The organism is Shewanella sp. YQ_9, from assembly GCF_043103185.1.
GTDB classification, from domain to species: domain Bacteria; phylum Pseudomonadota; class Gammaproteobacteria; order Enterobacterales; family Shewanellaceae; genus Shewanella; species Shewanella algae.
The window spans coordinates 1-42,034 of sequence record NZ_JBICJO010000075.1; the positions used below are offsets into that span (position 1 = coordinate 1).

The following is a 42,034-nucleotide window of genomic DNA, read 5'->3' on the forward strand; positions in this document are numbered from 1 at the left end:
TTCTCTACGCTAGGCGTCATTAAACACCCTGAAAGTTATCAGACGTCTATCGATAGAATAAAATCTGAAATAATCATCTTTGGTATCCTGTTCTCCGACAAATGCAATAGCTGCTTTTCTATTAGTGCCACGAACAAGTTCTATGATTTTTTTATAATCGTTTAAGAACTTAGACTTGCTTCGTTGAGGCCAATTAGAAAAGTCAACTTCTAAGTAATATGGTCTCTCATTTACTTTCTTCCCTTCCTGCTCAACCCATTTACCAGGAGATAAGTTAATTTGAATTTTACCGTTATCTTCTACGGATAGTTTCCAAGGTAATGATGCATAGTATATCTTTTGCTTATCACCCTGAATTACAAATTTCTGCTTTCCTCGTGTACTTCTGATTTGGCTAAATATTTCTGTATATGTAGTGCCATCAACACCTTCAAAAGATAAGGCTCGGTCTCTGTCGTAAGGGAAATCAAAATATTGATTAACTATTGATTTGAATGAAGTTGTCTCATAATTTGATTTTCGTCCACTGCCATCTGATTGATCTTTTTTCCGTTTATTAGGGCGTCGTGAGTCAGGAGCTAACGGAGTAATAACTCCGGTTGGTTCAACAACATCATCTTTTCGTAATTTAAAACGATTTGGATATGCTAACGGAAAACCTTCAGATGAAGTTAGTCGTGTGGATGCACCTTTCGAACGAATTTTAGCCTCACCTTCAGCATCACAACCCTGCTTATGATGAACACCTTTACGAGTTTTAAAGTATGGTTTTCGTAGATTTACATCTTTTTGAAACGAGCATGGAAGTAACTCAATGCCACATTCATCACAGGAGTATGTCAATGATTTAACTTTATCAATAATGTACAACTCTTCACTGGTAACTACTCTGCTTAACTCTTTACATCTAGCCTCGTCCATATTTTCTCCTTTGAAACATAACGCCATGTTAAGGGGTGAGCAACGCAATACCGAGATTGCTGCAAACCACCTAAATCACTAAACACAACGCATTGTGAAAATGCCACGCGTTGCGAATCCCTCTTGAACATTTTGTTAAGTTTTATTCTCCGTACCACTCTGAAGTATCGACAGAGAGTTCTTCAGCTTCGATAGTAAAGTCTTCTGGATTTTCGACATGTGACTTCATATCAAGAGTGAATGGGTAACTTTCATCCATAGTGCAGATGTCATTTTTGGGACCATATTCTTGAGTTACATATACGATACCCTTTGCTCTCATTCGAATGTATTGGTCATCAATACCCAAGCACTCAATCTCTTCCACTTCGGTATAATCTACATAAACATGATTTGCTAAGATAGATAGACTATCCGGGATAGCTGACACTGCTGTATCAATAACGGCATCGTGAACCTTACTTTCCACCGCATCAATAACGATTCTCTCAATGTCTTCTAATTGACTTAATGAGCTCACTGCTAACCCAACAACATACTTTGCATCTTGGAAGAATTGCTTCGGGCAAGCTGTAAAATACTTTTCAGTAATATGAGTATATTTGTTAAAGAAATGGAACTCAGATAAGAACTCCTCTATCGACTCATTTAGAGTTTCCAAGTCGTCTTTTAAATATTCATCAGATATATTTCTCTGGGCACAATATTTTAATTGCTGCCGACGAGTCACTGGGTGGGAAGTGCTTTCAACTTCATACCATGTCGTTTTCTTCACCTGCTTCGGTGGCGCTTTACGTTTAATTACGTGTAATACCAACTCTCTCATCGAAAAAGCAAAGTTATGAAATCTCAGGGGATTACCATGGGATGCATAATTTCGTAGGCTTGCTACGTATAACTGTTTCTCAAATTCAGTTTCTAACAAAGACTCTAAGTCTTTCATGAAATCTAACGATAATAATTTTTTTAACTTCATACTTACTCTATAAAACTTAACAGCTGTATAGTGCGCATGCGCGTTTTAGTCCTCGGAGGAGTCTAAACGCGCATCGCTATCTGTTTGTATTTGCTGGATATAATACCATTTAGTCCAAATATCCCTTGCAGCTAAACGCGCATGCGCGGTTTCCAAACCTATTATCTACCAGCTGTATTTTTTAACTTTATGAATTTAATGATATTTTCTAAAATGTTACAGAAATAACGCGCAAGCTTAGCAGCAAATTTCCGGCATTATTACTGGAACGTCAATAATACTGTATAAAAATCAGTTCTAAGGCACTTACCATGAGCGCTTCAAGCCCTGCAACTAAGGGCCTTAAAACCAAGCGCCCTAAAACCCAGGCCTTACAGAAAACGTTAAGTAAAGCCATGGCTACCGCACGGGTGCAAACTCTGTTTGCCCCTGCATTCCGCTAAAATCGGAAAAGTGTTGCAGCTTTCGCCTTAAGCTTAAGGAAGTACTAAAACTAAGCGGTTGAATTAGTTATACAATAGCCAGCATTGAATGTGAAAACAATTAGCCAAAGGTCAAGTTTTTGACAAAGGCAACAAAACCCTGATTTAGTTTGTTTTTACAACAGAATTGACTGGGTTGGAAACCCAAAACGACACGACTTTAAGCCGCTGGAACAGCGGCTATCATGGCTTTAAGCCAAAACTTACCAATGAACTTGCTCCTAGCGGCTAGCTAAGTTGTAACCCATCACCTGCGGTGCGCCTTTCGCACAGGCGATCCTGTGACTCGCTGCGAGTACGTCCCTGTAAGCTCTGCCTCGCCATCCCTGGCTCGGAAGGTCACAGTCCCGCCTGTGCCTGGAAAATGGGTGTATGTCTGCAAGTACTTCAGGGGTTTCAAGCTACTCAGCGCTAACAGAATTGCACTAATCCCCCTCGGTGTCGCCGACAGCCGTTGGCACAAATAACGTGGCTGAGGCATGGATGCCGAAGCAGCGACAGTCGAATCAGGGATGAGCGTCTGAAGCGGTAGTTATTTGCGCCATTAGGCCGAGGGGCTTTCGACACCGTGTGGGGCGGCAAGGGAGATCCAAGAGGGGATTGCTGTTGATCCCTTCTTGGTCGGGTGTGGGGTGAAACTCCACGACTTTACGCCGCTGGCACAGCGGCTATTTATGGATTTAAGCCAAAACTCACCAATGAACTTGGTCCTATCAACTAAAACCAAAAGAATAACAAGCTTCAAATAATGAATAAAAATTCATTTATTTTCTCTCCTCCTCTGGGTAGACTGAGCGCCCTCTTATCCAGAACATCATAATAAACATGCAATTAAGTCGTAGGCATTTTATTCAGGCCGGTTTAGCCGGTACCGCACTGGGGCTCAGTGGCTGCAGTAATTTTTCTTTATCTTCCCAAGAGCAGGCCCAAGCTACTGCCTCCAAGGGGCCCCTGGCGCTGAACTTCAATGAAAACCCGCTGGGGATGCCAAGCAGCGCCCGGGAAGCCATTATGCAGCATATGGGCGAGGCGCACCTGTACCCCGACAGTGCCCGTCAGGCCTTGCTCAAGCGCCTGGCAAGCTACCACGGTATCAGTCAAGAACAGCTCATTTATGGCAATGGCTCTTCCGAAGTACTCAAGTTCGCCATAGATGCCATGGCCAGCGCTCACTGCCAGTTGGTGATGCCAAAGCCCACCTTTGACATAGTGGCCGACTATGCCAAGGCCCGGGGGCTCAAGGTAACAGAAGTGCCGCTGACCGCCGAGCTGCAAACCGATATCGCCGCCATGCAAGCCGCCGTGGCCGCACATCCTGGCCCTTCCATTGTCTATCTGTGTAACCCCAACAACCCAACCGGCCTCTTGCTGCCCAAGGCGCCGGTTGCACAGTGGCTGGCCAAGGCCAGTCCCGAGCTGCAGTTTATTATTGATGAGGCCTACGGCGAGTATGCCGGTAGCGATTTCCAATCCGCGCTGCCATTCATCCAAAATGGCCAGAAACACACAGTGCTGACCAAGACGTTCTCCAAAGCATGGGGAATGGCGGGACTAAGAGCCGGTTATGCCATTGCCGATCCGGAAATGATAGCCGCTATGCAGGCCCAGGCGAGTTTTGACAACGCCAACCTGTTTGCCCTCTATGGGGCGGCAGCAGTGTTGGATGACAGCGCCTGGCTGGCGCAGACCCGCAGCAACAACTTAGAGGCCGGTGCCATTATCATTGCCACGCTCAAACAGCTGGGGCTCGACTATCTGCCGCTCAACGCCAGTTTTATTTTCCACCGCATCAAAGGCAATAATGAAGACTATCGCAAGCAGATGCAGCAGACCGGCATTCTGGTAGGCCGTACCTTCCCTGGGCTTGAAGGCTGGAATCGCTTGACCTTGGGCACGCCAATACAGATGCAACGAGTTGCCAAAGAGATGCAACGTCTGCGTTTGGAAGGTTTGCTCTAATTCCTCTTTCAAGCGCTCTTTCAAGTGCCTTGGCTTTTCGCTAGACTCGGACTTTCGCAGCCTTTTTCAGAAGGATTCTGATATGCAAGTCCAATCCATTCTGGGGGCGTTATTCGCCCTCGGTTTCTCCCTGTCGTTGCAAGCCGCCCCCGGCGAGCTAGTCATCAACAAAAATGCCAAGCCCAAATCCTCAAACAGCTATATCGAAGTCGTTCATAAAGAGATCCCGGTAGCGGGAGCCAGTGAGGCCCAGGTTCGTTATGCCATTCTCGAAGGTATGCTCAGCACCAAGGGCTTTGCCTGGGTATACGAGGGCGAAGGTGAGGGCTATATCCTGGCCCGTTTCGACTATCGTGGCGACACTAATGTGATGCGCATTGAATACGACGCCAACTATATTCAGCTTAAATACCACGCCGCCCTGGGGGATTTTGTCTGCAAAAAGCTGATTGATGATATCTGCTACAAGAATGGCCGCGGCTATTACAACTACATCAAGAATCTGCGTTTCTCCATCGCCCAGGAGCTGAAAAAATCATGAAACGAATACTACTGCCGCTGCTGCTGAATCTGTTATGGTTGAACCCGGCTTCCGCCGAGACTGAATATCAATTGCAACGCTGGCAAAACCCAGTACCCACAGGTGGCTATGTGCAGGATATCCCCGCCATGTTGCAGCGGGCCGTTACCCGGGATAGCTGGGAACTGGAAACTGCCGCAGATGGCACCTGGCTCGCCCGGCTCAATAACTACAAGGGATACACGGTCGAAGTAGAAGTAGCACGGCAGGCACAGGAACTGCAGCTTAGCCTGCTCTCCAGTCGCTGCGATTGCAAAATGGATCAGGCCAAAATCGACAGTTGGTTAATTCGCCTCAGGCGCAATATCGCTCTCGAAGTCACCAAAGCCGCCAGAGATGAGAGTCTGCGACAGAAGCTGAAAGTCGAGTAGAAGCTTGATAGCTCAAGGCAGATATGACTCTGGATCGGTGAAGTCTTGGCACTAGTTTACAGGCATGCACAAGTTTACAAGCATACACGGATTTCCAGGCACAGGCGGAACTGTAGCCATCTTTGGTTGGCGCTCGAAAGCATATTGCTACGCAACTCTCACCATATCGCAGGATCGCCGGTGCGAAATAGCCGGGATCCGGCCGATGCGCCAATAGCAGACAAGTTCAAACGATGAAAAACAGACACAAAAAAGCCCGTCTATGACGGGCTCTTTCGTTGAATATGGCTGGGGTACCAGGATTCGAACCTGGGAATGCCGGGATCAAAACCCGGTGCCTTACCGCTTGGCGATACCCCATCAGGGTCGGTGTTAACCGATACGAATCTTAAGACTCGTGAAGACCAAGTTTGCTGCTAAAGAAACATGGTAGCTATGGCGGGACTTGAACCTGCGACCCCAGCATTATGAGTGCTGTGCTCTAACCAGCTGAGCTACATAGCCACTGTATTTTTCTCTTTAGCGTTTATGGCTGGGGTACCAGGATTCGAACCTGGGAATGCCGGGATCAAAACCCGGTGCCTTACCGCTTGGCGATACCCCAATATATAAACTTGGTAAAGATGGCTGGGGTACCAGGATTCGAACCTGGGAATGCCGGGATCAAAACCCGGTGCCTTACCGCTTGGCGATACCCCACCAATAACCAAAGTTAGTTCAATAAGAGACAAATATGGTACGGGAGGAGAGACTTGAACTCTCACACCTTGCGGCACCAGAACCTAAATCTGGCGTGTCTACCAATTTCACCACTCCCGCAGTGTCTCTTGTTTTTGACATCCCAAGAAGGATGGTAGCTATGGCGGGACTTGAACCTGCGACCCCAGCATTATGAGTGCTGTGCTCTAACCAGCTGAGCTACATAGCCACGATAACTTTGTTGTTCCCCGTGCCGAGGAACGGGGCGTATTATGCTTATTCAGGTTATTCAGGTCAACAGCTTTTTTAGGCTAAATCCCGCCGCCCCAGCTGTTTGCCTATAAACCCATCAAACTGGGCAACAGATACGCAAATCCGTGTTCTATCGCCCATTTAGAGTCGCTTTACACGTTAAACAGGAAGTGCATCACGTCGCCGTCTTTGACGATATAGGTTTTCCCTTCCACCCGCAGCTTACCCGCTTCCTTACAACCGGCTTCGCCCTTGAACTGAACAAAGTCATCATAGGCCATAACCTGAGCCCGAATAAAGCCGCGCTCAAAGTCGGTGTGAATTTTACCGGCCGCCTGCGGTGCGGTAGAACCGACAGTCACAGTCCAGGCACGGACTTCTTTCACCCCGGCAGTAAAGTAGGTTTGCAGTGTCAGCAATTCGTAACCGGCGCGGATCACCCGATCAAGCCCTGGCTCTTCCAGGCCCAGCTCTTCGAGGAACTCGCTGCGCTCTTCCTCATCCATTTCCGCCAGATCTGACTCGATAGCGGCGCACACAGGCACCACAACGGCATTTTCTTTTTCGGCAATGGCGCGCACTGTATCCAGATGCGGGTTATTGTCGAAGCCATCTTCAGAAACGTTGGCAATATACATGGTTGGCTTGAGCGTCAGCAGGTTCAGGTAAGCCACGGCTTCCAGCTCCTCTTTGCTCAAATCCAGGGTACGCAGCATATGGCCTTCGTCCAGTACCGGCTTGAGTTTTTCCAGTACTTCGACTTCAAATTTGGCGTCTTTATCACCACCCTTGGCGCGCTTTTGCTGACGCAGTATGGCACGCTCAACACTGTCGAGATCCGCCAGTGCCAGTTCGGTATTGATCACTTCAATATCACCGGCCGGGTCAACCTTGTTGGCCACGTGAACAATATTGTCGTTCTCGAAGCAACGTACCACATGGCCGATAGCATCGGTTTCACGGATGTTGGCCAGGAACTTGTTACCCAGACCTTCGCCCTTGGATGCCCCGGCAACCAGACCGGCAATGTCCACAAACTCCATGGTGGTCGGCAGTACCCGCTCAGGCTTAACGATTTCAGCCAGGGCGTCCAGACGAGCATCCGGCACTGGCACCACACCTGTGTTGGGTTCTATGGTACAGAAGGGAAAGTTTGCCGCTTCGATGCCAGCCTTGGTTAACGCATTGAACAGAGTTGACTTACCGACGTTTGGCAGACCAACGATGCCGCATTTAAAACCCATGATGTTTACCTTTCTCTCTAATTTGAGTCCGGCGCACTCGGCCCCGGACAGGATAATGAAACAGGCGTCAGACGCCTGGATAATCTTAGACCGCTTTAAAGGAGTGCAGCCTGTGCATCGCCTTGGTCATATCCTCGGCAAAGAGGATATCCGTGGCGCGCACCGCTTCATCTACCGCGGCATCTATCAGCGACTGCTCAGTACTCGGCGCCTTGCCAAGCACATAGCCGCTGACTTTGTTCTTGTCCCCGGGGTGACCTATGCCAATCCGCAGACGATAAAAATTCTTGTTGTTGCCCAGCTTGGCAATAATGTCCTTGAGGCCGTTATGGCCGCCATGACCACCACCCAGCTTGAACTTGGCCACACCCGGCGGCATGTCCAGCTCATCGTGGGCCACCAAAATCTCCTCCGGTTGAATACGGAAGAAGTTCGCCAATGCCGCCACCGACTTGCCACTCAGGTTCATATAAGTGGAAGGGATCAGCAGGCGCACATCGCGGCCCTTGAGCGTAACTCTGGCAGTCAGGCCAAAATACTTGCTGTCGGCACTGAGCTGGGCACCGCAACCTCTGGCCAGCTCCTGCACATACCAGGCGCCGGCATTATGGCGGGTCTGGGCATACTCGGCGCCGGGATTGGCCAGCCCGACGATAAGTTTAATCTCTGTCATCAGTCTCTATCAGTCTGTTTATTCAACGAGAAGTTCTGCGAAGGCCGGACAAGGCCAAGCACATATTCACCGCTCTTGAAGCTTGGCCGTTACAGGCCCAAACACTGCATGAAAGCCAATGAAAAATGCCGCATTCTTGTAAAAACGCGGCATTTTAGCACTCTCTTGCGACAATCAACAAATCGACCGGGGTTATCTCAGCCCCAGCGCATACTTGAGGACTTGCTGCTTGACCGGGGTATTGATATCCGCCAGCTTGAGCCCGGCGTTACGCAACAGTTTAAGTGGCAGCAGATCGTTACTGAAACCGGCATAGAAGAGATCCATGCCTGTCATCATCAACTGATTGTCAAACCAACGCTGCTTTTGGAACCCTTCAAGCACTGTGGCCTTTGACCAGTCTTCGCCCTTCTCCAGCGCCTGGGTGATTGTCGCTATCAAGGCTTCGACGTCTTTAAAGCCCAGGTTAACCCCCTGCCCCGCCAGCGGGTTAATGGTGTGAGCCGCATCCCCCAGGATCACTAGGTTGTCGCGGTAGTATTGCTGCGCATGGCGCCGGGTCAGCGGGAAACTGCCCTTGGCCAACACTTCGAAGTGGGGATCCAGCCTATCGGGGAAGTGATTGATGATCGCCTGCTTCAGTTGGCTGTCGCTTAGCTGCATCAAACTGCGAACTTGTTTGGCATCGTCATACCAAACCAAGGAAGCATTTTTGCCCGGCAATGGCAGCAAGGAGCGCGGCCCTTGCGGAGTAAACTGTTGCCAGGTCACATCCTGCTCATCACACTCGGTGGCGATATTGATCAGCATGCAGGACTGGGAATAATCCCAACCACTGATGCCAATTCCGGCCCATTGACGCACTCTGGAGTTGGCACCATCGGCGCCCACCAGCAAGCGGGCATCGAACACCCGACCATCGTCCAGACTCACCTCTATACCCACACTGGAGCGCACCATGCGCCCGACCCGGGCCGGGCAGCAGAGGGTCAGATTGGGGTAGTTGTCGAATACCTGCCACAGTGCCAGCTGCACCAAACGGTTTTCCACTATGTGGCCGAGACGTTCGGCCTTGATCTGACTGGCATGGAAACGGGTAATGCAGCCTTCCATTTCCCAGGTTTCTAGGCCACGATAAGCCACATGGCGCATTCCGAGCAGAGTATCGAATGCTCCCAGGCGCTCGAGTAGCGCCTCCGATGCCACACTGATGGCCGAGACCCTGACATCCAGAGGTTGCGAGGCATCAAAGACCTCAGGTTCAAAGGCCTCCACCAGCGCCACTTCCAGCCCGAGTTTGGCCAACCCCAGCGCCGTCGCCGCGCCCACCATACCGCCACCTATGATGACGATATCCTTGGTCTCATGTTGTTCTGTCACTATGCCTTTCCTGCTGTCTCTCTTCTCTGCCGCCTCGGCCACAGAGTTGTGTTCAATGGTAACTGTTTTGGCTTCAATCATGAGCAAATGTTGCTGCCGGCCCTCCTGAAACACCTGCTTACAAGCCGACACACGAGCCTTGGCAACCTTAGGCTAGCCTCTGAGTGTCCAAGCAGTATCTGTCATGGCAAACACCGCATATGCGGTTATAGACATCAACAAGTGAGGATACCATGCGCAAACTTACCAGCAGCCTGATAGCCGCAGCCCTTGTCGTCCCGGCTGCCTTTACCTCTGGTCATGTTCTGGCCGCCACCACGGCAGACCAGATGGAAGTGATAACTGTAACCTATCGCTCGTCGCTGAATTATGCCCTATATCAACAAATCACGGAAACCATGGCCGGCTTTCATTTGGATGTGTTGGAGGACATCTATGCCCAGGCCCGCGGCAGCAACCTGGAGATGGCTGAGCAGTTCTACCAGCAGAAAAATATTCAGGTGGCCGCCAACCGTTTACCCGCACAGGTCGAAAGGGTATTGCAGCAACCAGAGTAATTCTCTGCCCTGGCGTTCAAAAGCTGGTCAGCGGACTTAACAGCAGGTAAAATGGCGCGCTATTTTTTAAGTGGTTCCGAAGAGCGACGCAAAACTGATGAGTAAAAAACTCCATATTAAAACCTGGGGCTGTCAGATGAATGAGTACGACTCATCCAAGATGGCCGATCTGTTAAACGAATTTCAGGGCTACACCCTGACCGAAGAGGCTGATGAGGCAGATATTCTGCTGCTCAATACCTGTTCTATTCGTGAAAAAGCGCAGGAAAAGGTATTCCATCAGCTGGGCCGCTGGAAAACACTCAAAGACAAGAATCCTGAGCTGATCATTGGCGTGGGTGGTTGTGTGGCTTCGCAGGAAGGCAAGGCGATAAAAGAACGCGCCCAGTGCGTGGATATTATCTTCGGCCCTCAAACCCTGCACCGTCTGCCAGAGATGATCAACCAGGTTCGCAGTGGCGACCAGGCGGTGATTGACGTCAGCTTCCCGGAAATCGAGAAGTTCGACCGTTTGCCCGAGCCCCGCGCCGAAGGCCCCACCGCCTTTGTCTCCATCATGGAAGGCTGCAGCAAGTACTGCTCTTTCTGCGTGGTGCCCTATACCCGCGGCGAAGAAGTCAGCCGGCCACTGGATGACATCATCCTGGAAATCGCTCAACTGGCCGAGCAAGGGGTGCGTGAAGTCAACCTGCTGGGGCAAAACGTTAACGCCTATCGCGGCCTGACCCATGATGACGAAATTTGCAGCTTTGCCGAGCTGCTGCGTTATGTGGCCGCCATCGACGGTATCGACCGCATCCGCTTTACCACCAGCCATCCGATAGAGTTCACCCAGGACATTATCGATGTCTATGAGGACACTCCTGAGCTGGTCAGCTTCCTGCACCTGCCGGTGCAATCGGGTTCAGACCGCATTCTGACCCAGATGAAGCGCGGCCATATGGCAATCGAGTACAAGTCGATCATTCGCCGTCTGCGCAAGGCGCGGCCGGATATTCAGATAAGCTCCGACTTTATCATCGGCTTCCCCGGCGAAAGCAAAGAAGATTTTGCCGACACCATGAAGCTGATTGAAGAAGTGGGCTTCGACCACAGCTTCAGCTTTATCTACAGTGCCCGTCCCGGCACCCCGGCGGCCGACTTGCCGGATGATGTGGATATGGAAGAGAAAAAGCAGCGCCTGGCAATTCTGCAGGACAGGATCACCCAACAGGCGCAGCGCTACAGCCGCCAGATGCTGGGCACAGTGCAGCGTATTCTGGTGGAAGGCCCATCGGTCAAGAACCCCATGGAGCTGCGCGGCCGCACCGAAAACAACCGGGTCGTCAACTTCGAAGGCCAGCCAAAGCACATAGGCACCTTCGTGGACGTGGAAATCGTCGATGTCTACACCAACTCGCTGCGCGGCAAATTTGTTCGCGGTGAAGATGAGATGGACTTGCGCAAGAGCCTGCGCCCCAGTGATATTCTGGCCAAGCATAATCAGGAAGACACCCTGGGCGTGACTCAGTTCACCCCGTAAGCGCCGAGACTTCCACGGCGGCCCGGCTCTTCGGACCCGGGCCGTTTTATTTTAGGCTCGATTTTCCGTTAGCATTTATGCCTTCACGCTCGTAAACTGATCAAAGATGACATCAACAGGAGTTTTTGTTTGTCTCACAAATTAACCACCATGAATCTGTATCTCGAACCGGCCGACAGCCGCCGTCTGGCGTCTCTGTGTGGTCCGTTCGATGACAATATCAAGCAACTCGAGCGCCGGGTGGGCGTCGAGATAAGCTACCGCAACAACCATTTTCAGATTGTCGGCCAGCCGCGTAACTGCCTCACGGCCAACAACCTGCTGAAACAGCTCTATGTCGAAACCGCTCCGGTAAAAGGCTCGACCCCGGATCTGGAGCCCGAGCAGGTGCATATCGCCATTCAGGAAGCCATTGCCCTGGAAGCCGACGACAGCGGTGCAGAACCCAAAGAGCACTATATCAAGACCCGCAAAGGGGTGATTAAGCCGCGCAATCCCAACCAGACCCAATATGTGGCCAACATAGTGCGCCATGACATCACCTTCGGCATAGGCCCCGCCGGTACCGGCAAGACCTATCTGGCCGTTGCCGCCGCCGTGGATGCGTTGGAACGTCAGGAGATCCGCCGCATTCTGCTGACCCGCCCTGCGGTGGAAGCCGGTGAGAAGCTGGGCTTCCTGCCCGGCGATCTGAGCCAGAAGGTAGACCCTTACCTCAGGCCTCTGTATGACGCCCTGTTTGAGATGCTCGGGTTTGAGAAGGTCGAGCGACTGATAGAGCGTAATGTTATCGAGGTCGCGCCGCTGGCCTATATGCGTGGCCGCACCCTCAACGATGCCTTTATCATTCTCGATGAGAGCCAAAATACCACGGTGGAACAGATGAAGATGTTCCTCACCCGTATCGGCTTCAACTCCAAGGCGGTGATCACAGGTGATATTACCCAGATAGATCTGCCGCGCAACGCCAAGTCCGGCCTGCGCCACGCCATCGAAGTACTGAGCGAAGTGGAGGAGATCAGCTTCAACTTCTTCCAGGCCCAGGATGTGGTGCGCCACCCGGTAGTGGCCCGCATAGTGGAAGCTTATGAAGCACACGATCAGCGCCAGCAGGCGGCCAAGGCCCAACGCGACAGCCAATATCAACTGACAGAGGCCGGTGCCCATGAGTCTTGATCTGCAGCTGGACCTGCAACTGGCCACAGAAGCGCAAAATCTGCCATCCCAGAGCGATTTCGAGCTCTGGGCCCGTACTGCCATAGGCAATAGTATGGAGCAGGCCGAGCTGACCATACGCCTGGTGGACAGTGAAGAGAGCCAGCAGTTGAACCGGGACTATCGCGGCAAAGATAAGCCCACCAATGTGCTGTCATTTCCGTTTGAAGCGCCACCTGGAATAACCCTGCCATTACTCGGGGATCTTGTCATTTGCGTTTCAGTCGTTGAAAATGAAGCCCGTGAACAGCATAAACCGCTACAGGCGCACTGGGCACATATGGTTGTGCACGGTTGCCTGCATCTGCTAGGTTATGATCACATCGAAGATGCCGAAGCCGAAGAAATGGAGTCGCTAGAGACCCAACTTATTGAAAGCTTAGGTTTTACTGACCCATACAAGGAGCAATAATTGCCAGGGTTCACCCTGTCATGAAGAACACTATGAGTGACGATATCCCCCCGAGTACCAGCGCCCATAAGAAAGGCTGGTTTGACCGAGTAAGCCAGCTATTCCAGGGCGAACCTCAAAATCGCGAAGATCTGGTTGAAGTGATCCACGATGCCGAGCAGCGTGAGCTCATCACTGAAGATACCCGCGAGATGATAAAAGGTGTTTTAGAGGTATCTGATTTGCGTGTAAGGGACATAATGATCCCCAGAGCGCAGATTGTCGCCATCCAATTCAATGACTCTGTTGAGGAACTGCTCAACACTGTCATCAACTCTGCTCATTCCCGCTTTCCTGTGGTCAATGAAGACAAAGACCATATCGAAGGCATACTGCTGGCCAAAGATCTGCTGAAGTACGGCTTCAACAACAGTGAAGAACCCTTCTCATTGGAAAAAGTGATCCGCCCGGCCGTTGTGGTGCCCGAGAGCAAGAGAGTGGATGTGCTGCTCAAAGAGTTCCGTTCCCAACGCTACCATATGGCGATTGTAGTTGATGAATACGGTGGTGTTTCCGGCCTGGTCACCATTGAAGATATTCTCGAAGAGATTGTCGGCGATATCGAAGATGAGTTCGATCACGACAACAGCGACGAGTCTGAGATCCGTAAAGCCGGTAACCGGGTTTACATGGTCAAGGCACTGACCGAGATTGAAGATTTCAACGAAACCTTCAACACCCATTTCAGTGATGAAGAGTTCGACACAGTCGGCGGATTGGTGTCCCACGCCTTCGGCCACCTGCCGGAGCGCAACGAGAAGATCGTCATCGATGGCATTGAATTTAAAGTCATCAGTGCCGATACCCGCCGTTTATTGCAACTCAGGGTGAAACTGCCCGATCCCAACGATACTGAAGACAGTAACGACCAGTGAAGTCCACATTAGCGGCGCTTAAGCGCCACCCCAAGCTGCGTCTGGTACTGGCCTTTTTGGCCGGTGCCAGTACGGCACTTTCCTTTGCCCCCTACGATCTCTGGCCCATCTACCCGCTGGCGCTGGCCTTTGGCCTTTGGCAAAGTGACAAGCTTCCCCCCAAGGCCAGTTTTGGCTATTGGCTCAGCTTTGGCTTTGGCGCCTTTGCCTTCGGGATCAGCTGGGTGCATGTCAGCATGGACAGATTCGGTGGCTTGCCGCTGATTGCTTCCATAGGCCTGATGGCCCTGTTGGCCCTCTATCTGGCATTGTATCCGGCGCTGGCCGGTGCCCTAATGGCCCGACTGGCGCCCAAGCGTCATAACTGGCAACTGCTGGGGCTGTTTCCAGCGCTCTGGACTCTGTGTGAATGGTTGCGGGGCTGGGTGCTCACCGGCTTTCCCTGGCTCTGGGGCGGCTATAGCCAAACCTCGGGGCCCTTGAAGCCGCTGGCCTCAATGATAGGCACTTTGGGGCTCAGTTTTACGGTGGCGCTGCTGGCAGCAAGCCTGGTACTGCTACTCAAACGCCACTGGCTCAGCCTGGTGGTGAGCTCGGCGCTACTGGCCCTGTTTGTATGGCAGGCGCCGCGATTTTCAACGGTTGAGCGCACCGGCGAGACCCTCAGCGTGGCTCTGGTGCAGGGCAATATCCCCCAAAGCATGAAGTGGGATCCGGACGCGCTCTGGCCGACTATGCTCAAATATATGGATCTCTCCCGCCCGCATCTGGACAGAGACTTGGTGATCTGGCCCGAGGCAGCAATACCGGCCCCCGAAAGCATGGTGGCAGAGTTTCTCGACAACGCCAACAAGGTCGCCAATCTGCGGGATGCCGCCATCATCACAGGTATCATCAGCCAGCGAAATGGCGACTTCTACAACTCGCTGATTGTGCTGGGGAATCATCATCAGAAACAGCAGGAAAACGCTGACTATAGCGCAGCGGGTGACAATCAGTTCCGCAAACATCACCTGCTGCCCATAGGCGAGTTTGTGCCCATGGAGTCGCTGCTGCGGCCCCTGGCCCCCTTCTTCAACCTGCCCATGTCCTCGTTTGCCAGAGGCAGTTATCAGCAAAACAATCTGACGGCGCTGGGCCACACCCTGGCACCGGCTATCTGTTATGAAATCGCTTTCCCCGAGCAGCTCAGGGCCAACGTCGCCGAGGATACCCAGGTGTTGCTGACCGTCTCCAACGATGCCTGGTTCGGTGAGTCCAATGGCCCGCTACAACACATGGAGATAGCCCAGATGCGCTCGGCCGAGTTGGGCCGACCTCTGCTGCGGGCCACCAACAATGGCGTCACCGCCGTGGTGGATGAATTTGGCAATATTAGTGCCAAACTACCGCAGTTCGTCGAGGGCGTACTCACCGCCGAAGTGCCGCTGGTCGAGGGCCAGACCCTGTTCAGCCGGGTCGGTCAATGGCCGGTACTGGGGCTGAGTGGCTTGCTGCTGCTTTTGGGGCTGTTGTATTGCCCCAAACGGCGAAAGAGCGATAAAAGCTAAAACCAACCAATTGATTTTTATCTAATTGATAAAATATTAATGGCTACATAAGTATTTCTTAAGACTGCTTTTCTAGGCTCTGGATACTGGTTAACAGATCCGGAGTATCTCTATGGTCAAGCAGTTTCCCCTGTCTGCCCTGGAAAAGGACGTCCCAAGCTCTGCCAACCCACCTCATTCGCTTCCCGAGTGTCGCCTGTTCCATGAGCAGGCAGAGGGCCGCACTGAGGTCGAAGACTATATCGCCGCCAAGTACTTCCAGGTGCATGGTGCCAAGCTCAAGGAATTTTTGCCTTTCTTACTACAACTGAGCATGAAGGGGCAGCCTCAGGGTGCCTTCGGCCTCAGAGCCGGTTGCTACTACCCCTTGTTTCTGGAGCAATACCTAGAAGCCCCCATAGAGCAACAGGTGGCGCTGCTGGCCAAACGCCCGGTGGACAGGGCTTCCTTGGTAGAAGTAGGCAATCTTGCACTCACCAACAAGAGTTCAGGGCCACTGCTGCTGGTACTGCTTGCCGCCACTCTGGCCAGAGCCGGTTTTGAGTACATGGTCTTTACCGTCACAGAGCAGGTGGAGGCGCTGATGAAACTGCTGGGCTTTTCGCCCATGCAGCTCTGTAGCGCCGATCCTGAGCGACTGGAAGGTGACAGCGCCATTTGGGGCAATTACTACCGCAACAACCCCAGAGTCATGATTGGCGATCTGCGCCTCGCCCAAGAGGTGATAGAAACCAGTCCCCGCTTGAGACGACTGGCACAAAGGCACGAATCGGATATCAGCACCATGGCGGCCGAATTGGCTTATGCCAGGACCCGGGAGCCAAACCTATGACTCCATCGCCTCAGTTAAACCAAGTCAATACCTCTGAGTCAGGCGCCGAAACCAACCTTGATTGGGATGTTCTAGGCAAACTCAACGGCGAAGATCAGGCCATTGCCCTTATCGATGCTGAGCGGCAACTCAGCTACCTTGAACTGAAAACAGAAATCCGCCGCTATAGTGATTTCCTCAAACGCTTGAATATCCGCAGCCTGGCACTGCATGCCGGCAACAGTGTGCAGTGGGCGATACTGGATCTCGCCTGTCAGCAGGCAGGAGTTCTTTGCCTGCCCTTGCCGCTATTTTTCTCCCAAGAGCAGTTGGCAAACTGCCTTGAACAAACCTCGGTTGAGCTGGTGCTCAGCGAAAGCCCACAAATTCAGCCTTGTTTGCCAAAGGGCTTCGCGCCTTACCAAGGTCTCAGTGAACTGGGCTGCAGTCTATACGGCTGGCATTTATACAGCAGGCAGTTATACGACGAGCAGCTATCTGACGAACAGCTCTGCGACGGACATCCGGGCCAACAGAACCTTTGCGCCGAGAAAACGGCGGCTTTTCCACAAGTCCCACAGTGCACAGCCAAAATTACCTTTACCTCAGGCTCTACCGGTAACCCCAAGGGGGTGTGTCTCAGCAGCGAGCATCAATGGCGGGTGGCCGAATCGCTTGCAAAAGTCACAGCCCTGCCCAGCCCTCGGCATCTTTGTCTGTTGCCCTTGAGCACCTTGCTGGAAAACATCGCCGGTATCTACAGCCCCTTGCTGTGCGGCGGCACTGTGCTGCTGCCCTCGGATAAAGCACGCGGCATGCACGGCAGCTCAAGACTCGACAGCCGGGCGCTGCTGCAAACCATAAGCCAAGCGCAGCCGAGCAGCATGATCCTCATTCCTCAGTTGCTGACACTGCTGGTCGGGGCCTGCGAGCAAGGTTGGCAAGTGCCAAACTCACTGCGCTTTGTCGCCGTTGGTGGCGGCAAGGTCGCCCCCGAGTTACTGCTGCGGGCCAGGGAGCTTGGATTGCCGGTTTATGAAGGTTACGGCCTGTCGGAATGCGGCTCAGTCGTGGCGCTCAACACCCCGGATAAAGACACTCCCGGCTTTGCCGGCACTGTGTTGCCTCACTGCAAAGTCACCATTCGCAGCGGCGAAATCCATGTCGGCGGCGCCAGTCATCTGGGGTATCTCGACCAACCCGAGACTTGGGGTCAGGGAGAAATCGCCACCGGCGACCTTGGCCAACTCGATAAAGGTGTGCTCACCATTAACGGGCGCCGCAAGCATCTGCTTATCAGCTCCTTTGGCCGCAATATCAGCCCTGAGTGGGTGGAGTCGGCGCTGATGGCCAAACCGCTGCTGAGTCAGTGTATGGTGCTTGGTGACGCCAAGCCCTGGCTCAGCGCGCTGGTGTGCGCTCCGCTCCAAGTCAGCAATGAGCAGCTCCAGGCCTGGCTGGATGCGGTCAATGCCACACTGCCCGACTACGCCAGGATCAAACGCTGGATAAGACTGAATGAAACCGAGCTCAAGCCTCACACCACTGCCAATGGCAGGGTCAAGCGCGCCTCACTGCTGAGCGCCCTGGCCGCTCAAATAGAACAGCTCTATCTATCCGAAACCCCATATATTGAGGGAGCCCTATAATGAATTTCTACAACCAATTACAACAAGCAACCCAGAGCGGACGCGAGTATCTGCTGGCCAGTCCCATCATAGGCAAATGCCTGCAAGGAGAGATAAGCCTGGAGGAATATGTCGCCTTCCTGCACCAGGCTTATCACCATGTGAAGCACACTTCGCCGCTGCTCATGGCCACAGGCGCCAGACTGCCGGAAAGCAAGGAATGGCTCAGGGTGGCGGTAGCCGAGTATATCGAAGAGGAGCAAGGCCACCAGGAGTGGATCCTCAATGACATAGCCGCCTGCGGTTTTGACAAGGAAAAGGCCAGACGCAGCACGCCGCTGTTTGCCACCGAGGTCATGGTGGCTTACGCCTACGACATGGTGAATCGGGTAAGTCCGCTGGGCTTTTTCGGCATGGTCAATGTACTGGAAGGCACCAGCATTAATCTGGCGCTGCTGGCGGCCGAAAAAGTGCAATCGCGCCTGGGGCTGCCGGATTCAGCCTTCAGTTATCTCAAGTCTCACGGCGAGCTGGACAAGCAACATATCCATTTCTTTGAGGGGCTGATGAACCGGATTGAGGATCGCGATGAACAGGCCTTGATCATTCACGCCGCCAACAACTTCTACCGCCTCTACGGCAACATCTTCCGCGAGTTGGCGCCGGCCCAGGCCTTGGCGCTGGCCTCCTGAAAACGGTGACTAATATGGAACTCAAGTATCTGAATGTCATCATCACGGGCGCCAGTGGCGGCATCGGCAGCGCCATCGCCGGGACATTGGCCGCCAAAGGCGCCAGACTGCTGCTCTGCGGCCGGGATCAAGCCAAGCTCGATGCCCTGAAACAGAGCCTTGCCGGGGAGCATCACACCTTAAGCGCCGATCTGACCAGCAGTGGCGGTCAGTGTCAGCTGCGCCAGGCCGCCGGAGTGTTCAGCCCCAAGGTGTTGATCAACTGCCTCGGGGTCAATCAACTCAGCATGCTGGAAGCCAGCGACACCTGTGATACCCGCGCCATGATGGCGGTGAACCTGGAGGCGCCCATCAACTGTTGCCGCACCCTGCTGCCCTTGCTCAAACGCCAGTCCGAGGCCGCCATCATCAATGTCGGCTCCATTCTCGGCAGCATAGGCTACCCGGGTTCCAGTCTTTACTGCGCCAGCAAGTTTGGCCTCAGAGGCTTTACCGAAGCACTGGAGCGGGAGTTGGCCGACAGCAAGATTAAGGTGCTCTATTTCGCCCCCAGAGCCACGGATACCGAACTCAACACAGAATCGATGCGCCAGCTCAATTTGGCGCTCGGCAACCGTCAGGACAGCCCTGAATGGGTGGCCGACATCCTCTGCCGCGATCTGGCCAATAATCGCCGGGGCCGCCGTTTTATCGGTTGGCCGGAAAAGCTGTTTGTGCGGATAAACGCCCTGCTGCCCGGCCTGGTTAACAATGATACCCGCAAGAAACTGCCACTTATTCGCCAGTTTTGCCAAAGGGCCATGCCAATACAAGACACGGCCAACCCCATCACCGAAGGAGAGAAACATGAAGCCATTTAAACTCTTGTGCCTGAGCGCAGCGCTGCTGGTGAGTCCTTCGCTCTGGGCCGATGACGCAAGCGATCTGGCCGTCAAACAGTTGCAACACGACTGGGCCATCAACAACTATCAACTCAGCGGCGACGAGCAGGAAAAAGCCTTTGTTAAACTGCTGAAGCTGGCGGATGAGTCGGTGCAGTCCCACCCCCAAAGTACAGGCGTGCGCATCTGGCACGGGATAATCAACTCTACCTATGCCGGGGTCAGCGGCGGCCTCGGTGCCCTCAAATATGCCAAACGGGCTCGCAGTGACTTTGAGCAGGCGCTTAAGCAAGATCCCACCGCGCTCAAGGGTTCGGCCTACACCAGTCTCGGGGTGCTTTACTACAAGGTGCCCGGCTGGCCGCTAGGCTTTGGGGACGATGACAAGGCCGAGGAGTTACTGAAACAAGCGTTGGAGCTCAACCCCGATGGTATAGACAGCAACTACTTTTACGGCGACTTCCTGTTGGAAGAGGACAGGTATGACGAAGCCCTGCCTTTCCTGCAAAAAGCGCTCGAAGCCGCCCCAAGGCCGGGGCGCGAGCTGGCAGATGCGGGTCGCAAGCAGGAAATCAAGGCCGCACTCGCCAAAATCGCCGCCTATCGCGATAACAGTTGATCAAAACCCGTGTTGAGAAACGGCACATCTGCAGCTAAAACCTGTCAGTCTCAGTTTCAAACGGCATCAACAATATAGAAAACGCAGGCCGAAGCCTGCGTTTTTATATCTGTGCGTTTAAGGGTTTTTCCTTGAGCTCCAAGCCATTGAAAGCCGGAACATCTATGACTCAGGGCGCCAGCGCTTCACGGGTAAATTCCGAGTGGTCACACTCGGGGCAGTCTGGAATAACGCCTGGGAACTCAAAGTCCATCTCATGGCCGCAGTTGCTGCAGACCATCTTGCCCTGACTGACGATATCGCCGCTCTGATAATAACCATGGTGTTTGAACTCATGGGCCAGTTCGTGCCACTCCACCTGGCTGCGGTCACTGATTTCGCCCAGCCAATGCCAGAGGGTATTTTCCAGTGTCAGCATAGTGGGGCTGTAACTGATGTCATCTTCCGTTTGGCTCTGGATATAACTGGCGATATCCCGCTTGAGGAACTCCTCGACCAGAGACAGCTCGGCCTCACCGGCCTGCTGCTTGATGGCCAAATACTCTTTCCCTTCCTTGATAGAGTTAAATAAGCTCTTAACTGTCAATGAGTTATCTTGGTTATACTGTTGTTTGACTCTGTCAATCAAGGCCTGATACAGCGCCAGTAACTCCGTACTTCTCTCACTCATGGCCAATACTCCTTTAAGACGAACCTTTCTTAATGACTCACTTCTGGTTTATTCTATGCAGATCTAAACGGCGCAGTATAGCGCGCATGTCAAAATAATGGGCGGCATTGCCGAAAAACCTGATGCAAGAGCAATATAATCCCTCAGAAATCGAAGCCAAAGTGCAAACGCACTGGGCAGAAAAGAAAACTTTTGAAGTCACCGAAGATCCGAGTAAAGAGAAGTTCTACTGCCTCTCTATGTTCCCCTATCCTTCAGGTCGGCTGCATATGGGACACGTGCGTAACTACACCATAGGTGACGTAGTTTCCCGTTTCCAGCGTCTGCAGGGTAAAAATGTGCTTCAGCCCATCGGCTGGGATGCCTTCGGTCTGCCGGCAGAAAATGCCGCGATCAAGAACGCCACTGCGCCGGCGCCTTGGACCTATGAAAACATAGATTACATGAAGAACCAGCTGAAAATGCTGGGTTTCGGCTACGACTGGAGCCGTGAAATTGCCACCTGTACCCCGGAATACTATCGCTGGGAACAGTGGTTCTTCACCAAACTGTATGAAAAAGGCTTGGTGTACAAGAAAACAGCTTCGGTCAACTGGTGCCCCAATGACCAGACTGTGCTGGCCAACGAGCAGGTTATCGATGGTTGCTGCTGGCGCTGCGACACTGTGGTTGAGCAGAAAGAGATCCCTCAGTGGTTTATCAAGATCACTCAGTACGCCGAAGAGCTGCTGAACGATATCGATACCCTCGAAGGTTGGCCTGAGCAGGTCAAGACCATGCAGCGTAACTGGATTGGTCGCTCCGAAGGCGTCGAGATGACCTTCAAGGTGGCCGGTTCCGACGATAGCTTCGACATCTACACCACACGTCCGGATACCGTGATGGGCGTGACCTATGTGGCCATTGCCGCCGGTCACCCGCTGGCCGAGAAAGCCGCCGCCAACAACCCGGCGCTGGCAGCCTTTGTTGAAGAGTGCAAGCAGAGCACCGCCTCCGAGGCTGAGCTGGCCACCATGGAGAAGAAAGGTGTCGATACCGGCCTCAAGGCGATCCACCCGCTGACAGGCGAAGAAGTCCCGGTTTGGGCCGCCAACTTTGTCCTGATGAACTATGGTACCGGCGCCGTGATGTCGGTTCCCGGCCACGACCAGCGTGACTATGAATTCGCCACCAAGTATGGCCTGGCCATCAAGGGCGTGATTAAGCCTGCCGATGGCGAGCTGGATATCTCTGAAGCCGCTTACACTGAAAAAGGCATACTGTTCAACTCAGCCGAGTTCGATGGTCTGGACTTTGAAGCCGCCTTCAACGCCATCGCCGACAAGCTGAGTGCCGAAGGCAAAGGCAAGCGCCAGGTTAATTTCCGCCTGCGCGACTGGGGCGTCAGCCGCCAGCGCTACTGGGGCGCACCTATCCCTATGGTGACTCTGGAAGACGGCACTGTGATGCCGACGCCGGAAGAGCAACTGCCGGTCATTCTGCCGGAAGACGTGGTCATGGATGGGGTCCAGAGCCCAATCAAGGCCGACAAAGAGTGGGCCAAGACCACAGTCAACGGCCAAAATGCCCTGCGCGAAACCGACACCTTCGACACCTTTATGGAGTCCAGCTGGTACTATGCCCGCTACTGCTCACCCAAGGCAGATCAGATGCTGGATCCAGCCAAGGCCGACTACTGGCTGCCGGTAGATCAATACATAGGCGGTATCGAACACGCCTGTATGCACCTGTTGTACTTCCGTTTCTTCCACAAACTGTTGCGTGATGCCGGTTTGGTTAACTCCAACGAACCTGCCAAGCGTCTGTTGACTCAAGGCATGGTACTGGCCGATGCCTTCTACTACAGCAACGAGAAGGGCGCCCGCGTTTGGGTATCGCCACTGGAAGTGACTGTGGTTGAGAAAGACGACAAGGGTCGGATCCTCAAGGCCGTGGACAATGAAGGCCATGAGCTGACTTACACCGGCATGAGCAAGATGTCCAAGTCGAAAAACAACGGCATCGATCCGCAAGTGATGGTGGAGAAGTACGGCGCCGATACTGTGCGACTGTTCATGATGTTTGCCTCACCACCGGAGCTGACATTGGAATGGCAGGAGTCCGGCGTGGAAGGCGCCCACCGCTTTATCAAGCGTCTGTGGAAACTGGCCCATGACCATATCGCCAAAGGCGCGGCTCCAGCGCTGGATATAGCGGCACTGACCGGCGAGCAGAAAACGCTGCGCCGCGAACTGCACAAGACCATAGCCAAGGTGACCGACGATATCGGCCGCCGCCAGATGTTCAACACCGCCATTGCCGCCGTGATGGAACTGATGAACGCGCTGCAGAAGGCTCCGCAGGAAACCGAGCAGGACAGAGCCCTGATGGCCGAAGCCCTGTCTGCCGTGGTGCGTCTCTTGTACCCCATCACCCCACACCTGAGCTTCAACCTGTGGCAGGAGCTGGGCATGGAAGGCGATATCGAGTCAGCCAGCTGGCCTGAAACCGACGAATCTGCACTGGTCGAAGACAGCAAGCTGATCGTGGTGCAGGTCAACGGTAAGCTCAGAGCCAAGATCACTGTGGCGGCCGATGCTGCCAAGGAAGAGGTCGAAGCCCTGGGTCTGGCCGATGAACAGGTGATCAAGCACACCGAAGGCAAGACCATCCGCAAGGTGATCTATGTTCCAGGTAAACTGCTGAACATAGTCGCCAACTGAGAAAAAACAGGACATCCATGCTGAAACTATCTTTAAGCGTGAAGCAGTTGATGTTCGCCCTGCTGGCACTGGTCGTTATGACCAGTACCGGTTGCGGCTTTCAACTTCAGGGAAGTTATTCCATTCCGCCCGAGCTCAGCAAGCTGAGCCTTGAGAGCAGCGACAAATACAGCGAACTGAGCCGCCTGGTGCGTGAACGCCTGCGTCTCAACAATGTCGGCATAGAGGAACCCGCCAAGGGTATTCCCCGGCTGGTGCTGCTGAGCGACACTCTGGAGCGCTCAACCTTGTCGCTCTACCCCACAGGCAACGTCGCCGAATATGAACTCATCTACCATGTGCGTTTTGCCGTGTCTCTGCCGGGCAAGGAAGCACAACCTTTCGATGTGGAAATCCGCCGCGATTATCTCGACGACCCCCGCACCGCGCTGGCCAAGAGCCGGGAGATGGAGTTGCTGGTCAAAGAGATGCGCATTCAAGCTGCCGATAACATCATCCAGACTCTGGCCGCCATTGAGGTGAACTGATGCGGGTCTATCCGGATCAGTTACACCGGCAGTTGTCGCCGCTGAAATCCTGCTATCTGCTGCTGGGCGACGATCCCTATCTGCTGGACAGCAGCAAGCGGCAAATCCTGGCTGCCGCCCGCAGCCAAGGCTTTGAAGAAAGGTTGCAACTGACTCAGGAAGCTAACTTCAACTGGCAGGATCTCGCCAACGAATGGCACGCCATGAGCCTGTTTGCCAGTCGCAGAATCATAGAACTCAACCTGCCCCAGGCCAAGCCGGGTGCAGATGGCGGCGCCATGCTGCAAAACCTTATTGCTGAACAAAACCCGGATATAGTGTTGATCATCGACGGCCCCAAGCTTGGCCGCGATCAGCAAAACAGCAAGTGGTTCAAAGCCCTGGACAGCCAAGGTCTTTATGTTCCTTGCGCCACACCCGAAGGGGCCCAGTTCCAGCGCTGGCTCGACGGCCGTATTCAATACTATCGGCTCAATCTCAAAAACGATGCCAGAGCCATGCTGTATGCCCTTTACGAAGGCAATCTGCTGGCGGCCGATCAGGCGATGCAACTGCTGCAGCTGCTGGCCGGTGCCCGTCCTGTAGACAGCGAAGAGCTGAGCCGCTACTTCGAAGATCAATCCCGCTTCAGCGTGTTCCAATTGACCGATGCCCTGCTGGCTAACCAACAGGATAAGGCCCAGCATATCCTCGCCCAGCTCAAGGCCGAAGAAACCGCCATGCCCATTATCCATTGGGCGCTGCAAAAAGAGCTGACCTTGCTGCTGACGCTGCAATCGGCCCGCAGTCAGGGCGAGAGCCTCAATAGCCTGTTCGGCAAGCATAGAATTTGGGACAAGCGCAAGCCGCTCTATCAGGGCGCCCTCACCCGGCTGAGCCTGGAAGCCATAGAGTCCATGCTGGCTATCGCCTCCAAGCTGGAGCTGGCACTGAAACAACAAGGCCAGGAAAACTGGACCGGCCTTTCCCATCTGTGTTTGCTGTTCGATCCCAAGGCGGCGCGCCACCTTGGCCATATTGAGTTCGACTGAGGAGGCAGGATGCGTATCGGGCTGATGGGCGGTACTTTCGACCCAGTTCACTATGGTCACCTCAAACCCGCGGCCGAAGTCAAAGCCCGGCTAGAGCTGGATAAGCTCTGGTTGCTGCCGAACCATATTCCGCCGCACAAGGCCAAGGCCACCGCCAGCAGCGAGCAGCGCCTGGCCATGCTTAAACTGGCCTGCGACGAGTTCCCCGATATGGACATTTGCGATATCGAGCTCAAGCGCAATGCCCCCTCCTACAGCGTAGCGACGCTGGAAGCGCTGCAGCAGGCTTTCCCAGGCGCCGAATTCCAATTCATCATGGGTACAGATTCCTTGCTGTCGCTGCCGAGCTGGCATCAATGGCAGCGGCTGTTTTCCCTGTGTAACCTGGTGGTTTGCCAGCGCCCGGACTGGCACCTGCCAAAGGACGCCGAAATCCAAACCGAACTGGCCCAAAGAGGCTGCTCGGTCACCCAGGCCTTGGCGGCAAGAGCCTGTGACGATGAAAATGGCAATGGCAGTGACCATGACATTGAAAATGCGCAATACGGCAAAATCATCAGCCTCCCGGTCGAGCCGCAGCCCTTCTCCTCCACGGCCATTCGCCGCGCCATCGCCGTCGGTGACATTAATGCCTGCCGCGCCGCCATGCCCAAAGCCGTGCTCGAGTATATAATCGCAAACCGCCTCTATCTTGGCGGTTAACTGCGGTGGATGGGCGATAAATGCTATGGGACTTGCCCGCCAGCGCTGATATACTACTGCGCTTGATCAAAAACATGAGAGGATCTTCAGCGTGCAAGGCACAGAACTGAAACAATTTGTTGTCGACAAGGTCGATGATCTCAAGGCACGGGACATAGTGGTGCTGGATGTCAGCAAAAAGTCCAACGTGACCGACTTTATGGTTATCTGCTCAGGCACATCCAAGACCCATGTTCGCGCCATTGCTGAAAATGTGGTTGCCGAAGCCAAGCAAGCCGGCATGCAACCTCAGGGCGTAGAAGGCCGCGACAGCAGCGACTGGGTTCTGGTGGATCTGGGTGATGTGATTCTGCATGTGATGCAGGAGCAAACCCGCGAACATTACCAGTTGGAAAAACTCTGGTCTGACGCCAACGCCTGATGAAACTGCAACTCGTTGCCGTAGGCACCAAAATGCCGGACTGGGTCAGCAAGGGTTTCGCCGAGTACCAGCGCCGCTTCCCCAGGGACATGGCGCTGGAGTTGGTTGAAATTCCCGCCGGCAAGCGGGGCAAGAATGCCGATATCGCCCGTATTCTGCAAAAAGAGGGTGAAGCCATGTTGGCCGCGATTCCCAAGGGCAACCATATCGTCACTCTGGATCTGCCGGGCAGGAACTGGACTACTCCGGAACTCGCCTCTGCCATGGAAAAATGGCAGCTCGATGGCCGGGATGTCAGCCTGCTGATAGGCGGCCCGGAAGGCTTGGCTCCCGCCTGTAAACAAGCCGCCAGCCAAAGCTGGTGTCTGTCGGCCCTGACCCTGCCCCACCCCTTGGTGAGAGTCGTGGTGGCCGAGAGTCTTTACCGGGCCTGGAGCATCAACAACAATCATCCCTACCACAGGGAATAAGGCACCCAAGAGCCACTTGCATTAGCTGACTTTGCATTAACTGTTTGAGCCGGAGAGAATCCATTGCCGCGTAGAAAGCGAATAACCATGCATGATCACGCCGCCGAGGCGGCACTGTTCAAACGCCGGGCGCTGTTTACCTTTGTCTGCGTGGTCGCTTTGCTCAGCCTGTTGCTCGGCAACCTCTACTATCTGCAGGTGGTGTCTTTCAAAGACTACGAAACCCGCTCCAATGATAACCGTATCCGAGTGGTACCGCTGGCGCCCAGCCGCGGCCTGATCTATGACCGTAACGGCAAGCTGCTGGCAGAGAACCTGCCCTTCTACACCCTGGAAGTGATCCCGGAGAAGGTGAAGAACATGCAGCAGACGCTGGATGAACTCTCAACCGTTATCGACCTCAGTCAGGATGAGCGCGACAGCTTCACCGAGTCACTGAAATATCACCGTCGCTTCAAGCCCTTGCCGCTCAAGACCCGGCTGACGGAAGACGAGGTGGCCCTGTTCAGTGTTAACCAACACAGGTTCGATGGTTTCTATGTCGATGCCGGTCTTAAACGCCACTATCCCTACAGCAGCCTGCTGACCCATGTGCTGGGCTATGTCGGCAAAATCAACTCCAGGGACAGAGACGCGCTGGAACGCTCCGGCAGTTGGAAGAACTATGCCGCCACCAAAGACATTGGCAAACAGGGGATAGAAAAGTTCTATGAGAGCCTGCTCCACGGCCTGCCCGGGCATCTGGAGGAAGAGGTCAACAACCTGGGGCGCAGTGTTCGCACCCTCAAGGTGACCCAGCCCGAGCCAGGACAGGATATCTACCTGACGCTGGATCTGCAGCTGCAGCAAAAGGCCACCGAACTGCTGGATGGCCGCCGCGGCTCAATCGTGGCGATAGACCCAAGAGACGGCGGGATTCTGGCCATGGTCTCCAGCCCCAGCTATGACCCGAACCAATTTGTGCACGGGATCAGTTCCAAGGCCTACAGCGAGCTACTCAACAGCCGCTCGCGCCCCTTGATTAACCGTGCAACCCAAGGGCAATATGCCCCGGCCTCCACGGTCAAACCACATCTGGCGCTCTTGGGGCTGGAAGATCAAACCATTAGCGAGAAGACCCGCATCTGGGATCCCGGCTTCTGGCAGATCCCTGGGGTCGACCGTAAATATCGCGACTGGAAACGCTGGGGCCACGGCTGGGTGGACGTATATGACTCCATAGTTCACTCCTGCGATACCTTCTACTACGACATGGCTTACAAAGTGGGCATCGACAAGATTTCCGGCTTCATGGATCAATTCGGCTTCGGTCAGAATACCGGGGTGGATATCTTCGAAGAGTCTGCCGGGGTAATGCCATCGAGGGACTGGAAACGCCTCAAGTACAACCAACCTTGGTACATAGGCGACACCATCTCGGTCGGGATTGGCCAGGGTTACTGGACCACCACGCCGTTGCAGCTGGCCAATGCCACAGCCATTTTGGCCAACCGCGGCAAACGTTTTACCCCGCACCTGCTCAAGGCCATCAAGGACAACACAGCCCGCATTGAGACGCCGGTGGATGAAAGGCCGCCGATAGTGCTGAAAAACAAAAATAACTGGGAGATCATCAACGAGGCCATGCGCCGCACCGCGCAGAAGAGTCGCTTCACTGATGCCAGTTATACCGCGGCGATGAAGACAGGTACCGCCCAGGTCTTCAGCGTTGCCGAAGATGAGAAGTATGATGCGGACTCCATTGACGAGCATCTGCGCGACAACGCGCTGATCATCGCCTATGCCCCCTACGAAAATCCGAAAATAGTGCTGGCGGTGGTACTGGAAAACGCCGGTTGGGGCGGCGCCAACGCCGGGCCGGTTGCCCGGGCCATGCTGGATGAATATCTGCTAAGGGATACCTGGGAGTTGAAACATGAGCCACAGCCGTAAACCCAATATCTGGCAGAAGATACATATCGATCTGCCGCTGCTGCTCGGCATCCTGGGCCTGATGGGCTTTGGCCTGTTCGTCATCTATTCTGCCAGCGGTGAAGACCTGGCCATGATGGAAAGGCAGCTATTCCGTATGGGGCTGTCCCTTGGGTTGATGCTGTTTATCGCCCAGATTAACCCCGAAGTGTTTCGCCGTTGGGCTCTGCCCATCTATATTGCCGGGGTCGCCCTGCTGCTGGGGGTGCATTTCTTCGGTGAGATCAACAAGGGCGCCCAACGCTGGCTCAACCTGGGCTTTATGGAGTTTCAGCCGTCTGAGCTGATGAAACTGGCCTTCCCTATCACCATGGCCTGGTTTATCTCCAAGTTTCCCTTGCCGCCGAAGAAACGTTATCTGGCCGGTGCCGGGGTGATTTTGCTTATCCCCACTCTGCTTATCGCCAAACAGCCGGATCTCGGCACCTCAATTCTGGTGGCCGCCTCGGGGATCTTTGTACTGTTTCTCTCCGGCATGAGCTGGGCCATTGTCGGCGGTTTTATCGCCGCCGTGCTGGCGCTGCTACCGATTCTGTGGTTCTTTTTGATGCACGACTACCAGCGCAATCGAGTGATGACCTTGCTGGATCCCGAGGCCGATCCGCTCGGTACCGGCTACCACATCATTCAGTCCAAGATTGCCATAGGTTCAGGCGGACTCTGGGGCAAGGGCTGGCTCGATGGTACTCAGTCGCAGCTGGAGTTTTTGCCGGAGCGCCACACCGACTTTATATTCGCCGTGATCGGTGAGGAGTTTGGCCTCATCGGCAGTCTGCTGCTGCTGGCACTCTATCTCTATGTAATCGGCCGCGGCCTGGTGATCGCCTCCAGGGCTCAAACCAGCTTTGCCCGCTTGCTGGCCGGCTCGCTGACCCTCACCTTCTTCGTTTATGTGTTTGTGAATATCGGCATGGTGTCCGGTATTTTGCCCGTAGTGGGAGTCCCACTGCCGCTGATAAGTTATGGCGGCACCTCTATGCTGACATTGATGGCCGCTTTTGGCATTCTAATGAGTATTCACACCCATAGACGCTTCATCGACAGATAGGAACGCCTTACATGCCGACATTCAAAAAGCTGCTCGCACCTCTGGGCCTGCTGCTGAGTCTCAACCTCAGCGCCTGTGCCACCGCCGAGGTGCCCTCTCCCGAGCAGCTCAAGCAGGATTTTATCAAACAGCAACAGAGTCAGGGCTTTAGCCAGGAGGAAGTCGAAAGCTTCCTCGCCTCGGCCCAGAAAAACCAGGCGGTATTGGATGCCATCTCCAGTCCTTGGGAGGCCAAACCCTGGCATCAGTACTACCCCATTTTTCTGACCGAGAAGCGCCTCGAAGCCGGGCTGAGTTTCTGGCAGCAGCACGAACAGACCATAGCGCGCGCCGCCAAGACCTATGGCGTGGATCCGCAAATCATAGTGGCCATTATCGGTATTGAAACCTTCTACGGCGGTTACATGGGCAAGTACCCGGTGATCGATGCCCTCTATACCCTGGGATTCTACTACCCGCCACGGGCGACTTTCTTTCGCGGCGAATTTGCCAAGCTGATGACGCTGCTTAAAGAGGAGCAACTCGATAAGGAAACCCTCCTGGGCTCCTACGCCGGCGCCATGGGCTATGGCCAGTTTATTCCTTCAAGCTATCTGGCCTACGCGGTCGACTTTGACTGTGACGGCAAGCGGGATCTGCTGGGCAGTGTCGACGATGCCATAGGCTCAGTAGCCAACTATTTTCATCGTCACGGATGGAAAGCCGGTGAGCCGGTGGCACTGGAACTGAGCACCACAGCCACGCCCAAGGCCAAGGTCTGGAAGGGAGAAAGGCTCAATTACCAAGTGGCCGATATCCTCTCTCCCGAGGTGGCACTGAAGGAAAACCGGGATCTGGATGCCAGCCAAAAAGCACTGCTTATCGAGTTGGAACAGGCCGATGCCAAAGACTATTGGCTGGGGCTGAACAATTTCTATGTGATCACCCGTTACAATCGTAGCCCGCTGTACGCCATGGCGGTTTATCAATTCAGTGAACAACTCAAAGCCCACCATGACAAGACTTAAACTATTGCTGCCACTGACCGCCTCTATTCTGCTGGCCGCCTGTGCCGGCAACTCGGGCCGTTACACCATGAAAGATGATAGGCCTCCGGCCGATGCCCCGGATGTCTCCAAGGTGGAAGATGCCCATCCCAGGTTCGAACCCTACAGCAAACAGGGCAACAAGGATTACCAGGTCAGAGGAAAATCCTACCAGGTGATGCCGTCCGGCAAGGGGTACAAGGTTGAGGGGCTGGCATCCTGGTATGGCGCCAAGTTTCACGGCCATCTGACCTCCAACGGTGAAACCTATGACATGTACTCCATGTCGGCGGCGCACAAGACATTGCCACTGCCCAGCTATGTCAGGGTCACCAACCTGGCCAACAACAAGAGCGTGGTGGTCAGGGTCAATGACCGTGGCCCCTTTCACCCCGACCGAGTGATAGATCTGTCCTACGCCGCGGCTTACCGGCTGGACATGCTGAAGACAGGCACCGCCAGGGTGAGGCTGGAAGTCCTGTTTGAGGACAGTGAAGAGAGCCAGACCATGGCCGAGCTTCGCAGCGACAATTTGCACTATGTGCAGGTGATGGCATCCGGCTCGCGCGAACGTCTGCTTGAGTTGGCTTCAGAGCTTGAAAACAAGTATCAGGTCAAGAGCCGGATTACCGATGCCAAGCCGGTATACAGGCTGCAACTCGGCCCGGTCAGCCATGAAGGTATTGCCGCCAAATTGCTGGAAAAGCTGAAGCAGGAAGGCTTCCCGAGCAGCTATATGGTGACTGAACCAAAATCATAAGCGTTCAAAATTCCACCATATTTTTAACTAATTAAGGAACCTTAACTGAAATCTCCGGTCGACTAATGTTATACTCGCTGCGAATTTCAGCATATTTTCCGACTCCAACCAGAAGACGTATTCAGGTAATGATGAATTTTGTAAAAAGTCCCGCGAAAGCCTTTCTGTTGTTCGCCTGTGCCTCAGTTTCCGCCGCACAGGCCAACAATGCCCCGATAGTCGTCCCAGATGCACCGGATGTTGCCGCCAAGGCCTATGTCTTGATGGATTACAACTCAGGGCGCTTACTGGCGGAAAATAACGCCTACGAAAGCCTCAACCCTGCCAGCCTGACCAAGATGATGACCAGCTATGTCATAGGTCAGGAGATCAAGGCGGGTAATGTCTCTCCCGATGACGATGTGACCATCAGCAAGAACGCCTGGTCGAAGAACTTCCCCGACTCCTCCAAGATGTTTATCGAAGTCGGCAAGACGGTTAAAGTCTCGGATCTGAACCGGGGTATCATTATCCAATCCGGTAACGATGCCTGTGTTGCCATGGCCGAGCACATTGCCGGAACCGAAGGCGCCTTCGTCGATCTGATGAACTCCTGGGCCAAACAGCTGGGCATGCGTGACAGCTACTTTGAAAACTCCCACGGCCTGGATTCAGACAACCACAAATCTACCGCCTATGATATGGCGCTGCTGGGCGCGGCCCTCATCCGTGATGTACCCAACGAGTACGATATCTACAAGGAAAAATCTTTTACCTACAACGGTATCAAGCAGTACAACCGTAACGGCCTCTTGTGGGATAACAGCCTCAATGTCGACGGCATCAAGACAGGCCACACCTCGGGTGCCGGCTATAACCTGGTATCCTCAGCCACCAAAGATGGCATGCGCCTGATTGCCGTGGTCATGGGCACCAAGAGTGAAGCCGCCCGTAAGGCCGAGAGCAAGAAACTGCTCAACTATGGCTTCCGTTTCTTTGAAACCATCACCCCTTACAAGGCCGGTGACAGCTTTGTCACCCAGAAGATCTGGTACGGCGACCGTGACACAGTGGACTTGGGTGTAACCACTGACACTCCTGTCACTATCAACCGGGGTCAGGCTAAAAACCTGCAGGCCAACTTCGAACTGACCAAAGAGCTGACCGCACCGCTGGCCAAGGGTGAAGTCGTCGGCCGGGTATACTTCCAGCTCGATGGCAAAGACATTGCCCAGTTCCCACTGGTGACATTGGAAGAAGTCAACGAAGGCAGCTGGTTCAGCAAGCTGATGGACTACTTCAAGCAGATGTTTGCCGGCTGGTTCAGCTAAGCCAATAAATCGTGAGAGAATGCCGCCTGCGGGCGGCATTCTTGTATCTGCAAGAGACAGTGATATCCGCAGCGCCTCAGGGCATTTATCCTTGCAGCGCAAGAATAAAGCAGAAATGAGCAGGCCTTGGTGGATTTTTTTGCTATACTCCGCGCCCGCCCGGGTTATCCCGGCACTTGGCGTTTACTCAGGCCTGAGCTTCCGGCATTTGGGCCGCCGACACCCGAAACAGCTAAGACACACGCCAAGCGGTTGAATACAGGAATATCGAGATGAAGTTTGAATCTTACAGTTTTGCCCCCGAAATACTCCGCGCGCTCAATGAGTGCGGTTATGAGAGCATGACACCGATTCAGAGACAGGCTATCCCTGCGGTTCGCCGCGGTCAGGACGTGCTGGCCAGCGCCCAGACGGGCACAGGCAAGACAGCCGCCTTTGTGCTGCCTATTTTGCAGCGCCTGCAGGATAACCCGCTCGAACTCAAACCCGGCAATATCCGGGCCCTGATCCTGGCACCGACCCGTGAGCTGGTGTCCCAGGTTGCCGACAATGCCCGCCAATACGGCAAATACCTGCAACTGTCGGTGGCTACTTTGTTTGGCGGCGTCAAGTCGGCATCTCAGGTCAACAAGCTCAAGCAAGGCGCCGACATAGTGGTGGCCACTCCGGGGCGTTTACTGGAACAACTGCTGGCCGGTAACCTGAGCCTGGGCTCGCTGGAAGTGCTGGTGCTGGATGAAGCCGACCGTATGCTGGATATGGGCTTTATCAACGATATCAACAAAATACTTCAGAGCGCCGCCAAGCAGCGGCAAAATCTGATGTTCTCGGCCACCTTCTCTGGCGCGGTAAGGCGCCTGGCCGATGAGATAATGAACAAGCCCAAGGTCATCACGGCCGACCGCCAAAACACCACAGCGGTGACCGTCAGCCAGGTGGTCTACCCGGTAGAGCAGCGCCGCAAGCGTGAACTCCTGTCTGAACTTATCGGGCGCAAGAACTGGCAGCAGGTGCTGGTGTTTACCGCCACCCGTGAAGACGCGGATCATCTGGTCAAGGAGCTGAATCTCGACGGTATCGCCAGTGCCGTGGTGCACAGTGAAAAAGCCCAGGGCAGCCGCCGCCGGGCGCTCAGAGAATTCAAGGAAGGTAAGGTACGGGTATTGGTATCCACCGAAGTGGCCGCCCGCGGCCTGGATATTCCGGATCTCGAGTATGTGGTCAATTACGATCTGCCCTTCCTGGCGGAGGACTATGTGCACCGTATCGGTCGCACCGGCCGCGCCGGCAAGACGGGTGTCGCCATCTCTTTTGTCAGCCGCGAAGAAGAGCGCACTCTGGCCGACATCGAAAAACTGATCGGCCAAAAACTCAAGCGCATTATGATGCCAGGCTATGAAGTGAGTAATCGCGATCTCCTGCTCAAGCAACTGCAAAAACGCCGCAGCTTCGCCAAGAAAAAGCCGGGCGCCAGCAGCGCCTCGGAGCAAGTCGCAGCGGAAAAGAGCATGTCCGGCCGCAGAGTTAAGGTTAAAGTCGGCTCCGGTGGCATCAAGCCCAAGAAGCTCAAATGAGCCGCCCCGCATGACGGGCTTTAGCTCCTATGTTGAATCATTAAAAAGCCGCGCACTGCGCGGCTTTTGGCTAGTTGGGTTTTAGCTGGATTTTTCACTGGCTGGAAACACTTGCATTCTCGGCGGCAAAGCTTGCTCCCCTAAGGGACAAGCGCTCACCGCGATTGAGATAGGTGGTGCAAGCCACCCGCAGCAAGGATGCAAAATTGCTGACTCGCCCTTCCTTGCAGCAGGCCTCTTGGTGGATACGGCTGAGGCACTCACCGAGACTCAACCCCGCCTCGGCAGCGATATCCTCCAGCAACTGCCAAAAAATCGCTTCCAGGCGAATACTGGTGACGACGCCACCCAAACGCACCGAGCGGGTTTTCAACTCAAACAAGGCGGGAGCCGCCCCGGAATAGATTTCACACATAGCATCTCCGGCCAAGTGAAAGACCCGTTAAGATGACCTTTGGCCGTCAGAGCGGACAAGGCCCTGGGCAGTGGAATTCAGAGTAAGGCATGGAACTGCGCCAACCACTGAGGATGGGCAGGCCAAGCCGGCGCTGTAACCAACTTGCCGTCAGTAATCGCTTCTGTCACCTCGATATCGGCATATTCACCGCCGGCTTGGCGCACTTCTGGAGCACAGGCGGGATAAGCCGACACCTTCTTGCCCTGCACCACTCCGGCGGCGGTCAGCAGCTGCGCCCCATGACAGACGGCGGCAATCGGCTTATCCGCCTTGGCAAAGGCCCGCACCAGCTCAAGCACTTCATCATAGAGACGCAGATACTCGGGTGCTCGGCCGCCGGGGATCAGCAGCGCATCAAAGTCATCGGCACTTATCTGCTCAAAGTCACCGTTGAGGACGAAATTGTGCCCAGGTTTTTCACTGTAGGTTTGATCGCCTTCAAAATCATGAATAGCCGTCCTGACAGTATCACCGGCCTCTTTTTCAGGGCACACGGCAGTCACCTTATGGCCCACCATCTGCAGCGCCTGAAACGGCACCATGATTTCATAGTCTTCCACATAATCACCGGCAAGGATCAATACGTTAGCCATTGTCTTCTCCTGTTATTCCATCGACTCACCATCAGACTCATCTTAACCAAGCCCATAGAGGCAGAGGTAACAACCGGCTACTACCTCACACTGTTCATTAAACAACCCAGTTGCCCGGCAGACAAGAGATACCCTTGAGATTGAAAAATTTACAGTAAGATAGCTGCGAAGACAGACCGGATAACTGTCTTACTGATAACCATTGTGGTGGTTTTTCTTTGTCTACCTGATATTGATAACTGCAGCTTAGGGTATACTCAGCGCCCCATCCATATCTCTTATACGCGGAAAAACAATGACAGAACAAAGCTACAATCAGGCCTTGCTGGCATTAACCCAGGCCGGCCTCGCTGCTTTGGCGGAACGTAACCATGCCGCCGGCAGCATCAAGACCCCGGCGGCGGAAAGTCATTTTCTCTGCAACTGGATGGTGCAGTCACTAAAAGAGAAACGTTTCTCAAAGTTACTGGCAGAAGATCTCACTCGCTGGATAAGAGAGGGACGAAGCCTGGGGGCCGGTGCCAAGTTACCCGAGGTGCTTCAACGTATCCAGGCGCAGTATCTGCCAGCCATCAATAATGCCGCAGTGGGGCAATCGCTCCAGAACCTGATTGCCGAGCTCCAGGCCGAAAACTGGCTCGTCATCCTCGACTGTGAAGTAAGCGGTAAACTCAAATTAGACAACCAGGGGCAAAACAGCTTGGTGATCTCCGCCGAGCAGTACCAGCAGCATCTGCTCGATGGCAAATTGATAAAACCCATCACCCTTTACATCCGCGCCGACGAGCAGTTGATTGCCCAGTTTGCTGTCAAACATGCGCTTCTATTCAGCCAGGGGGATAAGAAAGCCAGTTGCATCAAGCACCATAAGGCTTATCGACTCTATCCTGATAACCAACAGCCCGCATTGGCATTGCTCAAGGCTTAACTTTCAGCATCGGAAATGACCTTGGAAATGGCACTGGCGAACACTATCACCGCCTGAGCCATTTCCCGGTTTATCAGAACCTTGCCCAAGTTCACTGAATCCACCTTGTGTTCAATCATGGGATTGTTAGCCAACAGAATGAGGGTTGCGACTTTCGGCCGCGGCCACAGCGGCTATCACACAGCTAATAATGGGGGTCTTTGTTGTTTTTAGTCAAGGCTGCGCGAAACATCAAAAATATTTGGCTGTCCTGTGTTTCTCGTTATAACTTCAGATACGTTTGAATTGTTGTATTGAAATTTTTAAACCCTGTAAGTTCAAACTCCAGCACCCAAGATGATTCAAGTGTCATAGGTAACTTTCCATTTATCGATTCACCAAATTTGACTTCCGTTATATCAACAGGATTATGAGCAGAAAAGAAATAAACTGACCCATCAATATATCCGTCTTCTGGGTTTACAGGGAAAGTAAATGTTCTACCAGCAGGTTCACTAAGCTTGGTAGGAAAATTAATACCGTCAATACTAATTACAGTTTCTATTTTCTCAGAATAGCCATCTAGACTTAGCTCAAACGGTTCTATTCCTATCTCAAGTGAAACGTCTCCATCGACACCAGAAATCGTTGCACTTGTATATTTAAGTTTTTCTATCGGAAATTTTCCATTCTACCGCCTGAATTATAAAGCTGCCATAACGGGTCGAGGTAATTGGCGCGCGGGTTGCGAATACAAACGCGTGACAAGTGCCGAAGGTCATCTGCATTGCCTTGTTGTGCGTGACCTCATTTTATGAAAAGTGCCTGTGTAATTTTTTGGAGAAGGCTACTCCAATCGGTGGTTAAAGAGGCTTCATCTCTTCCTGCACTATGACAAATTAGTGTTTGGAAGTGCTGTAAAATCAACAACGCGGCTTCCTCTTTAGTAATGATCCCAGTCAACACTCCTTTGTAATTCTCTCGATCTACGAGTATTTCTTGTATTTTTATTTGAAACAACTCATCAGATGGAGGTGGAAGCTGAAAGATATCTGCCATTTCAACGCCACACTTGATTAATGCCTCTTCGCTAAAATGCATAACTGTCCTATTTCGCATTAACGCCCGCCTCAGCCGCCGAAGGTCGGCTTGCAGACTCTTGTTATAACTTTTGTTTTTATCGCTGCCATACTGCAGAAGGCTAGAAAGCAACCTAACAATAAGGGAATTGTAGTCCCCATGTGATAGCTCAAGTAGCCAAGAATTTGCCAGTCTTGAAGCGAACCCAGCCTCCAATGCAAGCACACCACAAGAATAGATACTGAGGCGATAAATGCGGCGACAATATACTTCCTAATAGGAATCCACCCTACCAACAAACTAGCAAACACCCCTTTGACAAAAAAACTGGCAAAATCAATTTTCAAGCACCCGTACAGTGTAGATTTACATAGGTGATGCGACCACATATACGTAGAAACATACACGTTCTCACCTAAATAGAATCCAACCCAAGGAGCCACCAATGCTATCGTAATTAATAGATACTTCACGCCAAACCCAATAAGTTATAACGCCGCCAGCACAGGCCGGAGCACGCAGTACGGAGGTCCAGTCCCGAAGGAGCGATTGTGCATGGCCTCAGGGAAATAAGGACACCCATAATTCTTGGCAGGTTTCTCTCGCCTTGTCTAGGCTTGAATGGAGCCTTTGAAAAGGAAAGGATGCCATGCCGAGGCAAAGATATGCTCAAGTCAGTCTTGAGGCCCCCCCTTCTATCACTGCATTTATAAAGCACGTCCCTGTGCTTTCCCCTTCGGGCCAGCTGGAGCTGTTCAAATTCATTCCCGATGAATTTGTCCCGCTGTGTACGTCGCGCCTTTCTATGCGGCGTTGATGATTATTCCGGCAAGAGCTATGAACATCGCCGTGATTGGGTTGAATCCCGTCTATTGGAACTGGCGGCAGTGTTCGCCATTGACTTGTGTGCCTATACGGTCATGTCCAATCATCTGCATTTGGTACTCAGAGTTGACTTGAAAACCGCCACTGAATGGACATTGGAGCAGGTTTTACAGCGTTGGCATCTGCTTTACAGTGGAACTCTGTTATCTCAGCGTTTTCTGCGCGGTGAAACACTTTCTGATATTGAATATCTCACCCTGCAACAAACCGCTGAAGTCTATCGCCAACGTTTGATGGATATCAGTTGGTTTATGCGCGCGCTCAATGAACCTATTGCCAGACAAGCCAATTGGGAAGACGGATGCAGCGGTCGCTTCTGGGAAGGCCGCTTCAAATCCCAGGCGCTATTGGATGATGCAGCCGTATTGGCCTGCATGGCTTATGTTGACCTGAACCCTATCCGCGCGGGAATAGCCAAAACCCCGGAAGACTCAGACTATACCAGTATTCAACGGCGGATACGGGCCGCGATGCAGGGCGAAAACACACCTGAGCTGTTACCCTTTGTCGGCAATGAACGGCTGAACATGCCACAAGGATTGCACTTTGAAGCCAAGGATTATCTGCAACTGGTCGATGATACCGGGCGCATTATCCGCCATGACAAACGTGGTCAGATTACCGCCGGCACTACGACCATTTTGAATCGTTTAAACATCCCCATCGACAACTGGCTCAAGTTAACGACTGATTTTAGCCGTCTATTCAAAGGGCCGGTTGGTAGACTGGAGTCACTTACCGACTACTGTACTCACCTACAACGACGACGAAGACAAGGGGCCGCTAATTGTCAGAAGTTGTTTAGCTGAATCCCCGAGGCTCCAAGATACTTCTCTCCAATCGAACTTTGTTCGACCTCCATCGTGTCTGAAATTCGACTTTTCGCTCATTTCAATAACCGAATGGCCCTCAAAAGGCTTGAAAGATGATTTTCTGCCAGTGAAAACATTAGTGTTTCTGTGATCCAGGCAACTAGAGCCTTCACTCAGCTAATAATGGGTGTCTTTGTTATTTTAGCTAATAATGGGTGTCTTTGTTATTTTATTGTTATTTTATGTGTCTATTTGACAATGGGAATCATATCAACGCCTTAAACACCGGCGCGCGTTAGCGCGTCCAGCCCGCAGGGCGATGCTGCCTTTGTTTGTTATGTTTTTGAACATGCCAAGTCCTGCGCAACCGCCAACCTAACTTGATTCATTCTACTTAGCCTAAGCAGATAAGACTTTAGCTCGTGTCTCTGTGCTATTGTGCTCTTAGAGCCGTCGTACTTATCGATTTCTACGTCAACTACGTAAGTCCCACCTACCAACACTGTGTATAGGTCTTCGAGCTGCTCAGGGACGTAATGCAGAACATAAGAATTTATGTAGTCATGACCTTCAGACTCTAGTGCCATTCTTAACTTGGAATCACGGGCTTGAAGCGCCTCGTTGGATCGGATCAACTCTTCACGGAAGTCACTTTCCATTTTACTTCCAATAAGCTTCATTTACTCGATCCCTGTCGAAACATAACGCCTCGTTAAGAGGCAAAAAATTGTTGGCTAAAATTAGCGACGAAGGAGCAAAAGCCAACTGTTTTTTGTCCTTTTAAACGACTTGTTAAGTGCCATTTAGCTTCCATTCTATTTGAAAGCATATAGTGAATACACAACAGTTAAAATTGCAGGTATTACTATTTTCATAATTGATAGAAATTTTTGTAATTTTGTAAATGCTTTTGTTCTTTCATCAGAAGCGTCAGGGAAAGACTTAAAAAATAATCTATATGATATTTTACGAACAAAGCCGAGCAACTCATTTGAGAAAAACATTACAAGCATTGTTCCAGTAACAGCTTTGGGCAAAAATACAGAAATATCCTGAAAAGTTAGACCGTACCATATAAAACTTAAGGCAGAGAAAGTAATTAGATAAGTTAATGCTGACGTCAATATTATTGATCTAGCATCTTTTTTTGCTTCACTCTTGGATATTTCATCCATCACTTTTTTGTACTTTTCAGGATCTTCTTTTTCTAAGTTTGAGACTTTATCGTAGTTACTAAAATCCACTTCTGGCATTGGCATTTGAATGATTGAAACTAACCAAGAAAAAATAATGGATGATAATGCAAAAATAATTACGAAAGTATTAATGAAGCCGGATGATGCGGGATTAATGTATACATCATAAATAACTACAACTTGAATGAAAAAAGACGCCAAGACTAAAGTAATTAATATTAAGACAAGTATTAGTGCAATAGAGGCTGCCAGAAACGCCGAGAAACCGTGCTCACTAACTTTTTCACCTTTAGCCATTTTTTTGAATAATGCATCCGCAGGATAATCTATCCATTGATGTTTATAGAAATCTCGGACAGTTTCATCTGGAGCAATTTTGGCTATGCACTCTTTAATTAAAGCACTAATGTAACTTTTATACGCCGTTACAAGTGCCGATATAGGCGTGATTACCGCGGCAATAAATAATATAAACTCTTTATAATATCCTAGATTTTTGAAACTATAACCAAGTATTCTTAGCTCAACACCTTGAGAGTTTTGAGCTGAATATAGTGAAATCATTACGAGAGAATAAAAAATTAGAAGCTTCATCATTAAAGAATTTAATCTTGCTTCTTTCTCTGTTAACTTTTCTAGGTATTCCTTTCCAAAGAACTTTTCAAAGTTATCTCCTTCGTTGATAACTTCTCTGAAACTATCAATCCTTCTTGTTAGATTTGATTTCCAAGTTGTTTTTTCAAATTGTTTTAAATCATCATGTTCTGACAAAGATGACATGGGGAAATCCTTTTGAGATACGCCAATATTGATAAGGCACTTAACAGCTGTATAGTGCGCATGCGCGTTTTAGTCCTCGGAGGAGCGTAAACGCGCATCGCTATCTGTTTGTATTCGCTGGATATAATAGAGTTTAGTCCAAATATCCCTTGCAGCTAAACGCGCATGCGCGGTTTCCAAACCTATTATCTACCAGCTGTATTTTTTAACTTTATGAATTTAATGTTATTTTCTAAAATGTTAAAGAAATAACGCGCAAACTTAGCTGCAAATTTCCGGGATTTTTCCTGGAACGGCAATAATACTGTATAGAAAATCAGTTCTGAGGCGCTTGTCATAAGCGTTCCAAGCAGTAAAACCAAGGACCCTACAAAAAGCGTTGAGTAAAGCCATGGCTACCGCACGGGTCCAAACTCTGTTTGTCCCTACATTCCGCTGAAAACGGAAAAGTGTTGTTGCTTTCGTCCTTAAGCTTAAGGAAGTGCTAAAGCTAAGCGTTTGAATTGGTTATACAATACCCAGTACTGAATTTGAAAACAATTAGCCAAAGGTCAAGTTTTGACAAAGGCAACAAAACCCTGATTTGGTTTGTTTTTACAACAGAATTGACTGGGTTTGAAACCCAAAGCAACATGACTTTAAGCCGCTGGCACAGCGGCTATCATAGCTTCCAGCTAAAAGTTCCTAAGTTAGTACTGGCCGAGCTTCCGGCCACGGTGTAACCCATCACCTGCGGTGCGCCTTTTGCACAGGCGATCCTGTGACTCGCTGCAAG

39 protein-coding genes and 6 tRNA genes are annotated in these 42,034 nt (G+C 52.4%); 28 read left to right on the forward strand and 17 right to left on the reverse strand.

Annotated elements, in window-relative coordinates:
- Positions 1–9: 9 nt before the first annotated feature.
- The gene (locus tag ACF8D4_RS20390; RefSeq protein ID WP_239450212.1) at positions 10–921 is read right to left on the reverse strand and encodes a hypothetical protein; all 912 of its coding nucleotides are present in this window, start codon (positions 919–921) and stop codon (positions 10–12) included.
- 142 nt (positions 922–1,063) lie between these two features.
- Positions 1,064–1,897 carry a hypothetical protein gene (locus tag ACF8D4_RS20395; protein ID WP_345880575.1) on the reverse strand — a complete coding sequence of 278 codons (834 nt, stop codon included), beginning with the start codon at positions 1,895–1,897 and terminating at the stop codon, positions 1,064–1,066.
- 1,307 nt (positions 1,898–3,204) lie between these two features.
- On the opposite strand from ACF8D4_RS20395, the gene ACF8D4_RS20400 reads away from it, so the two are divergent.
- The 3 genes from ACF8D4_RS20400 (at position 3,205) to ACF8D4_RS20410 (ending at position 5,289) form a co-directional block, all read left to right on the forward strand.
- A complete protein-coding gene (locus tag ACF8D4_RS20400) occupies positions 3,205–4,338 on the forward strand; it encodes a pyridoxal phosphate-dependent aminotransferase (RefSeq protein WP_392466779.1) in 1,134 nt (377 codons plus the stop codon).
- 82 nt (positions 4,339–4,420) lie between these two features.
- A complete protein-coding gene (locus tag ACF8D4_RS20405) occupies positions 4,421–4,879 on the forward strand; it encodes a hypothetical protein (RefSeq protein ID WP_123116786.1) in 459 nt (152 codons plus the stop codon).
- On the forward strand, positions 4,876–5,289 hold the full coding sequence (locus ACF8D4_RS20410; RefSeq protein ID WP_045283494.1) for a hypothetical protein: 414 nt from the start codon (positions 4,876–4,878) through the stop codon (positions 5,287–5,289). Before ACF8D4_RS20405 ends, ACF8D4_RS20410 begins: the two co-directional genes overlap by 4 nt.
- 285 nt (positions 5,290–5,574) lie before the next feature.
- On the opposite strand, the gene ACF8D4_RS20415 is transcribed toward ACF8D4_RS20410, so the two are convergent.
- From ACF8D4_RS20415 to ACF8D4_RS20455, 9 genes are all read right to left on the reverse strand, one after another.
- A tRNA-Gln gene (locus ACF8D4_RS20415) sits at positions 5,575–5,649 on the reverse strand.
- A 67-nt stretch (positions 5,650–5,716) separates the two neighbouring features.
- Positions 5,717–5,793, reverse strand: a tRNA-Met gene (locus ACF8D4_RS20420).
- A 25-nt stretch (positions 5,794–5,818) separates the two neighbouring features.
- Positions 5,819–5,893: transfer RNA gene (locus ACF8D4_RS20425), tRNA-Gln, on the reverse strand.
- Between the two features lie 20 nt (positions 5,894–5,913).
- Positions 5,914–5,988 (reverse strand) — tRNA-Gln (locus tag ACF8D4_RS20430).
- Positions 5,989–6,023: 35 nt separating this feature from the next.
- Positions 6,024–6,108: transfer RNA gene (locus ACF8D4_RS20435), tRNA-Leu, on the reverse strand.
- A gap of 32 nt (positions 6,109–6,140) precedes the next feature.
- A tRNA-Met gene (locus ACF8D4_RS20440) sits at positions 6,141–6,217 on the reverse strand.
- A gap of 175 nt (positions 6,218–6,392) precedes the next feature.
- On the reverse strand, positions 6,393–7,484 hold the full coding sequence (gene ychF, locus ACF8D4_RS20445) for a redox-regulated ATPase YchF (protein WP_025011687.1): 1,092 nt from the start codon (positions 7,482–7,484) through the stop codon (positions 6,393–6,395).
- An 85-nt stretch (positions 7,485–7,569) separates the two neighbouring features.
- Positions 7,570–8,157, reverse strand: coding sequence for an aminoacyl-tRNA hydrolase (pth, locus tag ACF8D4_RS20450; protein WP_025011686.1), 588 nt, complete (start codon positions 8,155–8,157; stop codon positions 7,570–7,572).
- Between the two features lie 192 nt (positions 8,158–8,349).
- Positions 8,350–9,618, reverse strand: coding sequence for an FAD-dependent oxidoreductase (locus tag ACF8D4_RS20455; protein WP_392466784.1), 1,269 nt, complete (start codon positions 9,616–9,618; stop codon positions 8,350–8,352).
- Positions 9,619–9,770: 152 nt separating this feature from the next.
- Between ACF8D4_RS20455 and ACF8D4_RS20460 the strand changes: the two genes are divergently transcribed.
- The 11 genes from ACF8D4_RS20460 to ACF8D4_RS20510 all read left to right on the forward strand — a co-directional run bounded on the left by ACF8D4_RS20460 (position 9,771) and on the right by ACF8D4_RS20510 (position 20,338).
- A complete protein-coding gene (locus ACF8D4_RS20460) occupies positions 9,771–10,094 on the forward strand; it encodes a hypothetical protein (protein ID WP_208169985.1) in 324 nt (107 codons plus the stop codon).
- 97 nt (positions 10,095–10,191) lie between these two features.
- A complete protein-coding gene (gene miaB, locus ACF8D4_RS20465; protein ID WP_208145367.1) occupies positions 10,192–11,616 on the forward strand; it encodes a tRNA (N6-isopentenyl adenosine(37)-C2)-methylthiotransferase MiaB in 1,425 nt (474 codons plus the stop codon).
- A 129-nt stretch (positions 11,617–11,745) separates the two neighbouring features.
- Positions 11,746–12,792 (forward strand): PhoH family protein, encoded by a 1,047-nt coding sequence (locus ACF8D4_RS20470; protein ID WP_025011683.1) that lies wholly within the window; start codon positions 11,746–11,748, stop codon positions 12,790–12,792.
- Entirely contained in the window at positions 12,782–13,243 is a 462-nt protein-coding gene (ybeY, locus tag ACF8D4_RS20475) for an rRNA maturation RNase YbeY (protein ID WP_028781579.1), read from the forward strand. Before ACF8D4_RS20470 ends, ybeY begins: the two co-directional genes overlap by 11 nt.
- Before the next feature lie 32 nt (positions 13,244–13,275).
- Positions 13,276–14,157, forward strand: a complete 882-nt coding sequence (corC, locus tag ACF8D4_RS20480) for a CNNM family magnesium/cobalt transport protein CorC (RefSeq protein WP_025011682.1) — start codon at positions 13,276–13,278, stop codon at positions 14,155–14,157.
- Complete coding sequence (gene lnt, locus ACF8D4_RS20485; RefSeq protein WP_392466789.1) at positions 14,154–15,707, forward strand: apolipoprotein N-acyltransferase; 1,554 nt, start codon at positions 14,154–14,156, stop codon at positions 15,705–15,707. The genes corC and lnt overlap by 4 nt, the downstream gene beginning before the upstream one ends.
- Positions 15,708–15,819: 112 nt before the next feature.
- Positions 15,820–16,539, forward strand: coding sequence for a thermostable hemolysin (locus ACF8D4_RS20490; protein ID WP_392468939.1), 720 nt, complete (start codon positions 15,820–15,822; stop codon positions 16,537–16,539).
- Positions 16,536–18,167, forward strand: a complete 1,632-nt coding sequence (locus tag ACF8D4_RS20495; protein WP_392468941.1) for an AMP-binding protein — start codon at positions 16,536–16,538, stop codon at positions 18,165–18,167. The genes ACF8D4_RS20490 and ACF8D4_RS20495 overlap by 4 nt, the downstream gene beginning before the upstream one ends.
- Positions 18,167–18,838, forward strand: a complete 672-nt coding sequence (locus tag ACF8D4_RS20500) for a TenA family transcriptional regulator (protein ID WP_028781581.1) — start codon at positions 18,167–18,169, stop codon at positions 18,836–18,838. The genes ACF8D4_RS20495 and ACF8D4_RS20500 overlap by 1 nt, the downstream gene beginning before the upstream one ends.
- Before the next feature lie 14 nt (positions 18,839–18,852).
- The gene (locus ACF8D4_RS20505; protein WP_144215720.1) at positions 18,853–19,698 is read left to right on the forward strand and encodes an SDR family oxidoreductase; all 846 of its coding nucleotides are present in this window, start codon (positions 18,853–18,855) and stop codon (positions 19,696–19,698) included.
- On the forward strand, positions 19,685–20,338 hold the full coding sequence (locus tag ACF8D4_RS20510; RefSeq protein WP_025011680.1) for a tetratricopeptide repeat protein: 654 nt from the start codon (positions 19,685–19,687) through the stop codon (positions 20,336–20,338). The genes ACF8D4_RS20505 and ACF8D4_RS20510 overlap by 14 nt, the downstream gene beginning before the upstream one ends.
- 169 nt (positions 20,339–20,507) lie before the next feature.
- Here the strand turns inward: ACF8D4_RS20510 and ACF8D4_RS20515 are convergent, their stop codons facing one another.
- Entirely contained in the window at positions 20,508–21,008 is a 501-nt protein-coding gene (locus ACF8D4_RS20515; protein WP_165565491.1) for a zinc ribbon-containing protein, read from the reverse strand.
- A gap of 122 nt (positions 21,009–21,130) precedes the next feature.
- Between ACF8D4_RS20515 and leuS the strand changes: the two genes are divergently transcribed.
- The 12 genes from leuS (at position 21,131) to ACF8D4_RS20575 (ending at position 34,549) form a co-directional block, all read left to right on the forward strand.
- Positions 21,131–23,710 (forward strand): leucine--tRNA ligase, encoded by a 2,580-nt coding sequence (gene leuS, locus ACF8D4_RS20520; protein WP_144133335.1) that lies wholly within the window; start codon positions 21,131–21,133, stop codon positions 23,708–23,710.
- Positions 23,711–23,727: 17 nt separating this feature from the next.
- Entirely contained in the window at positions 23,728–24,237 is a 510-nt protein-coding gene (lptE, locus tag ACF8D4_RS20525; RefSeq protein ID WP_392466795.1) for an LPS assembly lipoprotein LptE, read from the forward strand.
- The gene (gene holA, locus ACF8D4_RS20530; RefSeq protein ID WP_392466798.1) at positions 24,237–25,268 is read left to right on the forward strand and encodes a DNA polymerase III subunit delta; all 1,032 of its coding nucleotides are present in this window, start codon (positions 24,237–24,239) and stop codon (positions 25,266–25,268) included. Before lptE ends, holA begins: the two co-directional genes overlap by 1 nt.
- A 9-nt stretch (positions 25,269–25,277) precedes the next feature.
- Positions 25,278–25,970 (forward strand): nicotinate-nucleotide adenylyltransferase, encoded by a 693-nt coding sequence (nadD, locus tag ACF8D4_RS20535; RefSeq protein WP_392466800.1) that lies wholly within the window; start codon positions 25,278–25,280, stop codon positions 25,968–25,970.
- Between the two features lie 91 nt (positions 25,971–26,061).
- A complete protein-coding gene (gene rsfS / locus ACF8D4_RS20540) occupies positions 26,062–26,391 on the forward strand; it encodes a ribosome silencing factor (protein ID WP_025011675.1) in 330 nt (109 codons plus the stop codon).
- The gene (gene rlmH / locus ACF8D4_RS20545) at positions 26,391–26,861 is read left to right on the forward strand and encodes a 23S rRNA (pseudouridine(1915)-N(3))-methyltransferase RlmH (protein WP_039034324.1); all 471 of its coding nucleotides are present in this window, start codon (positions 26,391–26,393) and stop codon (positions 26,859–26,861) included. The genes rsfS and rlmH overlap by 1 nt, the downstream gene beginning before the upstream one ends.
- An 87-nt stretch (positions 26,862–26,948) precedes the next feature.
- Entirely contained in the window at positions 26,949–28,793 is a 1,845-nt protein-coding gene (gene mrdA, locus ACF8D4_RS20550) for a penicillin-binding protein 2 (protein ID WP_025011673.1), read from the forward strand.
- Positions 28,777–29,880: a rod shape-determining protein RodA gene (rodA, locus tag ACF8D4_RS20555; protein WP_392468943.1), complete on the forward strand. Its 1,104-nt coding sequence runs from the start codon at positions 28,777–28,779 to the stop codon at positions 29,878–29,880. The genes mrdA and rodA overlap by 17 nt, the downstream gene beginning before the upstream one ends.
- Before the next feature lie 11 nt (positions 29,881–29,891).
- Positions 29,892–30,887, forward strand: a complete 996-nt coding sequence (gene mltB / locus ACF8D4_RS20560; RefSeq protein WP_392468945.1) for a lytic murein transglycosylase B — start codon at positions 29,892–29,894, stop codon at positions 30,885–30,887.
- Positions 30,874–31,665, forward strand: a complete 792-nt coding sequence (locus ACF8D4_RS20565; RefSeq protein ID WP_025011672.1) for a septal ring lytic transglycosylase RlpA family protein — start codon at positions 30,874–30,876, stop codon at positions 31,663–31,665. The genes mltB and ACF8D4_RS20565 overlap by 14 nt, the downstream gene beginning before the upstream one ends.
- Before the next feature lie 128 nt (positions 31,666–31,793).
- Positions 31,794–32,975: a serine hydrolase gene (locus ACF8D4_RS20570; protein ID WP_025011671.1), complete on the forward strand. Its 1,182-nt coding sequence runs from the start codon at positions 31,794–31,796 to the stop codon at positions 32,973–32,975.
- 272 nt (positions 32,976–33,247) lie between these two features.
- Entirely contained in the window at positions 33,248–34,549 is a 1,302-nt protein-coding gene (locus tag ACF8D4_RS20575) for a DEAD/DEAH box helicase (RefSeq protein WP_234522666.1), read from the forward strand.
- A 94-nt stretch (positions 34,550–34,643) separates the two neighbouring features.
- On the opposite strand, the gene ACF8D4_RS20580 is transcribed toward ACF8D4_RS20575, so the two are convergent.
- Together ACF8D4_RS20580 and ACF8D4_RS20585 are read right to left on the reverse strand one after the other, a co-directional pair.
- Positions 34,644–34,964 (reverse strand): ribbon-helix-helix domain-containing protein, encoded by a 321-nt coding sequence (locus ACF8D4_RS20580; RefSeq protein WP_054745756.1) that lies wholly within the window; start codon positions 34,962–34,964, stop codon positions 34,644–34,646.
- A 77-nt stretch (positions 34,965–35,041) separates the two neighbouring features.
- Positions 35,042–35,599 carry a DJ-1/PfpI family protein gene (locus tag ACF8D4_RS20585; RefSeq protein ID WP_028781593.1) on the reverse strand — a complete coding sequence of 186 codons (558 nt, stop codon included), beginning with the start codon at positions 35,597–35,599 and terminating at the stop codon, positions 35,042–35,044.
- Positions 35,600–35,894: 295 nt separating this feature from the next.
- On the opposite strand from ACF8D4_RS20585, the gene ACF8D4_RS20590 reads away from it, so the two are divergent.
- Positions 35,895–36,527, forward strand: coding sequence for a DUF2913 family protein (locus tag ACF8D4_RS20590; protein WP_144221285.1), 633 nt, complete (start codon positions 35,895–35,897; stop codon positions 36,525–36,527).
- Positions 36,528–37,313: 786 nt separating this feature from the next.
- Here ACF8D4_RS20590 and ACF8D4_RS20595 read toward each other — a convergent pair.
- Positions 37,314–37,607: a hypothetical protein gene (locus tag ACF8D4_RS20595; protein ID WP_392466810.1), complete on the reverse strand. Its 294-nt coding sequence runs from the start codon at positions 37,605–37,607 to the stop codon at positions 37,314–37,316.
- A gap of 749 nt (positions 37,608–38,356) precedes the next feature.
- Between ACF8D4_RS20595 and ACF8D4_RS20600 the strand changes: the two genes are divergently transcribed.
- Positions 38,357–39,280 (forward strand): transposase, encoded by a 924-nt coding sequence (locus ACF8D4_RS20600; protein WP_392466813.1) that lies wholly within the window; start codon positions 38,357–38,359, stop codon positions 39,278–39,280.
- Positions 39,281–39,618: 338 nt separating this feature from the next.
- Here ACF8D4_RS20600 and ACF8D4_RS20605 read toward each other — a convergent pair whose 3' ends face one another.
- Together ACF8D4_RS20605 and ACF8D4_RS20610 are read right to left on the reverse strand one after the other, a co-directional pair.
- The gene (locus ACF8D4_RS20605) at positions 39,619–39,963 is read right to left on the reverse strand and encodes a hypothetical protein (RefSeq protein WP_071237174.1); all 345 of its coding nucleotides are present in this window, start codon (positions 39,961–39,963) and stop codon (positions 39,619–39,621) included.
- A gap of 135 nt (positions 39,964–40,098) precedes the next feature.
- Positions 40,099–41,259, reverse strand: coding sequence for a hypothetical protein (locus ACF8D4_RS20610; RefSeq protein ID WP_392468948.1), 1,161 nt, complete (start codon positions 41,257–41,259; stop codon positions 40,099–40,101).
- Positions 41,260–42,034: the final 775 nt, after the last annotated feature.

Bases quoted from the DNA above. Each gene is read 5' to 3' on its own strand.
- ACF8D4_RS20390 (WP_239450212.1), bottom strand. From the start codon at position 921: ATGGACGAGGCTAGATGTAAAGAGTTAAGCAGAGTAGTTACCAGTGAA.
- ACF8D4_RS20395 (WP_345880575.1), bottom strand. From the start codon at position 1,897: ATGAAGTTAAAAAAATTATTATCGTTAGATTTCATGAAAGACTTAGAG.
- ACF8D4_RS20400 (WP_392466779.1), top strand. From the start codon at position 3,205: ATGCAATTAAGTCGTAGGCATTTTATTCAGGCCGGTTTAGCCGGTACC.
- ACF8D4_RS20405 (WP_123116786.1), top strand. From the start codon at position 4,421: ATGCAAGTCCAATCCATTCTGGGGGCGTTATTCGCCCTCGGTTTCTCC.
- ACF8D4_RS20410 (WP_045283494.1), top strand. From the start codon at position 4,876: ATGAAACGAATACTACTGCCGCTGCTGCTGAATCTGTTATGGTTGAAC.
- ychF (WP_025011687.1), bottom strand. From the start codon at position 7,484: ATGGGTTTTAAATGCGGCATCGTTGGTCTGCCAAACGTCGGTAAGTCA.
- pth (WP_025011686.1), bottom strand. From the start codon at position 8,157: ATGACAGAGATTAAACTTATCGTCGGGCTGGCCAATCCCGGCGCCGAG.
- ACF8D4_RS20455 (WP_392466784.1), bottom strand. From the start codon at position 9,618: ATGATTGAAGCCAAAACAGTTACCATTGAACACAACTCTGTGGCCGAG.
- ACF8D4_RS20460 (WP_208169985.1), top strand. From the start codon at position 9,771: ATGCGCAAACTTACCAGCAGCCTGATAGCCGCAGCCCTTGTCGTCCCG.
- miaB (WP_208145367.1), top strand. From the start codon at position 10,192: ATGAGTAAAAAACTCCATATTAAAACCTGGGGCTGTCAGATGAATGAG.
- ybeY (WP_028781579.1), top strand. From the start codon at position 12,782: ATGAGTCTTGATCTGCAGCTGGACCTGCAACTGGCCACAGAAGCGCAA.
- corC (WP_025011682.1), top strand. From the start codon at position 13,276: ATGAGTGACGATATCCCCCCGAGTACCAGCGCCCATAAGAAAGGCTGG.
- ACF8D4_RS20490 (WP_392468939.1), top strand. From the start codon at position 15,820: ATGGTCAAGCAGTTTCCCCTGTCTGCCCTGGAAAAGGACGTCCCAAGC.
- ACF8D4_RS20495 (WP_392468941.1), top strand. From the start codon at position 16,536: ATGACTCCATCGCCTCAGTTAAACCAAGTCAATACCTCTGAGTCAGGC.
- ACF8D4_RS20500 (WP_028781581.1), top strand. From the start codon at position 18,167: ATGAATTTCTACAACCAATTACAACAAGCAACCCAGAGCGGACGCGAG.
- ACF8D4_RS20505 (WP_144215720.1), top strand. From the start codon at position 18,853: ATGGAACTCAAGTATCTGAATGTCATCATCACGGGCGCCAGTGGCGGC.
- ACF8D4_RS20510 (WP_025011680.1), top strand. From the start codon at position 19,685: ATGAAGCCATTTAAACTCTTGTGCCTGAGCGCAGCGCTGCTGGTGAGT.
- ACF8D4_RS20515 (WP_165565491.1), bottom strand. From the start codon at position 21,008: ATGAGTGAGAGAAGTACGGAGTTACTGGCGCTGTATCAGGCCTTGATT.
- leuS (WP_144133335.1), top strand. From the start codon at position 21,131: ATGCAAGAGCAATATAATCCCTCAGAAATCGAAGCCAAAGTGCAAACG.
- lptE (WP_392466795.1), top strand. From the start codon at position 23,728: ATGCTGAAACTATCTTTAAGCGTGAAGCAGTTGATGTTCGCCCTGCTG.
- holA (WP_392466798.1), top strand. From the start codon at position 24,237: ATGCGGGTCTATCCGGATCAGTTACACCGGCAGTTGTCGCCGCTGAAA.
- nadD (WP_392466800.1), top strand. From the start codon at position 25,278: ATGCGTATCGGGCTGATGGGCGGTACTTTCGACCCAGTTCACTATGGT.
- rlmH (WP_039034324.1), top strand. From the start codon at position 26,391: ATGAAACTGCAACTCGTTGCCGTAGGCACCAAAATGCCGGACTGGGTC.
- mrdA (WP_025011673.1), top strand. From the start codon at position 26,949: ATGCATGATCACGCCGCCGAGGCGGCACTGTTCAAACGCCGGGCGCTG.
- rodA (WP_392468943.1), top strand. From the start codon at position 28,777: ATGAGCCACAGCCGTAAACCCAATATCTGGCAGAAGATACATATCGAT.
- mltB (WP_392468945.1), top strand. From the start codon at position 29,892: ATGCCGACATTCAAAAAGCTGCTCGCACCTCTGGGCCTGCTGCTGAGT.
- ACF8D4_RS20565 (WP_025011672.1), top strand. From the start codon at position 30,874: ATGACAAGACTTAAACTATTGCTGCCACTGACCGCCTCTATTCTGCTG.
- ACF8D4_RS20570 (WP_025011671.1), top strand. From the start codon at position 31,794: ATGATGAATTTTGTAAAAAGTCCCGCGAAAGCCTTTCTGTTGTTCGCC.
- ACF8D4_RS20575 (WP_234522666.1), top strand. From the start codon at position 33,248: ATGAAGTTTGAATCTTACAGTTTTGCCCCCGAAATACTCCGCGCGCTC.
- ACF8D4_RS20580 (WP_054745756.1), bottom strand. From the start codon at position 34,964: ATGTGTGAAATCTATTCCGGGGCGGCTCCCGCCTTGTTTGAGTTGAAA.
- ACF8D4_RS20585 (WP_028781593.1), bottom strand. From the start codon at position 35,599: ATGGCTAACGTATTGATCCTTGCCGGTGATTATGTGGAAGACTATGAA.
- ACF8D4_RS20590 (WP_144221285.1), top strand. From the start codon at position 35,895: ATGACAGAACAAAGCTACAATCAGGCCTTGCTGGCATTAACCCAGGCC.
- ACF8D4_RS20595 (WP_392466810.1), bottom strand. From the start codon at position 37,607: ATGCATTTTAGCGAAGAGGCATTAATCAAGTGTGGCGTTGAAATGGCA.
- ACF8D4_RS20600 (WP_392466813.1), top strand. From the start codon at position 38,357: ATGAATTTGTCCCGCTGTGTACGTCGCGCCTTTCTATGCGGCGTTGAT.
- ACF8D4_RS20605 (WP_071237174.1), bottom strand. From the start codon at position 39,963: ATGAAGCTTATTGGAAGTAAAATGGAAAGTGACTTCCGTGAAGAGTTG.
- ACF8D4_RS20610 (WP_392468948.1), bottom strand. From the start codon at position 41,259: ATGTCATCTTTGTCAGAACATGATGATTTAAAACAATTTGAAAAAACA.